42 protein-coding genes and 1 pseudogene (1 of these 43 cut by a window edge) are annotated in these 54,363 nt (G+C 37.2%); 21 read left to right on the plus strand and 22 right to left on the minus strand.

Going from position 1 to position 54,363, the window contains the following annotated elements:
- The 3 genes from IPH52_15175 to IPH52_15185 all read right to left on the minus strand — a co-directional run.
- A protein-coding gene (locus IPH52_15175; protein ID MBK7056355.1) for a restriction endonuclease crosses the window boundary here: on the minus strand, nt 1-626 show its 5' portion. The gene continues 289 nt to the left of window position 1, outside the view; the window shows 626 of its 915 coding nt (coding positions 1-626); it begins with the start codon at nt 624-626; its stop codon lies beyond the left edge, outside the window.
- Nucleotides 627-1,464: 838 nt separating this feature from the next.
- Complete coding sequence (locus IPH52_15180) at nt 1,465-2,211, minus strand: hypothetical protein (GenBank protein ID MBK7056356.1); 747 nt, start codon at nt 2,209-2,211, stop codon at nt 1,465-1,467.
- Nucleotides 2,212-2,220: 9 nt separating this feature from the next.
- Entirely contained in the window at nt 2,221-2,622 is a 402-nt protein-coding gene (locus tag IPH52_15185; GenBank protein ID MBK7056357.1) for a sporulation protein, read from the minus strand.
- A 180-nt stretch (nt 2,623-2,802) separates the two neighbouring features.
- Here IPH52_15185 and IPH52_15190 point away from each other — a divergent pair, with 180 nt between their 5' ends.
- The 6 genes from IPH52_15190 (at nt 2,803) to IPH52_15215 (ending at nt 9,156) form a co-directional block, all read left to right on the plus strand.
- Nucleotides 2,803-4,548, plus strand: coding sequence for an acyl-CoA dehydrogenase family protein (locus tag IPH52_15190; protein ID MBK7056358.1), 1,746 nt, complete (start codon nt 2,803-2,805; stop codon nt 4,546-4,548).
- Between the two features lie 356 nt (nt 4,549-4,904).
- Nucleotides 4,905-6,038: a general secretion pathway protein GspK gene (locus IPH52_15195; protein MBK7056359.1), complete on the plus strand. Its 1,134-nt coding sequence runs from the start codon at nt 4,905-4,907 to the stop codon at nt 6,036-6,038.
- 3 nt (nt 6,039-6,041) lie between these two features.
- Nucleotides 6,042-7,427, plus strand: a complete 1,386-nt coding sequence (pilM, locus tag IPH52_15200; GenBank protein ID MBK7056360.1) for a pilus assembly protein PilM — start codon at nt 6,042-6,044, stop codon at nt 7,425-7,427.
- Entirely contained in the window at nt 7,384-7,683 is a 300-nt protein-coding gene (locus tag IPH52_15205; GenBank protein ID MBK7056361.1) for a PilN domain-containing protein, read from the plus strand. Before pilM ends, IPH52_15205 begins: the two co-directional genes overlap by 44 nt.
- Nucleotides 7,673-8,188: a hypothetical protein gene (locus tag IPH52_15210; protein MBK7056362.1), complete on the plus strand. Its 516-nt coding sequence runs from the start codon at nt 7,673-7,675 to the stop codon at nt 8,186-8,188. The genes IPH52_15205 and IPH52_15210 overlap by 11 nt, the downstream gene beginning before the upstream one ends.
- Nucleotides 8,188-9,156 (plus strand): hypothetical protein, encoded by a 969-nt coding sequence (locus IPH52_15215; GenBank protein ID MBK7056363.1) that lies wholly within the window; start codon nt 8,188-8,190, stop codon nt 9,154-9,156. Before IPH52_15210 ends, IPH52_15215 begins: the two co-directional genes overlap by 1 nt.
- 234 nt (nt 9,157-9,390) lie before the next feature.
- On the opposite strand, the gene IPH52_15220 is transcribed toward IPH52_15215, so the two are convergent.
- From IPH52_15220 to IPH52_15265, 10 genes and pseudogenes are all read right to left on the minus strand, one after another.
- Nucleotides 9,391-9,912 (minus strand): type II secretion system protein GspG, encoded by a 522-nt coding sequence (locus tag IPH52_15220; protein ID MBK7056364.1) that lies wholly within the window; start codon nt 9,910-9,912, stop codon nt 9,391-9,393.
- Nucleotides 9,913-10,092: 180 nt separating this feature from the next.
- Nucleotides 10,093-10,584 carry a type II secretion system protein GspG gene (locus IPH52_15225; protein MBK7056365.1) on the minus strand — a complete coding sequence of 164 codons (492 nt, stop codon included), beginning with the start codon at nt 10,582-10,584 and terminating at the stop codon, nt 10,093-10,095.
- Between the two features lie 12 nt (nt 10,585-10,596).
- Nucleotides 10,597-11,823 (minus strand): type II secretion system F family protein, encoded by a 1,227-nt coding sequence (locus IPH52_15230; GenBank protein ID MBK7056366.1) that lies wholly within the window; start codon nt 11,821-11,823, stop codon nt 10,597-10,599.
- A gap of 12 nt (nt 11,824-11,835) precedes the next feature.
- Nucleotides 11,836-13,512, minus strand: a complete 1,677-nt coding sequence (gspE, locus tag IPH52_15235; protein MBK7056367.1) for a type II secretion system ATPase GspE — start codon at nt 13,510-13,512, stop codon at nt 11,836-11,838.
- A complete protein-coding gene (locus IPH52_15240) occupies nt 13,509-15,263 on the minus strand; it encodes a type II secretion system protein GspD (GenBank protein ID MBK7056368.1) in 1,755 nt (584 codons plus the stop codon). Before IPH52_15240 ends, gspE begins: the two co-directional genes overlap by 4 nt.
- A 24-nt stretch (nt 15,264-15,287) precedes the next feature.
- A complete protein-coding gene (locus tag IPH52_15245) occupies nt 15,288-16,214 on the minus strand; it encodes a general secretion pathway protein GspC (protein MBK7056369.1) in 927 nt (308 codons plus the stop codon).
- A 308-nt stretch (nt 16,215-16,522) separates the two neighbouring features.
- Nucleotides 16,523-17,371 (minus strand): general secretion pathway protein GspC, encoded by an 849-nt coding sequence (locus tag IPH52_15250; GenBank protein ID MBK7056370.1) that lies wholly within the window; start codon nt 17,369-17,371, stop codon nt 16,523-16,525.
- Between the two features lie 137 nt (nt 17,372-17,508).
- On the minus strand, nt 17,509-18,204 hold the full coding sequence (locus IPH52_15255) for a response regulator transcription factor (protein ID MBK7056371.1): 696 nt from the start codon (nt 18,202-18,204) through the stop codon (nt 17,509-17,511).
- Nucleotides 18,204-19,109: a hypothetical protein gene (locus tag IPH52_15260; protein MBK7056372.1), complete on the minus strand. Its 906-nt coding sequence runs from the start codon at nt 19,107-19,109 to the stop codon at nt 18,204-18,206. The genes IPH52_15255 and IPH52_15260 overlap by 1 nt, the downstream gene beginning before the upstream one ends.
- A 96-nt stretch (nt 19,110-19,205) precedes the next feature.
- A pseudogene (locus IPH52_15265) lies at nt 19,206-21,014 on the minus strand (histidine kinase).
- A 179-nt stretch (nt 21,015-21,193) separates the two neighbouring features.
- Between IPH52_15265 and IPH52_15270 the strand changes: the two are divergent.
- Entirely contained in the window at nt 21,194-21,772 is a 579-nt protein-coding gene (locus IPH52_15270) for a hypothetical protein (GenBank protein ID MBK7056373.1), read from the plus strand.
- 63 nt (nt 21,773-21,835) lie between these two features.
- Here IPH52_15270 and IPH52_15275 read toward each other — a convergent pair whose 3' ends face one another.
- The 3 genes from IPH52_15275 to IPH52_15285 form a co-directional block, all read right to left on the minus strand.
- A complete protein-coding gene (locus IPH52_15275) occupies nt 21,836-22,459 on the minus strand; it encodes a hypothetical protein (GenBank protein ID MBK7056374.1) in 624 nt (207 codons plus the stop codon).
- Complete coding sequence (locus tag IPH52_15280) at nt 22,449-23,171, minus strand: hypothetical protein (protein ID MBK7056375.1); 723 nt, start codon at nt 23,169-23,171, stop codon at nt 22,449-22,451. Before IPH52_15280 ends, IPH52_15275 begins: the two co-directional genes overlap by 11 nt.
- A gap of 332 nt (nt 23,172-23,503) precedes the next feature.
- The gene (locus tag IPH52_15285) at nt 23,504-24,214 is read right to left on the minus strand and encodes a hypothetical protein (protein MBK7056376.1); all 711 of its coding nucleotides are present in this window, start codon (nt 24,212-24,214) and stop codon (nt 23,504-23,506) included.
- 348 nt (nt 24,215-24,562) lie between these two features.
- On the opposite strand from IPH52_15285, the gene IPH52_15290 reads away from it, so the two are divergent.
- Complete coding sequence (locus IPH52_15290; GenBank protein MBK7056377.1) at nt 24,563-26,593, plus strand: sensor histidine kinase; 2,031 nt, start codon at nt 24,563-24,565, stop codon at nt 26,591-26,593.
- A 197-nt stretch (nt 26,594-26,790) separates the two neighbouring features.
- Here IPH52_15290 and IPH52_15295 read toward each other — a convergent pair whose 3' ends face one another.
- Both IPH52_15295 and IPH52_15300 read right to left on the minus strand, forming a co-directional pair.
- Complete coding sequence (locus IPH52_15295) at nt 26,791-27,636, minus strand: ankyrin repeat domain-containing protein (protein ID MBK7056378.1); 846 nt, start codon at nt 27,634-27,636, stop codon at nt 26,791-26,793.
- Nucleotides 27,633-28,385, minus strand: coding sequence for an ankyrin repeat domain-containing protein (locus IPH52_15300; protein MBK7056379.1), 753 nt, complete (start codon nt 28,383-28,385; stop codon nt 27,633-27,635). The genes IPH52_15295 and IPH52_15300 overlap by 4 nt, the downstream gene beginning before the upstream one ends.
- Nucleotides 28,386-28,544: 159 nt before the next feature.
- Here IPH52_15300 and IPH52_15305 point away from each other — a divergent pair, with 159 nt between their 5' ends.
- The 5 genes from IPH52_15305 (at nt 28,545) to IPH52_15325 (ending at nt 37,071) form a co-directional block, all read left to right on the plus strand.
- On the plus strand, nt 28,545-30,149 hold the full coding sequence (locus IPH52_15305) for an insulinase family protein (GenBank protein MBK7056380.1): 1,605 nt from the start codon (nt 28,545-28,547) through the stop codon (nt 30,147-30,149).
- Nucleotides 30,146-31,609: an insulinase family protein gene (locus IPH52_15310; GenBank protein MBK7056381.1), complete on the plus strand. Its 1,464-nt coding sequence runs from the start codon at nt 30,146-30,148 to the stop codon at nt 31,607-31,609. The genes IPH52_15305 and IPH52_15310 overlap by 4 nt, the downstream gene beginning before the upstream one ends.
- A 5-nt stretch (nt 31,610-31,614) precedes the next feature.
- Complete coding sequence (locus tag IPH52_15315) at nt 31,615-32,442, plus strand: MBL fold metallo-hydrolase (GenBank protein MBK7056382.1); 828 nt, start codon at nt 31,615-31,617, stop codon at nt 32,440-32,442.
- Nucleotides 32,439-33,083 carry a class I SAM-dependent methyltransferase gene (locus IPH52_15320; GenBank protein ID MBK7056383.1) on the plus strand — a complete coding sequence of 215 codons (645 nt, stop codon included), beginning with the start codon at nt 32,439-32,441 and terminating at the stop codon, nt 33,081-33,083. The genes IPH52_15315 and IPH52_15320 overlap by 4 nt, the downstream gene beginning before the upstream one ends.
- A gap of 172 nt (nt 33,084-33,255) precedes the next feature.
- Entirely contained in the window at nt 33,256-37,071 is a 3,816-nt protein-coding gene (locus IPH52_15325) for a carboxypeptidase regulatory-like domain-containing protein (GenBank protein MBK7056384.1), read from the plus strand.
- Between the two features lie 611 nt (nt 37,072-37,682).
- Here the strand turns inward: IPH52_15325 and IPH52_15330 are convergent.
- Nucleotides 37,683-38,231, minus strand: a complete 549-nt coding sequence (locus IPH52_15330; GenBank protein MBK7056385.1) for a Uma2 family endonuclease — start codon at nt 38,229-38,231, stop codon at nt 37,683-37,685.
- Nucleotides 38,232-38,429: 198 nt separating this feature from the next.
- Between IPH52_15330 and IPH52_15335 the strand changes: the two genes are divergently transcribed.
- The gene (locus tag IPH52_15335) at nt 38,430-40,439 is read left to right on the plus strand and encodes a HAMP domain-containing protein (protein ID MBK7056386.1); all 2,010 of its coding nucleotides are present in this window, start codon (nt 38,430-38,432) and stop codon (nt 40,437-40,439) included.
- 7 nt (nt 40,440-40,446) lie between these two features.
- Here the strand turns inward: IPH52_15335 and IPH52_15340 are convergent, their stop codons facing one another.
- Nucleotides 40,447-42,753, minus strand: coding sequence for a right-handed parallel beta-helix repeat-containing protein (locus IPH52_15340; GenBank protein ID MBK7056387.1), 2,307 nt, complete (start codon nt 42,751-42,753; stop codon nt 40,447-40,449).
- A 344-nt stretch (nt 42,754-43,097) separates the two neighbouring features.
- Here IPH52_15340 and IPH52_15345 point away from each other — a divergent pair, with 344 nt between their 5' ends.
- Nucleotides 43,098-43,556: an ankyrin repeat domain-containing protein gene (locus IPH52_15345; GenBank protein MBK7056388.1), complete on the plus strand. Its 459-nt coding sequence runs from the start codon at nt 43,098-43,100 to the stop codon at nt 43,554-43,556.
- A 294-nt stretch (nt 43,557-43,850) separates the two neighbouring features.
- A complete protein-coding gene (locus IPH52_15350; protein ID MBK7056389.1) occupies nt 43,851-45,065 on the plus strand; it encodes a pyridoxal phosphate-dependent aminotransferase in 1,215 nt (404 codons plus the stop codon).
- Between the two features lie 88 nt (nt 45,066-45,153).
- Here the strand turns inward: IPH52_15350 and IPH52_15355 are convergent, their stop codons facing one another.
- Both IPH52_15355 and IPH52_15360 read right to left on the minus strand, forming a co-directional pair.
- Nucleotides 45,154-46,548, minus strand: a complete 1,395-nt coding sequence (locus tag IPH52_15355) for a hypothetical protein (protein MBK7056390.1) — start codon at nt 46,546-46,548, stop codon at nt 45,154-45,156.
- A 112-nt stretch (nt 46,549-46,660) separates the two neighbouring features.
- Nucleotides 46,661-47,395 carry a hypothetical protein gene (locus IPH52_15360; GenBank protein MBK7056391.1) on the minus strand — a complete coding sequence of 245 codons (735 nt, stop codon included), beginning with the start codon at nt 47,393-47,395 and terminating at the stop codon, nt 46,661-46,663.
- Nucleotides 47,396-47,519: 124 nt separating this feature from the next.
- Here IPH52_15360 and aroE point away from each other — a divergent pair, with 124 nt between their 5' ends.
- The 5 genes from aroE to IPH52_15385 all read left to right on the plus strand — a co-directional run.
- Nucleotides 47,520-48,392 (plus strand): shikimate dehydrogenase, encoded by an 873-nt coding sequence (gene aroE / locus IPH52_15365; protein ID MBK7056392.1) that lies wholly within the window; start codon nt 47,520-47,522, stop codon nt 48,390-48,392.
- 253 nt (nt 48,393-48,645) lie between these two features.
- On the plus strand, nt 48,646-50,451 hold the full coding sequence (gene aspS, locus IPH52_15370) for an aspartate--tRNA ligase (protein ID MBK7056393.1): 1,806 nt from the start codon (nt 48,646-48,648) through the stop codon (nt 50,449-50,451).
- Complete coding sequence (locus IPH52_15375) at nt 50,451-51,413, plus strand: PhoH family protein (protein ID MBK7056394.1); 963 nt, start codon at nt 50,451-50,453, stop codon at nt 51,411-51,413. The genes aspS and IPH52_15375 overlap by 1 nt, the downstream gene beginning before the upstream one ends.
- 32 nt (nt 51,414-51,445) lie before the next feature.
- The gene (locus tag IPH52_15380) at nt 51,446-53,848 is read left to right on the plus strand and encodes an HDIG domain-containing protein (GenBank protein MBK7056395.1); all 2,403 of its coding nucleotides are present in this window, start codon (nt 51,446-51,448) and stop codon (nt 53,846-53,848) included.
- 53 nt (nt 53,849-53,901) lie between these two features.
- The coding region (locus tag IPH52_15385) for a hemolysin III family protein (protein MBK7056396.1) at nt 53,902-54,363 on the plus strand (462 nt) is incomplete at its 3' end.

A 54,363-nucleotide genomic window follows, 5' to 3' on the forward strand; every position in this document is an offset into this window, starting at 1 on the left:
AATCCTAACCGATCTTCTCTAATAATTCCGTCAATTCCCTCATCATTAGATTTAGAAGTTATTTCTCCGCTCGAAATATCGTTACCACCGTATCCCATTTTTAACAGAAGATCGACTACAAGTTCTTCAAAAAAATAGGGAGATAAATTATTAATTTGCTCAAGCAAAGAGTTAGACAGTTCTGTATTAATTTGATTTATTCCAGATTCAATTAGTTCATCAGGTGTCTTTTCTGAAGGTTCTTCATTTGCAACGACTAAATTATTTTCTTCATCTGGTTGATTTTGTGGATTCCTATTTAAATTGAATTTCGGAAATGTTTTTAGCAATGCTATATTTATTTCTTCTGGTGGGTTGGCTAACACACTTATACCTAGTTCAGTTATTTTATATTTTCCTCTCTCAACATTCTTTATTAAATCTGCCATTTTTAAATAAACTACAGCCCATGCGATTCTGTTATATAATAGTAACTGTTTGCCACTAGGTGTTTTGATTTTTTGCTCTTCTTCTGTTACATTAAATTTCCCAACAATATATTGCCTGAAATCAATTGAGTTCTTAATCTGATCATCAGCAAGAGATTTTAGTACGGGTAACATAATTTTTTGAAAATCTGGAATCATAATTCCTCCTAAAGCTTTATTCGCACGTTTTCGCCGAACTTCTACTTGTCCTAATTGCACTTATTAAGTCAAGAGTAAAAGAATGCGAATACTGAAATAGCATGATAGGTAATGGTATAAAAGTTAAGATATGCATATCAGAAGAAAGCTTCGGTTCTGTTTCTACAATTCAAATTACTCAATCAAACATTAAAACCCTATCAAATTAAAGCTACTTCCCACCCGGTTACACTTGATTTTGCGCAAGGGCTACATACGAAAGAGTATTTACCAATCAATCACCTAAACCCAATCTAGCTCTATACTAAAAGCCACATAGAAGCCAAATAAGGGCAATTTGATGGCTTTTACGTCCCTTCTATGTGGCTCTTAGGTAAAAACTCTCCCAGACACTTTCCTTCTTCGTGTCCATCCGTTGTAATCTTAGAAAGTTATATAAATCCCAGTCTCAAGCATCCTTTTACTTTCCTTCGTATCTAGGATACTATTAAGGATAATATCAACAATACTATCAAAGATACTAAAAAAGCGATTTTGAGTATTTTTGATAGTCTCTGAGACTATTGCTCATATTATACTTCATGCATCGGCAACTAAAAGAAAGTTTATACACAAGATAGATTGGGTTTCGATAATTGTCATCCTAAGCGGAAGTATGGTGAATTGCTTTTTTGTTTCTTTGCCAAATAGATTTCTCACGCTCGACTTTACTGAATGCAAAAAGGATTAACCACGAAGGGCGCGAAGAGCACGAAGGAAAGATAAACCATAAGTAACCGCCAAACCCAAAACATCGGTGTTCATCGGTGGTAATCTTTAAAAATTCTTCCTAACCCACTTAGTATCCCTTCACGGTAATACCAATCTGTTTTGCGTTTTCAATTGTTGCGGGACTGAGATCATAGATTTCTACTTTTTCGCAATAATGCCAATACCACATATCTCTTCTTAATTTAGAAATGAGGTCGCCATTGTAAAATACGACTCCTTCTGCAAAGGGAACTTCTACGTTAGTTGCCATATCAGAGATTGGAATTTTATGAAAGCGGCAATAGAATAAACTCTTTAGAAAAAGTCTAAACCATTCGCTAAACTCCCAGTAGCCTTTGGGGTGCTTCTCGAAAGATTTATAACGCAAGGACTCTTTTGCTTTTGAAAATGGATACCAGAGATGTTGTGGTAGCTTATACGGATTAGCCTGTAACTTAGGACCTAAGACTTCTCCGTATTGAATGCCGTCTAATTTTACATAGTCCTTTCCTATCGCATTGAAAACACTTTCAATGTAGTAAGTATTTCCTTTCATGATTTGCAAAGGATCAATCACATTCATTCTATTTTGTAATTCGAGTAAGCGACCTGCTTCTGTTCTAATTGCTAAATTAGAGCCGTCTACTTTTTCTACTGCAAATGTATTCGGATCGTTTAATACCCATTCGAATCCTGGATTTATTTCCGGCTCTACCAAATACAAAGCGGGCTCTCTCATTTTAAGAGACGACCCGTATTTTTTGAAGTCGCTCGGATTTACTTTATAAATCTTACGCACAAACGGACATTCAACTTTCGGAAAATCACTTAACATTGTTTGCCTTCAGACTATTTTAATTTCGCAAACGCCAAATACGTCTTGTCCGTTGATGTCTAATTGGACTTGCACATAATGCTTGATTGCCGCTGAGCTGATTAGGTTGTCTTTAGGAATCACGAGTTGAAACGGAAGAGAGATTACTTCTTTTGGCTCTAGGATATAATCGTTAAAGGTAATCTTTCCTACTTTCTCAGTGGACTCTTTTGTAGTTTGTTTTTCTTTGATATCTTCTACCATGAGCATCAACAAAATGACTGAGTCAATGGTTACTGGGTATTCGCCTCCCGTAAACGTAGCAACCCCTTTTACACTTTCTTGAACCGTTGCCTGCTCTTTTAGAAGTTTTACTTCTACTTTAGGAGAGCCTTTTCCCACCATGCCTTTTAATGAATCTAATATTCCCATTTGTATTCCTCTTTTTACTAGCTTACTCTTCTTTTCTCTAATTCCAAAGTCAATCTTTTTTCCAAATAGCGAATATCATCGGAAACAAAGAGTCAGCAAAGCATAATATGATTGACTGCTTTATCTTTGTTTTCCAAACTATCTACATATCTATAGAAATTTCAAACAAAGAGGAATATTATGATTAGTGGAAATTATTTTACAAACAACCCGGACTTGCAACTTCAATTTGAATCAATCATCGATTGGGAAGAAATTGTAACTGCCTATGAAGACGGATTCACAGATGCTGAAGAATACAAAAAAACTGGAAACGACAAACTCTCATTAGCCCCTGCTTCTTTACAAGAAGCAATCGACTACTACAAAGCAACTCTCGATTCAGTAGGAGAGATAATTGGAAATGAATTAGCCCCTAGAGCTGCTGAGATAGATAAGATTGGTTTAAAATACGATAACGGCAAAGTAACATTTCCCGCTCCGATGCAAGAAGCGATGAAAGCTGTTAGAGAAGCAGGATTACTTCCCTACGCGATTGGAAGAAAATACGGTGGGCTCGGAATGCCAGCTACTGCACAGGCTCTCGCAATGGAAATGGTATCTCGTGGAGATGGAGCATTCGGGATTGCGGCTGGTTGTTTTAATCTTGCAGAAACCATTGAAAAATATGGCTCAAAAGAACAAATAGACAAATACGTTCCAATGATGGCAGAAGGAACGTTATGCGGCGCAATGGCATTAACCGAGCCTGATTACGGTTCAGATTTACCAAACCTACAAACCAAGGCAGTCAAAGATGCAAATGGACAATGGCGAATAACCGGAACTAAACGTTTTATCACTCATGCCTGTGGCTTTGCGGACATACCTTCTGTTATCCTCACACTCGCAAGAACCGGTAGTCCTACAGGAGGAGCGCGCGGACTTTCCTTTTTTATCGTAAAAACCCAGGATGTATTCATCGCCTCTATCGAAAAGAAAATGGGACTTCATTCTTCTCCTACTTGTGAAGTGGTATATGACAATTCACCTGCGGAACTCATTGGTGTAGAAGGCTATGGACTTGTAAGATATTCTATGGGTATGATGAACACTGCTAGACTTTCGATTGCCGCGCAGGCTACAGGCATTGCCTCTGCTGCTTATTTTGAAGCGAAGAAATACGCCTCTGAAAGAAAACAATTTGGCAAGTTCATCCAAGATATTCCGGGTGTAAAAAAGATGCTCACTCATATGGATAGAGAAATTGCGGCTATGCGTAGTATACTTCTTGAAGCTTCCCGCTCTGTTGACTTATACCTCTGGAGAGAAGAGCATTTAAAACATAGAGCCGTAGACGAAAAAGAAATTAAAAAAGACGAGCAAATCAAATTCTGGGAAAAACTAGCCAATCTATTTACTCCCCTCTCCAAGTATTATATTTCCGAAATGGCTAACCGTATTGCGGATAACGCTCTTCAAATTCACGGCGGCTCCGGATACACAGAAGATTATGTGGTTTCTAAGATTTACCGCGATGCTAGAATCACAAACATCTACGAAGGAACAACTCAACTCCAAATCGTAGCTTGTATTGGTGGTGTTGTATCGGGCATGTCCCCTACTGGATTTCTACGGGCTTACTTAGACAAAGAAACTTCTAAGTTTGCGGCTACAGATCGTTTGCTTCGAGTCAGAAAGCTATTTGAATCAGTTGCCACTGCTTTCTCTGAAATCAAAGACAGTGCGACTAGAGACTCTCTTGCCTTTGAAGTTGTAGAATCTACAGCAAGATGCATCAATGGAATTTTACTAGAAAGATCAGCCTCTAGACTAAAAGACACACAAAAGACCGACAGACTCGCGTTAGCCGCTGAATACCATATAGACAGCCTAGCCATCCTCGAATCCAACCTAATAAAATTACAGGAAAGAGGAAAGGCATAAACCAACAGTAGAGACGCACGGCCGTGCGTCTCTAGATTTTAGCGTTATTGTCAATATTTAGTATCCACAACTCACCAGAAGATTGAAAAATTTAAACGCAATCAAAATTCTTGGATTCTCACAGAATCCGAAACCGGGAAACCATTTACAATTGAATCCATCGAATGCACACTCCATCTAGAAGACGTATACGCAAAAGTAGAATGGAACGAAATTAAGAAACTCTAACTCTATTCCATTAAATAATCTTACCTAGCTATTTCGAATTGAATTAATTGTGGCAGTTAGGGATAATGAACTAAATTATGAAACTCCCACGCGCTCATGGCTTTTTTTCTAATAAACGAAGAGGTGGTATGATCCTCTTTCTAGTAGCTGCTATTGGTGGCTCTTCTTTTGTTATTGCCAACCAATACGCTGGAGATCGAATGATTGACTTTAAAATTGCAAAGGCAAACGCCGATGGCTTTAAAGCATTCCTTCTGGCAAGAGCAGGACTACAAGGCGGACTCGGAGCCTTAAAGAAAGTTCCCGAAGAAGTTCTCTATCAGTCAGGAATCGCATTTAACCCTCCTCCCATCCCTATGGCAGGCGGGACTATCTATTATCGCATTTCTGCCGAAGACGGAAAGTTTAACATCAACGATTTGATTAAAGCCTACGACAATCTACCTAACTTAAAAGTCCAGGAGATGATTACAAAGCTCTTTGAACAATTAGCAATTCCTAGAGAAAAAATTTTCCCGATTATAGATTGGATTGATGAAAACTCAGAAGAAATGGGTGGAGGGGCAGAAGTCTATTATTATACCAATCTAAAGCCTCCTAGAAAAATTAAAAATGCCCCCATGTATTCGCTTTCTGAATTGACAGCCCTAAAAGGCTGGGATAGAAAGTTAGTTTACGAATCACTCAAAAATCCAGACAAAGAAAAAAACGTTTCGAAAGATTTCTTGTCAGAAGAAGAAAAATTACTTGTTACAGATGCCGATTATGTATTATCCAATAACATTACAGCTTATTTACCATTTAAGGATACCGGGGATGATAGAATTAACATCAATGCCGCTCCTTATCATGTGCTCATGTCTATTTCTGAATTTATGACTAGACAGGCTGTTATGAGAATTTTGAAATATAAATTAGAAAAAGGCGGATATATAAAAGAAATAAATGATCTAAAAAACTTTGCAGAATTTCAAATAAAAACTACAAGCATGGGCGGCACACAAAATAGTCAGACTGGAAACACAGGAGCGGCTAATAATAATCAGCCACCGCCCCCTACTAATGCAGGACAGAATGCACAAGCACTTACTCTATTCGATGAAATAGCCGGTCAGGGAACTGCTGTTTCGACAGGAAGAGTAAAAACCAAGGGCGAGATTTACAAAGTCGTTGGTGTGGGGACTGTAGGAAATGCGACACGCAGAGTTAGTTGTATATTTGATTTAACAAACGATCAGATTTTATTTTATTCCGAAGATTAAAGAATGTATTATACTCAATACCTAGCAATTGATTATGGAACGACACATATCAAGGGAATCCTGTTTCGTCAGGTTCTCGGAAGTGTTACTATTTTACGACATGAGTCCTTGCAAATTGTATCTCTCCCTGAAAAGCAAACCGACGAATACGAATACAATATAGTTCGTTTCATTCAGAGCTTTTTTCCAGAAGAATCAAACTTCCTAATCAATATCGCAATGGATAATCTATTCATTCGTGATTTAATTGTTCCGTTAAATTCCGAGAAAGCAATTAAAGAAATCCTTCCCTTCGAAGTAGAAAACGTTGTCCCCTTTCCAATTGAAACAATGGTAGTCCAAGGTTGTATCTGGTGGATTGGAAAAGAAGTCTCGAATGTAGTGGCATTTAGTGTTCACCATGATGAAGTAGAAAAAACATTTAAGCCTTTCATGAAAAATGATATTCAGTTGAATTGTATTTCGACTGACGCATATTCTCTTAGCTCTGCAATCCGTTATCACCAGACAAGATCGATTACCGAAAAAGTAGTCGGTCAATTAGATATAGGCGGCAAGCTTTGTATCTTTAATGTAAACAGTGGAGGACTACTCAGTCACTCTCGTTTTTTTAGTGGTGGTGGTTATCTAATCACAGAAAAAATTGCTCAACTTCTAAAAGTAGATTTCAACAAAGCCGAAGAGATCAAATTAGCGTTTAATTTTTCTTTCGAAATAGTAGAAGAAGAATTTAAACTTGAGTTCCTAAGACAAAATCATCTAACACCTGAACAATATGACGGGATAATTCAGATTATCCAGGATTCCTTTGATCAAATTGCGGGTGAGATTATTAAAAGTATATACGCATTAACTCCGATTAACCGTCCTTCCATTATCTATCTTTCAGGAGGAGGATCTTCTTTTAAGGATGCTACTAAATACTTATCCTCTCGAATTGGAACTACTGTTACCGGATATACTTTCTTAGAATTGGAAGATCCCTCTTTTACAACAGCATTGGGAACAGGATACCATAACCGTTTAAAGAAATCAGAGAAGGTTGATTTTTTAACTCCTGAATTTTCCAAGTTGATGAAAAATACAATTCGTCTAGATGCATTTAAACCACATCTTATCATCGCTGGAATTTCACTTTTTATTTTACTTACTGTATTTTTTGTGCAAATGTTTGTGGATACTCGTAAGTTAAACGCATACGAAGAAGAGCTTCGTGAAAAATACAAACAGGGCTTTGGTGTAGAAGCTCCTGAAGACGAAGATGTAATGTCACTCGCTCAAAGCAAAGTAAAAGACGAAAACAAAAAATCAGAAATCGTAAGACTATTCTTAAACAAAGGAAAATATTCTAGAATTACTTCTAGACTTAAACCAGAATTTTCCGGCTAAAGATTTTGATTTTATTTTAGATCAATTTACTCTAGACGGAAACATTGTCTCTATCTATGGAAGAGTCAATGAATTCCAGGACATTGGAGCTGTTCAATCCTCCCTCGAAAAATCACAAAAGTTTAAGAATATAAAAATAGTGAATAAAAACTTAATCAGTGGTGTTACCAAATTTAAGGTTCGATTTAAAATAGAACTAGAAATTCAAACAAGCCCTGAAAAAAATACTCGCAAAGAAGAAGACAATGCTGAATAAACTAGACGACCGCGAAAAGCTATTTGTAATTGGGGGAGTAATCATTTTTATCCTTGTGATTTTTGGATTGTTTATTTCTAAAATCATGGAAAGAAGAACAACACTCACAGAAAGTCTATCAGAGGCAAGAGGCAATTTTGCGCGATTAGACAAAACAATACAGGATTATAACTACTACAGATCATTAAAGTCAGGAGACGAAATCGATCTCACAAGTATCTATGCAAAGCTAGATCAAATTTTAATTCGCTATGGATTAAAAGATCGAGTGCTTACTCAAAAAGATACTTCTACTCCAATCAAGAAAGAATATATCAAAATTACAATCGACATAAGCCTACGCTCCGTTAAACTCGCTGATGTTTTTAAAATGATTTACGATATTGAAGTGATGAAACAAATCAATAGCAAAGTTGATTATATGAATTTTATTAAACCTCTTCCGGGCAAAGAAGAGTATGATGTGAACATTCGATTTTCCTCGTTTACTAAGGTGAAGAAATAATGGCTGAAGAATTAGAAGAAAAAGTAATAGAATCCGAAGAAGAAGTAGAGGATGTTATTGAAGACGACCTCGGCTTCGATGAAGAAGATGGCGCCTCCGGTGAGCTAAGCTGGAAACAGAAGCTAATACTCATTAACTGCGGTGTAGTTGCATTTCTATTTTCTATACTTTTACTTTTCCCTTACGAAGAGCTTGCTAGAACTTTTATTTCTAAGTATGCATTAGAAAATAACTTTGTATTAGAGTTTAGAAAACTGAATTTGCCTTTCTTCTCAACTAAGAGCATAGATCATTTGATTTACCAAAACAAAGACAATATGGAAATTCGGGCTGAGTCTATTGATATAGATACAAGCATTTTAGATCTAATGAAGCGAAACTTCAAAGGAAATATAAAAGTCACCTCGCTCAATTTAGAGCTAACAGAATACGCAATCAAAGCAGGAACTGTCAATATCGAAGATTCAAGCCTAATTGGTTTTGATAGAGACCTGGCGAATATAAACGGAACTATCAACTTACAAATCTTCGATGGAAAAATTCTTCGTTCTCCTGTAATTCCTATGCTTGATACATTACAGGGAGTCACGATTAAAAGTATTTTACTGAGTTTAAAAAAGACTTTAAACAGCAATCGTCTTACAATTGAGAAAGGAGTATTTACTCTTTCTATTGCAAAGATTACTATTAGCGGTTATATTGAATTAGCCTCTGTGATGAAGAATTCTAAGTTAGATATTAAGCTATGTCCCAAGCTCACAGAAAAATACAGCGCAGAAAGAGAAGACATTGCCTCAAGTCTCCAACTACTAATGAAAGACATGCCCGACGGTTGCATTCCTATTCACGGAACCATTGGCGATCCAAAGATGAATCTACCGGGTGTTCAACCACAACCTTCTCCTAATCCGGGAGTCTTATCGCCTGTTCCTGCACCAGTTCCACCTGCACCGGTGACAAATCCTTGATTGATAACTATTAGCCTTTAGAAAAAGAAGATTAGAATTATTGATTTATAGAAAGTTTCGAGTTAATTGCAGAATGAATCTATTTGCAGCAGAAGTCAAACTAATTGCAGCATGGGCTGAACAGACACCCATGCCGGAATTGGTATATCGCCCCGTTGGGGCTATAGAGCTATAGCCCCAACGGGGCGCGATATCTGCCTGCATAGTCTGCAAGGACTATGCAGTGTATTTCGATTAATTTCCTTTTTGGAATTCCTTTGGATATTCATCTTCTTTCATGATATTAAAGTCTGCGTTCTTGCCTTCGCCGCCTTCTTTTTTATCTTTGCCGAGAGTGATTATCGCATAATCACCATTAGCCAAAATCGTTAGGACATAAGGAGTGTGCCAGGGATCAAGCACAGCACTTTTTTTATTTAGAATTGGTTTGTAGTTTTTAGGAATAGGAGGAAGAGTCGGCATCTCAACAAGTGCCATTATGCCCTGCTCTTCTGATGGAAGATTACCATAACGATCAGCATATTGCTCCAATGCAATTTGAAGTTCTTGGGAGTCTTTTTTGAGTTTTAAACCAGGACCTTCACTTCCTTTAGTGCAAGTCGGCGGCACAAAAAAAATAACCAATCCAACCAGTAATATAAATGCAACTAATAATAAATAGCCCACAATAAACAAAGCTCGCCATACTATATACCAAAGAAGTTGGAGTTTTTTAAAGAAAGTATACTGGATTTGTGGATTATCTTTGTTATCCATTGATTCTGAAAAAGATTTTTTACTTTTTTAATCTTTCCTCATTTCTTTGCAGCATGGGCTGAACAGACACCCATGCCGGAATTGATATTGCGCCCCGTTGGGGCTAAAAAGCAATAGCCCCAACGGGGCGTAATACCTTCTCAATAGTCTGCAAGGACTATGCAGTGTATTTAGAAAAATCTATTTCCCGCCTTTTTGGAATTCCTTTGGATATTCATCTTCTTTCATGATATTAAAGTCAGCGTTCTTGCCTTCGCCGCCTTCTTTTTTATCTTTGCCTAGCGTATAAATGCCGTAATCCCCACCGTTATCCACTTTGAGTTGGTAAGGTGTTTGCCAAGGATCAAGAACAGCACTTTTTTTGTTTAAGATTGGTTTGTAGTTTTCAGGAACATCACCGCTAGTTGGTTTTTCAACAAGAGCCATTACACCTTGCTCTTCGCTAGGCATTTTTCCATAACGATCTGCGTATTGCTCAAGAGCAATTTGTAATTCTTGTGAATCTTTCTTGAGTTTTAAAGCAGCAGTATCATCTTTCATTTTTCCAGGATCAATACTAAAAGCAACGAGTGCTATGATTGCACCTAGAATTAATACCACAACTGAAAGCTCAACGAGTGTCATCCCGCGTTTTAGTTTTTTGTTTAGTTTTGAAAATCGATTTAGTTTCATACTATCCTCTCTTTATAAATTTTGAATTTCTTGTGTTAGTTTATACATTGGTGTCATAATCGCCGCCATGATTGTGAATATTAGAGCACCCATTACAATAATCATAATAGGCTCCAAGCTTTGTGTCATCGACTTAATGGCATTATCCACCTCTTTGTCGAAAATATCAGATAACTTATCCATCATCTTAGGAACTGTATCCGATGCTTCTCCGGCAGAAATCATCCCGAGCACCATAGGAGTTAAAATTACAGAGCCCTGTAAGGAATCAGAAAGCTTTCCACCTTCCTTAATTTTATCAATAGCCGTTTGAATTTCAACCTGAAATATATAATTGCCTACAATTTTTGCAACAATAGAAAGAGATACAATCAAAGGAACCCGATTGATTAGAAGCACGGAAAGATTACGAGCGAATGTGCTGATTAATACTTTTTTGGTGAGTGTCCCAAAGACTGGAACTTTTAAAAAAAATCTATCCCACTTCTTTTTTCCTTCTTCGGATGTTTTAAATCTGTTAAATGCATAATAGGCACCAAACACACTTCCAATCATCAACCACCAAAAATTTATAATCGCACTCGATATACCGATGACGATGCGGGTAATAAGTGGTAACTCCGCTTCAAACTGAGAAAACAATTCTTGAATTTGAGGAATCACAACAACTAATAAAAACACAGCGACAAATAAGGAAACCATTCCCATAATCAAGGGGTAAATCATCGCTACCTGCACCCGCGATTTAAGATCGTTAGCCGCTTCTTCTAAGTCAGCCAAACGAATCAGAGTATTCTCATATTCACCCGTTTTTTCTCCAACCGAAATGAGAGAAGAATACTGATCGGGAAATACATCGGGATAACGAGCCATAGCCTGCGAGAGAGATTGACCTTCTGTGATACCCGCCCGAATGTCCATGATGACTTTTTTGAAATTTCTATTTTCTATTTGCTCGCTGATATTATTGAGTGATCTATCAAGCGGAATTCCTGCACCTAGAAGTGTTCCTAATTGACGAACAAATAATCCTACTTCTTTTCTGGGAATTCGATATAAGAATTTTGCGAGGAAAGGAAAAAGCTCTCGCTCCTTTTTTTCGGCGTCTTCTTTGATAACACGCACATAAAGACCTTTCGCCTTCAGCTTATTACGCGCACCCTGAAGGTTATTTGCCTCGATAATATCTTTTACTTCTTTTCCTGTTTTGTTAAATGCAACGTAAGTAAAAAGAGCCATAGACTGCTACTCCTAACATACTCTTAGAATTTCATCTAGAGTAGTAAAACCTTCAATTACTTTTTGTATTCCATAATCGCGAAGTGGAATCATTCCCGTCTCTAGCGCAATATCATTAATAGCCGTAGCATCCCCACCTTTTAAAATCACAGCCTTGATATCATTGTTCATAACCATCAATTCATAAATACCCATACGACCTTTATAACCTGTTCCCATGCAAGCAGGACAGCCTTCTCCCCGTTTCAACTGCCCACCGATAAGTCGAGAGCGAGGCACTCCAACGGAATCAAGCTCTTTATCAGATGGAGTATAGGGTTTCACACAGGACTTGCAGTTAACACGCACTAGCCGCTGAGCCACGAAACCGAGCACGGTAGATGTAATCAAATAAGATTCAATTCCCATATCAGAAAGTCTAGTTACAGCACTAGCCGCATCGTTTGTATGAAGAGTTGAAAACACTAAGTGTCCTGTAAGAGAAGCTTGTATCGCAATACGAGCAGTCTCCTCATCACGCACCTCTCCCACCATCACAACGTCCGGATCCTGACGGAGTATGGCTCTTAGCCCCGTAGCAAATGTAAGTCCAATCTTTTCTTGCATTTGCATTTGCGAAATCCCATCGAACTGATACTCGACAGGGTCTTCGCAGGTAATGATATTTCGCTCAGGAGTATTCAATTCAGAAAGAGAAGAATAAAGCGTAGTCGATTTTCCAGAACCAGTAGGTCCTGTAACAAGAATAATTCCATGCGGATGATAGATTAGCTTTTTATATTTTTCTAAAAGCTCACCGGAAAATCCCATCGTATTAATCGAATACTTCTGGTCTGTTTTATTTAAAAGTCGCATAACAACTCTTTCCCCGTATTGACAGGGAATTGTGGATACACGAATATCAATGTCTTTACCTGTGAGCTTCAGCTTAATGCGACCATCTTGCGGAAGACGATTCTCTGCGATGTTTAAGTTAGACATGATCTTGATACGAGAAATAATCCCAGCCTGATAAGACTTAGGCGGAGACAATACTTTGTGTAAAATACCATCCACACGATAACGAACTGTTACAGTTTTTTCGTAAGATTCAATGTGAATATCAGACGCTCTTTCTGTCACTGCTTGCGACAAAATAACGTTAACCATCTTGATGATAGGAGCTTCGTTTGTTAAATCAAGTGCATCAGAATCAAGATCGCTAAATTCACTGAGCTCTCCATCAACCATTTCCTCCATCATATCTTTCGCATCGGAGGCAGTCTTATCAAAATGAGCGTGGATAATACGAAGTATCTCTGGCTCAGGGGCTAATACAAATTTAACACTATGACCTTTGAGAAAGAATTTAATTTCATCCATTGGATGAAGATCAGAAGGATTACAGACTGCGATAGTTACAGTTTTATTTTCGTAGTGAAAAGGAACAATTTTACTTTTTTGAATTAGCTTATACGGAATAGTATGATATATTTCTTCGTAGCCGGAGAATTCAATTTTCTCAATGAAATCAATATTATGAAGCTCAGCAAGCGCGCGCATAATATCGACTTCCCCCGCAAATCCTTTTTTCTGAATGATCTGTCCGAGCGGAAGCTGATTTTTTTGCTGAGTCTTTAAGGATTCATTTAACTCTTTTTCAGTAATGCTTCCATTGTTAAGTAAGATTTCACCAAGGCTTTTTCTCATCGCAGTTTCTTTTCTCTTTCCTCTTCGTTCTTCTCTTGTTCCATACGCTTCTCAATCGTCATACGATCTGCTTTCGCTCTATTGTCTAAAATATGAGGAGTTAAAAAAACCATCAAGTTTGTTCTATTGATTTTAGAAGTTACACGTCTAAAAAAGTTTCCTAGAATTGGAATATCACCTAAAACTGGAATCTTAGTTAAACGTTTTTGCTTGTCATTCGAAATCAAACCTCCGATCACGATGGTCTGCGTATTATCCACAGTAATCGTAGTCTTAATATCTCGCTTATTAAAAATCGGGTTTCCCCCTTGCTCGGGAAGACCGGCAATATTTTTTACTTCTTGGTAAAGTTCGAGAGTAATCTTATCATTCTTATTAATATGAGGGGTAAACTTTAATTTAATCCCTGTAGGACGATACTCGAAGTTATCAACGGTTACTGCTTGTGAGCCGCCGCCCCCTGCATTTCTACTTTGTGTTCTTACAGGAACGTCTTGTCCTACGTTGATTTCTGCTTCCTGGTTATCGACGGTAAGAATTTGCGGAGCGGATAACACGTTGAAATTTTCATTGGTTGCATTTGCATTTAAGATACCAATGATCTGTGGGCTACCCGGTTTTAAAAATCCAAGAGAGAAACCAGTCAGTGTATTTGCATTCGGATTTAGTTTTCCATCTTTACTTAGAATACCACTCTGTGCGCCTAACCCTGAGTTAAACTGTCCAAATGCAGTTTGTCTAAATCTCCAATCGATACCGAAGTCATTTAGATCATTAGACGTTAGTTCCACAATAAGGACTTCGAGTAAAATTTGTTTTCTTGGTAAGTCTAGAATTTTTACAATGCGTTGAATCTCATTCCATTCTTCTTTTGTGGCAGTGACAATCACTGAGTTAGAATCTTTATGAGCTACCGCTTTTATTTTTTCACCCTTTGTAGTAGTAGCAGGCTTCGTGGGATCTACTACTTTCATTTCCACAACTGGATTGTCTAGTTTCGTAAGGACAGCGGCTAACTTTTCTGCTTCGTTGTATTCGAGCGTATAAATATGAATATCCCCTGCCGATGCAATTGCACCGGGACCATCATTTCTTTGATCTAGTCTTTCAATCAACTTTAGAAGTTTACTAATGTCACTAGATGAACCGGATAACACAAGAGTATTCGTTAAACGATAGACGATAATGTCTGTATCGGGAGAAGTTACTCTTTTTAGAAGTGGTTCGAGTTCTCCTGCATTTGCCTGATATATGGGAACGACTTGCGTGATGATTTTATTTGATTTAAGTTCCTCTTCACTAATAGGCTCACGACCAATTCGGACAATTCCTGATTTTGCAAGCGCGTCTTTGGTTCTAACTACTTTGATAATATCATTTTCTTCTACAAGTCCAAAGCCTTGCGACTCCAAAACAGATTTCATAAAAGAATAAGCATCTTTTACATTCACTTTCTTTTGGGAGATAATCGTAATTTTGCGACCTTTCACAGAATCATCTACAAGAATATTTTTCTTAACAATAGCGCTCATTCCTTTTAAGAAGTCTTTTAACTCTGCATTTCGCCAATCAGCGGTAAACATGACGTTGCCGTCTTTCTCTTTGCTGAGTCTGCCTGCACTGTCGTTGTGCTTTTTATCTTCGTCACTTTCTTTTGCAGGGTCAGGCGTAGGAGTTGGTGCAGCTTGTGAAAATAGCTGAGAGTGTATTAATAGAAACAGGGATAGGAATAGGGTTATTTTTTTTGTCATCTAGCTAAACTTAATTTTATTTTTTTAATTTCTAATAAGGAATTCATAGGTGATAATCTTTTCTTTTCGCTCTAAGTCAACAGTAACTTTTGGAGAGTTCTTAATAGCAGCCCAAATTTCTAACATTTTCTCAGTGTCATTTAAAGGCATTCCGTTGACTCTCTTTACAATGTCGCCACTGCGCGCTCCCAGTTGATAAAAAATATGACTCGTAGCAACCTGGTAAACCTTGTAACCATCAATCTTTCCATTGACTAAATTTGGACCGAACCTCGCATCCTTATATAAGTCGGCAGGATTCTTCATATATTTTTCAAAATCTGTGCGAGAAATCGGTAACATCTTTTTTTCTGCGGAAACTAAATCCTTCTCGGCGATTGCTCCGCTTGAATTCGCTTTCATCATTTCGTCGTAAACCGCTTTCGCTTCTTTAATCGACTGACCAATTTCTACTTTTAGATTGAGTCCATTCTTAGCAATCACAGCATAATGGTCCGCGATTGACTTAAGCTTATAGCCGACGATTTTTTCACCTAGTTTAAATTCATCGGCTTCTTCTTTGTCTTTTTCTTTAAAAGTAGCCCTAGCAAAAGAAGGATGTCCGCTGAGGGCACCAGTTAAAATAGTTTCATCCCCACCGGGAACTTCTTCTGAAAGAACAGGAGCGGCTCCTGCAGCAGCATTTGGATCAGTAGGAAGATCGACTACCTTTCTGCCCCGAATCAAATTTCCCTCTACCATATCTTCGTAGATATTAACTGCTTTAGGAATTTCTGACTGTGTTTGCATACCAACAGACCTTGTCATTTGAACAGTCATTTTCTGAGCAGGGTTTAAAAATGCGACTAGAACAGATCGAATCAAATAAGCAACTGAAAAAGCGCAAAACAGAACTACAGGAATTAAAATGTAAAAACTGTTTTTTTGAAGCCGCATGAGAATGGAATTCATAACGATAAAGTAAAACCAATTCGCAAACTGTCATCTACTTTTTAATAAAAGAGTGAACAAAACTGAAACCTCGAATAAAAGAGAAGATTTGCCATGCTTCGACAAAACTCAGCACAGGCGCCGGCACGGAGACACGGAGGGTTTTAGGGTTAAGATATTTCATTTTAATATCGCGTGAGTTTGATATAATAAATATTTATTCCTGTCACCCCTATTATGTTGCGACCCTATGAAGCAACATTGAGTTTCGTTTTCTGTGCGGGTCTTAAGAAGTAGAGATTCCCGACAAAAAATTTCGGGAATGACATTCAATTTCGAACTAGAAACGTATAAGTATGAATGTCACCTTTTCTGTCGAGGTCGACTTGGATTTTTTGTGCTACTTTGATTGCACTCCATATCTCTAGCATCTTTTCTGTCTCGCCGAGAGGCATTCCGTTGACTCGTTTGATAATGTCACCACTTCGAGCACCGAGTTGGTAAAATATATGCTCCGCAGTCACTTGATAAATTTTCATCCCATCAATCTTTCCGTTATTAATATTGGGACCAAACCTAGCTTTATAAATGATCTCTGGATTTTTTAGCATTCTATCCACATCAGTTCTCGAAAGAGTTGTGGGCTTATGCGAAATAGCCGTTCTCTCGTTAGAAAATTCGTTAGGGATTGAATCATCTTGAGGAAGTCTCTTCTTCATCGCATCCTCTATCGTTTCTCCAATTTCTACGGTAAAAGAAGAATTAGCCGCACCGAGAGTAATAGAATGCCAGTCAATACGTAAAATCTTCCAGTCTCCCAATTTCTGCCCTACTCTATATTCTTCTGCTTCTTCTTTGTCTTTGGCTTTGATAACAGCACGGGCAAATGATTGATTGCCGCTCACAGTTCCTGCAACTAACATAGATGCAATTTCAGGACTTGTATCCATTGCTTTTTTCGGAGGCGTATTCAAGATAACTTCTTTAGCGTTAGAGCCACGAATCAGGTTTCCTTCTACCAAAGAATCTATTTGGTCAAGAGCAACCTGAGTCACGGAGTCTTTTCTACCATCAGTAGAATTCGTATCTAAAGGCATATTCCCATTACCCGCTTTAAGCAATGACGAACCAGTAGAACTTGCCTCTGTAAAAAAAACAACTAATGTAGTGCGAACCATAAAGGCAAATGTAAATGAGAAAAATAAAACAATTAAAACTAAAATGGAAAACCGATTTTTTTGCAGGGTGTCGTAGAATAGAGTTCATAGGTATTAGACTAGAACTTATTCTTAGAATGTCAGCCATTTTTTTATTTTCACCCCATTCTCTTTTTTAATTCAGAATAAACCTTTCGAGAAACAGGAAGGGCATTGCCGTTTTTTAATTCTAAAGTATACTTACCGCCTCCGTTTGATTTTAGAAACTTTGCTTCGCGCAAATTTACCAAGTAGGATTTGTGAATTCTAAAAAAATGAGAGGGTAGTATTTTAGATAGAGAATCTAACGTTTTACGATGAGTATCCGTTGCTAGATTTTTTCGATGTATTATCGTATTATTATCCTGACCTTGAATGTAAGATATATCTTTTAAAGATATAATTTCAGTTTTATCTTCTTTTCTTACACTGAGAAACTTTGTATAACGGGAGTTAGCCGCTGCATTCTTCCATTTTTGCAATGCTTTTTCGAGGCGTTCTTTCTTTATCGGTTTAGGAACAAAATCTAAAACACCAAACTCAAATGCCTGTAATGCTTTTTCTGTCATGCCGGAAACTATAATTGTATGAAAGGACTGCGAAATAATATTTCGAAGTAAGTCAAATCCTTCTCTTCCATCTAAATTTAGATCTAGAAAAACAAGATCAACCGAGTGCTCTTCTAAAAAGCACTCAGATCCAATTAGACTACTCTCTAATTTTAAAGAGGTAATTTCTTTTCCATAAATTTCTCGGAGTAATTTCTCTAAGCCTCTTGCGGCTACCGTCTCATCCTCAACAATTAAGATTCTCATTATTCTTCTAACCTGGATTGTATGTTGGAGAAATTTAGAAAAAATCCAATCATTGCTTGATACGAATTCAAAGATCTAGTTGAAAACTGATCCGCTTTGAGATACTCACTGTAATACGCCACTTCTGTTTTAAGTCCTGTGTATCTTCCAAAGTAAATGTTAAGTCCACCGGCTAATCCGAGTATACCCCCAATTCCATTGTTCACTTGATTTGTATATGCATACCTATCTGGATAAACACCCGAATGCGCTTCTCCGGTAAATCCAACTACACCCCCACGAAAGGCAACATAGGGATCAAAGAAGGTTTTAGGTAAAGGATGAAAAGTTGCAAGAAAGGTCATAGAGTTTCCTTTGTAAATAGTTCTCTTTCTAGGCGCCAAGTCAACATATTCTTTGTAATACGAAGCCGGTCTGGGAATTACATCTTGCCTAACTGCTTCAAGCGAATTTTGCATAATGGTAAATCCGAGTCCAATTTTATCTTTCCATCCATATTCAAAATCAAACTGTCTTGCAATTCCGGGATTGTAACTTGGTTGAAAATAGAAACCCCGATAACCTGGATCTATATCCTGATTGACTTGACCGCTGATAATTTTATTTTGAATCGTTTGATCATATACTTTCTCGTGCGAAATATAACTTCCGCTCGGAGCGAGTGTTGTTCCACCCATGAAGCTAACAAGAAATGCCCCCTCATAAAAACCGGGTGGATTTTTTAGCTTAGAATAATACTTTTGAATTAACTTCTGCTCTTCTTCTTTTCTTTTTAAATCCGCTGTATCTTTTTCGGAAATAGTTTCCTTTTTTTCTGTCGGCGTATTCTTTGCAGTTTTTGCCTGCGCTAAAACTTGATTAGCCGTAATAGTTATAATAAATAGAATGAATAATCTTACTTTCATTTTGATTCCTCACTTGAATGAATCAAAGTATAGTGAAAGTAAGATTAGATTACAAATCTAATGGGGTAAGATGCAATTACCCAGTGGTGAAATGCATTAAGATAGGATTGTAATACAATTTTCCCAACCACCTTTTACCGGTTTAGAGTAAAATTCCCATTTGCCGGGAAATGCTTCTTCTAGTCTTGACCGAATGTATTTAATTCCAGTGCCGGATGTTTCTTTAGAGGACTCAAAAGGCAATCCATCATTAAACAGAATAAACCTTGTCTTCTTTCCATCCTGTTTTTTAGTAAGAACGAATTCTCCAGACTTCCTTCCTGGATAACCGTGAGTAACCCCGTTTTCGACAAGTGTATGCAATGCAACGGGAGGAATTAATTCCTTACCTACAATTCCTTCTGTTCGAAGAGAAAACTTAACATCTTTTCTAAGACTCATAATTTCTAAATATCGTTTACAAATCTGAATCTCCTCTGAGATAGAAATTGTTTTTTTATTGGAAAGCTTTAAAATATATTGAAGCTCATCGGAAAGTGCAGATAGAAGTTTCTTCGCGTTAGCCGGATCTTCATCGAGCCAAATAATGGTAGCATTAATCGAATTCTAAAGAAAATGCGGGTGAATGCTATTTTTTAGAAGCTCTACTTCCATTCTAGCAGAAACTAGTTTTGCATCTTGTGATTCCTGTCTGTAATGAGTAGCTCTTTGTTCTGCCTTTGTTTTTTCGCGGTTAATCAGTGTAATCTTATAGGCAAGTCCAAGAGACAATAGACACATTTCTACAGCAGAGCCAACTTGCAATCCATACTCTGTAAAAATATTCGTAGGAAAAATCCCAAGTCCTTTCATGGCATAAATTCCAACTCCAAATAAAAGCGAAACCCAGGCGATAATAAAATACCTTGCCGGCTTATAGCCCTTATCCCAACAAACAATTCCTACTACAAAAATAGAAACTGCAAATACAATCACAAGACTTGCCAGTAGATAGATATTCACAAAATAGGAAAACAGAAAAGAGGATAACATAAGTAGTCCCATACAGCCCATCAATACTTTTTGTATTTTATCTAGAAAGGGAACATTCTTTTTAGAATTCAAAAAACTTCTAGTAAACTGAATCCCCGAAAGAAGAGCAAACCCACCTAGAAACGGCAAACTAATATTAGCCCAATAGGGAGAATTAGGCCAGAGGTATTGAAATGCTAATCCATTTAAAATAGACTGACAAGCACCGTAGTTGATTACATACACTAGATAATACAAATATCCAATGTCTCGAAGCATAAAAAGCAAAATCAAATTGTAAATAACAAGAACCAGTAAAATTCCATAGTAAACACCAAAGGCAAACTCTTCTCTTTCTCTATGTTGGAGAAATTTTTTCGGGGAATAAACCGTTAGCGGAAATTGAAGTGTGCCTTCACTTTGTATTTTAATATAGTATTGGTATTTTTTATTTTTTTCAAGAGACAAAGGAAAAACAAAACTTCGATCGTTAAATCGTCTATCCCCAAAAGGATAACTATCTCCTGTCTTTATAATCTTCCATTTGCCTGTAACCGCATCTCTCTCATAGAACTCAATTTTATCAAGAAGTGGATACGAAAGATATAGATTCCAATCTTTCTTAGAAGTTTGATTTTCCAAAGTAAAGCGTAACCAGAAAATATCGCGGGTAAATCCAAAGTTGGGGATCGCTTGCTTGCTTTCTTGGAAACGATTAGACGATTTTATATCCTCAAAACTTTTTGAAATTGTATCTCTGTCTATTTCTAACGCAAGTCCTAGTTGATATTCTTCCGTCTTATCATCTAACACAGTAATTGTTCTAGGATTTATTTTCACAGCAAAGAGAGGAAAGCAAAGAATTAAGAGAATGAATAAGAAAAATTTTTTCATGCCTATTTGATTTGTCGGAAAATTTTACGCAAACGTATAAGCAAAGTTTATCACATATACCATATGCTAGTATTTGTGTATCGGAAGTAAAGCCTTTGATTAATCTGCCTATTTTCCATCCTTAAAATTTAGCTTGTCTTAATAGGAATTTGCATTAAAACAAGTCTTAGAGTAAGGTCATGAAAAAAACATTCGAATACGATACCTACCTTTACGTAGACGTGGATACATCTAAAAAAATGTTGAATTGGTATTGCTACAGACGTGGCGATGAATGGGGATACAATCAAAAGCTAAGTGAGTTCATTGCTTCGGGTCCGTTTGTAAGTCGAAATGAAATATCGAGAGATTTACTAAAAGAAATCATTGCATTTCTAAAATTAAATCCAAAAGAATTAAAATGGGTTGATTTTGAAAAAACAATTACTCTCTCTGTCAATGGGAAAACAATTAATCTCTATGATGACCCTCATTTAAAATCTCACGCAGAAGGTTCTATCTATGATATTGTGCAAGAGGTTGGACTTGGAAAAGAAAAATACTTTGAAACCTACAAGCTAAAGGAAGGAATTCTTGCGAAGGACTTTATTTACGACAAATTGGTATTTGCCCATGATAAAGAGATATCTTTTTATAAATCCGAAAAAATTAAATTTGGGACGCTTTCTACGCCTGCTAAAATTGCAAATCATAAATTCGAAAAAGGAAGTTTCATCTGGTTTAAAGAGAATGGTGACATTGATTTTTCTCGAGAATAATTTTTTATTAACTCAACTGAACTCAATCATTTCTTTTGTGAAGAAATGATAATGTATGCTGAGTTAATAAGAGACTTTAAATCCGTAGCTTATAAAATTAGAACCGCAAGCAGGATCGGGAGGACAATAAAAACCAAAGATGCCTGACCTATGGTGGATACGCATGAATATCCGCGGATTGCTCGGATCATTCCAAATTCTATAATCTAATTCTACCATTAAATAATTTAAGATATTTCGTGATTCTATTCCCTGTCGCTCTAACAAACCATTTTTCAAATTAAAGCCTTTCTTTTGATTTTCTAATATTGGGTTTTGGGATGTAATCGATAGACCTTCCCCAAATGCAAAGCTCATTGGTAAACCAAATAAATTGGAAATACGCGCAATCATCAGACCATCTGCCTCCCAGTGATTCATGATTCCAAAATGCTTGCCGACTAACGCTTCGGATTCGAAATCTAAAAATCGAATCTTATATCCAAGAGGATAATTGATTCCAATCACTCCAATAGTAGAATCTTTATAATCTGTCTTTTGACGCAATAGAATCGGAAGTAAATCAGTAGAAGTATATTTGCCTCCATAGACAAGTAAATTGATTTTCTTTTTATCTCGCTTTGTCTCTGCGAAAGTGGGAATGGTTAAGATGATAAGAATCAATATACATAGCTTTTTAATTTTCATTTTGAATCTCCTCGAAGATTGCCGCTACAATTTCTTTTTCCACTTTTAAGAAACTGTCTTTTAAATGAGCTTCATACTCTTCACAATAGTCCTCTCTTGTTGCTTCAAGGATTTTTCTTAAATCAGAAACCGGCTTCTTTAAACAATAATTCTTAAGATGTATTGGATTTCGATAGGTATTTAAAAGCGTTCCAAAATTCGTTGCCGCAAACCCAGCGTAAAATGGCAATATACCCCATCTTTCAATTCTACTGAAAGAATCAATTTCCTTTGTGGTTAATATCTCTTTGTCGCTACTCGAAGTTTGTATTCTAAATCGAAACTCCGCTGAATTAGAAAGGAACACTCCAAGAGTTAGAGTTACTAGCGATTTACCTGCATTCACGAAATAATCAGAAGAATTATTCGAAATCTCTACATCTACTTGTATTGTTTTTTGATTCGTAATAAGCTCAGCATTAAAATCTGTCTTGTTTGCACAATTTCCGATTTGATGCTTTGCAATCGAATCACAAAGTATTTCTCTGAGAATTCGATCTTCTGAGAGTATTTTAATCATTTGCTTTTGATTTCTTAAAACAGGGAAATCTTTAGACTGCGACAACTTGCCATTATCCTGTTCTCTTGCCGATCCATTGTAAGCACAAAAGGAAAATGCTAAAATAAAAAAGACCAATCTTATAGGTTTACTATTATTCCATATTTGATTCACAGCTATTTCTCCTAATTAAAGATATTAGGATGATCTGTGTCAGAAATCAAATTTTATGGGGTGAAGTGCTAAGAATCCGTGGTCAAATGCAGTTCTATAATCAATGTCAGATGCTCCAGAAGAGAAATTACATAACCGCCAACTAACTCGAATCTAGAAGCCACATAGAAGCCGAATTCGGCTTCTATGTGGCTCTTATGTGGCTTCTACGTCCGTTCTACATTGCTTTTAATTTGGAGTTCATCCTAGACTACTGTTCATCCATTTTCACTTTAAGCTTTTAATTTGCGAGATAGAATTATCGAGAAGTTGGGTATTGGTTGCAAGAAAGGTTAAGCTTGATTTGAACGCAATTGTAATTTTCGCATATAAGAATAAGTAAAGGTTGAAATTGAGATAAATACTAAAACGAAAATTCCAATCAGGGTAAAATGCCATTTTATTTCAGTGCGCTTCTTTAGATTAGCAAGCCAGGCTTCCTTTGTATCTTTGTAAATTAAAACTTCATTTTTTATCTGGCTAGAATCAAAGTCTTTTTTTATAAGTAAAGAAACCACGTCTCCTTCTTGTAAGGTGAGTTCATAATGACTGTCTCTTTCTATGGAAACTGGGGAAATATTTTCGAAGTAGTCATGTTTTAAAAATTCTATTTGAGTATAGATTTTATAAAAATCGTTTCTACTTGTTCTGATTTCAAACGGTAATCTATCATTAGCCTCATCTACTATCCTCGTCGATGTTTGCGATTTACCTTTTGAGTCGGTGGTTGTGTATTTTTCTACTTTGTAATACCAATAAACTAAGCATGGTATTTGTTTGAATGGGGACACTATCTTTTTTTCATTGAGTGGGACAATTGTCCCTTCGATTAATTCATGAGTGGTTGAATTATTTTCTATTGTATCATATAGCAATGCATTCTTTTTTCTGACAATCTCTACTTGATAGACTATTGCAAGAATAGATGAACCGACTAGTATAGAAATGATGAATACTATTCCAAACGGCTTAGTAAAGACAGGTTTAAAAATATTTTCATCCATTGATATAACATTGGCGGAATAACGAATTTAGACAAGTAAAATGTTAGCCCGTTTAGTTCATAACCCCCTTTTTATGAAAGAAACTCAGTCCGAGACCATTTACAACTTCTCTGTTAGGGATTTGTTGCTTAACCCAATTTACAGATTATTATGGAAACGATCGCTATGAAAATAATATAATCCGTAATTGTCTTTTTCCTCGTTCAATTTGTGAAACTGGCATCATATTAAAATGGTCGCAAATCTATATTTGTAGGCTCATTCAGGATAATTTTTATTTTGAACCTAGAGGACATTAAAAATTTCTTTTCCTTGCAAATTTTACTTTCAAATTAAGATAAGTATATAGTGAAAGCTTTACTTTTAATTCTCACTCTTTTCATTTCTGCTCTCACGGCTGAGGAAAAAATCATTATAAATCCACAAGAATCCTACAAATCGGGATTTGGGAGACAGGTTTATTTCTATATTGATAAAGAACATTCTCTAAAAATAGAAGATATCTTAAAGAAAGAGTATCAAGACAAATTTGTATTATCCGAAAATGAAAATCCTCAATTTGGATATACTTCAGATACAATCTGGTTAAGACTAAATCTTATCGATACAAATCCATCAAAAAGGGATTGGTTGTTAGAAATAGGCTACTCCGGTTTAGATTTAATTGAATTTTACAGTTATTCAGATAATTCTTGGAAAAAGAGAGTTTATGGAGACTTATTACCATTTACCTCTAGAGATTTTGATTACAGAAATTACCTGATAAGATTAGATCTTTCCTCCGAAGTTTCTCATACCTATTATTTTAGAGTAAAAACAAATACCTCTTTTGTTTTTCCTTTATATCTTTATGAGGCTAAAACTATTTTAGAGAATAAATTCATGGTGGAAGGATTGTTTTTCTTTTTCTATGGTGTATTGATTGTCATGATCTTTTACAATGGATTTATTTTTATAACGTTTCGAAGTCTCAGTTACTTTTATTATTCTTTAAGCACATTCTTTTTATTATTATTTTATTTAGTTCATTTGGGACATGGATTTCAATATTTTTGGGGGAATAGTGTTCTAGTCCAAAACTATATGGCACCAATAAGTATTGCGATTTCCTGGATATTTGTTATGGAGTTTACATTTCACTTTTTGACCCTGAGTAAAATTTTTAAGCGGCTATACAAAAGTATCCGCATATTACAAGTATTACATTTACTCCTGCTTCCACTGTTATTTTATTCATTACTCCTCGTTAATATAATACTAACTTTATTTGGACTTGTAAATGTATTTTTGATTTTAATTGCAGCATTTATAAGTTTAAAAAGTGGAAATAAATCAGCGCGATTTTTCTTAATTGGCTGGAGCATTCTTATCATTGGCTTTCTCTTATTAACATTTAAATCTTTAGGAATACTTCCGACTAATGCTCTCACATCAAACGCAATGCAATTCGGTTCCATGTTTGAATTGATTTTTTTATCCCTTGCACTTGCAGAAAAATATAGATTTATTCAAGAAGAGAATATTCAGATACAAAGTGAATTACTTAAAAATCAAATTTTATATTCAAAGACTCTGGCAGATAAGATAAATGAACGAACGAATGAACTGAATGTATCTCTCGATTCCGTTCGAAAAACAAATTCCCAATTAAACGAGTATGCAGAAAAATTAAGAATTCTAAATGCAACGAAAGATAAATTCTTGAGTATTATAGCGCATGATTTACGAAACCCATTTATTGGAATTATGGGACTTCTAGATTCTCTTTTGATAGAAGCACAAAAGATTGGAAGTAATTCAACTGAAAAAAATGTAGCACGATTACAAATGGCAATAAATTCTTCGAAAGCAGCTTATAATCTTTTAGAAAATCTATTGCAATGGGCAAAATCACAAAAAGGAGAAATTAATTTTAATCCCCGGAATATATCTTTCCGCAAATTGCTTGATAATACCATATCTCTTCTAAAAGCAAACGCATTAAAGAAAAATATTAATCTAGAAGAAAAACTAATAGAAGATGAAATTATTTTCGCGGATGAACTGTTAATAGACACAGTATTGCGAAATCTAATATCCAATGCAATTAAGTTCACCTTTCCTAACGGAACAATTACTATTTATACTTCCAAATCAGATGAATTTTTATTTATCACAATTAAAGATACTGGACTCGGAATTCAAGAGGATAATATCGATAAACTTTTCAAAATAGAATCTAAATTTACAAGACTGGGAACAGAGAATGAAACAGGAACCGGTCTTGGACTTATATTATGTAAAGAATTTATAGAATTGCACGGAGGAAGCATCACAGTTGAAAGTGAGCTTGAGAAAGGTAGTAAATTTACTATTACATTGCCTTTAGAAAAAAAATGAGTAGTCCTCTTTGGAATAATAAGATGTATAAGGTTACTTTTTTTAATTGATTGCAGGAAAATTTTACTCCTTTTAGTTCAAAACACTTTTTTATGAGTAGGGAAAGGAACAATCCGATTTTGCCTTAAGCTTTTAATTTGTCGGATGGAACTATCGAGAAGTTGAATACAAATTCCGAGAAAGACAATGAGAGCCTTTCACTTATCACTTAATCTTCTTAAATAATCAGCAATTTCAGCTTGACCAAATCTTTCCGACCAAGTGATTGCAGTAAAATGATCATTATCCTCAATGTCCACATCTGCATCAAAATCGAGCAAAACAGAAAGTGCTTGTTTGTGACCTCGACGTGCAGCAAACATCAGTGCAGTTTTTCCTGATTTATCACGAGTATCAACATTGGCACCCGCTTTTAGAAGTAAGCTTAAAATCTCTCTATTCCCACTTCTCGCCGCGTGCATAAGAGCCGTTTGCCCTACTCCATCTATTGCATTCGCATTTGGTTTAAAGAAAAATACATACTTTACACGTTGTAAATCGCCCAGAGAAGAGGCTAATAGCAATTCATCGTCAGCCGCCTTTCCGAGAAAGTATGGTTCTTCTTTGGCTCCCGCTCGTTTTAATGCGTTACCGAGTTCCATATGTCCATTGAGAATAGCCAATAAAAAAGGACTTTTTCCTTCTTTTGTTTTTATATTCAAATTGGCACAGGCTTGAATTAAGATTTCTACAATTTCATAATGCCTTCCTACTCCAAGAGAGGATGCCTTTGCAATAGCAGTATAACCGGCATTATCCTGTGCATTGCTATTTGCTCCATTTTCTAGAAGCAAAGTTACAATTTCAGGAGACCCATACCAAGCTGCAATGATTAATGCTGTCTCACCATCCGCATTCTTAAATTCTAATTCTGCCCTTTGTTCAATAGAACGTTTTACAAGTGCAATATTGCCCTCAGAAGCTCCTTGCAGCAAATCCTCATTTACCCCTGCATATAAAAAAGAAATCGCCCCAATTAATACATATAATAAAAAAACTTTCATCCTTTTGCTCCTGCTTTTTGTAATTCACTCACTATGTCTGCATAACCATTTTCTTCTGCGTGGAGAATCGGTGTAAGCCCGTATATAGAAACATTGCTTACGTTTGCGCCCAATTCAATCAGAACTCTGACAGAATTAAGCTTTCCCGAAGAAGCGGCGAGGCTAAGCGCTGTATCCCCGTTTTGATTTTTTGCATTTACATCAGCTTTGTATTTAATCAACAATTTGATTGCTTCCACTCGATCTTCCTGTGCTGCTGCCATTAAGGCGGTCGTAGCGTCAATGAAAGGAATTCTGATTTCGTTTGGATTCATTTTTGCATCTAAAAGAAGGCGCACTATTTCGGTATTCCCCTTCGAAGCTGCTTTCATTAAGCAAGAATCCCCTTTTTTATCTTTTATGTTTGGATTTGCACCCGCTTCTAAAAGCAATCGAACGATTTCTGTATGACCATTTGCAGATGCCCGATAAATCGCAGTATCACCTAAATTTGTTCTTAGATTTAACTTTGCCTTTTTGGAAATCAGGTATTGAACTATTGCAATTTTACCCGTGCTTGATGCTGCAATCAATGCTGTCCAGTTTCTCTCCTCACGGGAATTTACTAAATCGCCATTCTTTTGGTTAATCGCTTCCATTTCTGAAAGACTTCCATCGGCAGCAGCTTCGACGTATCGTTCCCCGACTGAACTACATTGAATTAAGAGAACTAATAGTAGCAGTATAAGTATATTTTTAATAGATTTCATTTTATTTTCCGAGCGATTCCAATATTTTCCATTGGCACTATTCTTTAAATCATTTATCTACCTCCACTGTGGTTTTGCCAAAATAGATTGAATTGAAACTTAGAAATATTTCTATTGTAAAACATATCTCTAATTCGGTAGATTTCTTTTTGACGACCGATGCTTACAATTTCAGGAGGAACATTGAAATTCAAACGAGTATTATTTATTTCCCTTATTCTGCTTATTACACAAGTAAATGCAGAAACCATTTTCGAAGACGTTGCGACAAGGCTAAAAAAATCCATTAAAAAAGTGCAATTCGACAATGGACTTAAACTCATCATGATGCAAAATACAACCTCACCCACCCTTGCGCTGTATGCAAAGTTCAAAGTAGGCTCGGTTGATGAAACAAAAGAAATTGCAGGAACCGCTCACTTACTCGAGCATATGCTTTTTAAAGGCACTGAAAATGTAGGAACGACCAACTTCACAGAAGAAAAAAAATTCCATATTCTTCTAAAAGCCACTGGAAGTGAACTCGATAAATTAAGACTCGAAAAAAGAAACTTAGAAGATAGCTCTAAGTCAGCCCCACCCGAATTATTGGAGCGCATTACTAGACTAGAACGAAGACTCAAAGACGTAGAAGCAATCCAAAAAAAATACATCGTCAAAGCAGAAGATACTTATATTTACGAACAACATGGTCAAGTTGGGTTTAATGCCTATACTTCGCACGATGTTACAAATTACCAGATACGGCTCCCGGCGAATAGACTCGAAATTTGGGCAAAGATGGAATCCGATCGTTTAAAGAATCCAATCCTACGAGAATACTACACCGAGCGAGACGTAATCATGGAAGAAAGAAGGATGCGTGTAGAAAATCGTGGCGCAGGAATTCTAAGAGAAAAATACTTAGCACTTGCTTTCGGTGAGCACGCCTATGGACAGCCAGTCATTGGCTATGAATCAAATATCCCTTTCTTAGATATTTATGAAACAGAAAATTTTTTCAAGAAGCATTATACACCGGATAATATGGTGATTGCGATAGTCGGTGATTTGGATTTTGATAAAACAGAAAGCATGATCCGAAAGTATTTTTCTGATTTAAAACCCTCTGTAGAAAAAAAATTAGGCACTCGAGTCAAAGAAAAATACAACACAGGTGAAAAGCGAATTAGCTTTCAGTATCCTGGAGGCTCCATTTATATCATGGGTTGGCATAAGCCCGCTTATCCACACCCTGACAGTAGCATCATTGATGTTATTGATTCTATCCTAACACAGGGAACAAGTAGCAGACTTTATAAACGACTCATTTTAAAAGAGAGATTAGTTTCTAGTGTAGAAGCCTGGGGCTCTGATCCAGGGGAACGTTACGCAAATCTATTGAGCATCTACTCACAATTAAACTCTGACACAGATCCAGCGAAAGTGGAAGCAATCATCTGGGAAGAAATTGAAAAGCTAAAGACAGAGAACGTTTCCACAGAAGAATTGCAAAGAATTAAAAACAAAATGACCGCTGACTTCTTACGAGAAATTGATAACAATGGAACTCTTGCGGATAATCTAAGTTACTACGAATTACTCACAGGCAACTGGGAAGACTTATTCTTAAGCTACGATAGATTAAATGGAGTTACAGAAGACGATATCAAGCGAGTGACCGCAAAGTATTTCGTAAAAGAAAATCTAACGATTGGTCATCTAGATGCCAGAGCAAGTAAAAAGCCAGCAGCACAACCTCAAAACGCGAAGGAAGCAAAATGAAATTAATTAGAAATCAGAAAAATAAATTTACTAGAAATTACTTCTCCTTTTCAATCATCCTATTAGCAATCGGCTTTTCTCTATTAGCCGCACCTGGTGATTTTGTAAAGGATGTAAAGATTGAAGAATTAGAATTTAAAATTCCAGAAGTAGTAAAGACAAGCTTAACTCCCAATCTAAAATACTATTCAATTTACTCGGATAAATTTCCAATTACTTATCTAGAATTTTCTATGTATGCAGGCGAAGCGGATACTGCCAACAAGGGAGTCGAAATTCCACAACTCCTCGGAGAAGTTCTAAAATTCGGTGGATCAAAAAACTTTCCCGACGAAGCCTTCAATACCAAGCTTGAATCATTAGGTGCAAGCTTTTCGGTAACGAGTGATTACGATAAATTATCCATTAACCTCTCTTATTTATCACGCGATGAAGACACCGTATTAGGTTTAATTTCCGATCTACTACAAAGCCCGAATTACAGCGAAATCGCACTTTCAAACGGCAAGAAAAAAATGATCGAAATGATCCAGAGACGAAATGAGCGCACAGAAACAATTGGCTTTCGAAAAGCAAAAGAACTTTTCTACAGAGGACTTCTCGCAGGAAAAGTAACACAAGTAGCCTCTATCGAAAAAATAAAAATGGAAGACCTAAAAGAATTTTGGGAAGCAGCAAAACTTAAAAAGAAAAGAATTTCGGTAACAGGACTCTTCCAAGATAAAAAAATTCGAGATACATTTTTAAAGCTATATCCAGCAGATAATACTGACAAGCCGCAATCTAGCCAGAGAGAACTCGTAACTGAGACTTCTCTTTCTAAGTCGCTAGACGAATATAAATTTAAGAATTTGCTTATCACAAAAGATATCAATCAGTCAATGGTGTTAATGATTGGAGCACTGCCCAAACACAATGATTCCGATTTTTATGCAATGCAAATTCTAGATTATATCATTGGCGGTGGCGGGTTTAATAGCTATATGATGCAACAAATTCGTGTAGACAAAGGACTCGCCTACTCTTCTACTAGCTACCCTGTATTCAAAAAAGAGCATGGTATTCTTTACGCCTACACTCTGACTAAAAATCAATCCTTACTGCAAGTTCATGATTTGATGAAAGAAATTTTATCCGAAAAAACATTTTCGAAAATTACGCAAAAAGAAATTGATGATGCAAAAAAATCCATCAACAATCAATTTGTTTTTTTATTCTTAAACAACAATCGTATTCTAGAAAATCAAGTTCGATTCGATGAAGATGATATGCCAGAGAATTATTTAAAAAACTATCGAGACAATATGAACAAAGTAACTCTCGAAGACATAAGAAGAGTCGGAAAAAAACATTTTGTATTCGACAAATTAAAAACCATCATAGTATCAAGCCCCGATGCTATCAAGAGCTTTCCAAGTGAAAGCAGTAAAACAATCCAGCCAGAAGATAAGATAGAGTAACCCCATTGAATTTAAAATTTTCTCATGCCAATCTTGACTTTGAAGGAATATCCGAGGGCGGTATTCGAACGAGCGTATGTATTCCGCGATACAGTCTCCTTTTTGATATTGGAGCGATACCACATGAGAAAATTCATATGGAAAATATCTTAGTCACCCACGGACATTTAGACCATGCAGCGGGTATTCCCTATTACATCTCACAGCGTTCTCTCCAAAAACTAAAGTCACCGAACATCTATGTAAACGAAGAAATGTATGAAAATACCAAAAAGATCATTGAGCTTTATTCTGAAATCGAAGGCTTTGCGTATAACTACAATTTAGTTTCGACGGCGACTAACAAAGAGTATGTCCTAAACTCGAATACTTTTTTCAAAGCGTTTAAAACAACACATCGAATTCCTTCGCAAGGTTATACGATATTTGAAAGAGTAAAAAAAATTCTTCCTGAATTCGCAGATTTAAACGGACAAGAACTTGTAAAACTAAAAGCAAAGGGAGAAATTCTTACAGAAGATAAGGAGACTCCTTTAATCAGTTTCTCCGGTGACACACAGATAGAATATATACTCGATCACAAAGAAGTGCGCGAATCCAAAATTCTTTTTCTAGAATGCACCTATGTAGATGCAGACAGAAATGTCGAGCGAGCGAGAGCCTGGGGACATACACATCTAGATGAGATCATTGCCCATGCGAAAGAATTTAAAAACGAGAGAATCGTATTGATTCATTTCTCAAAGCGTTATAAGCATAGTCATATTCGCGATATTGTTAAGAGGAAAACGCCTGATATTCTAAAGGGTCGCATTCACTGTTTTTTACCATGAAAAAATTCGAAAGCATTTACAAGGAAGGGCTAGAAGCTTATATCAACGATAATTTAATCCTACGCCCGTTTCCAATTTTTAGAGAAATGGAAGCTTTTGCTTTAGAAAATAAAATTCCTATCCTTTCTCCGGCAGCCGGCTCTATCCTACAATTGCTTTTCAGCCTCCATAAACCTATGCGAGTTTTAGAGCTAGGCACCGGTCTTGGCTACTCGACTGCGTGGATGCTTAGCTCAAATATTTCTGTAGAGATCGTTTCCTTGGACAGAAATGCCAAAGAGTTAAAGAGTGCCAAGTTCTTTTTAAACCAAATTAAGAAGGAAAACCAATCTGTAAAATTGATACAAACACACTGCATCGAGTTCTTAAAAAAATCTGATTTAACAGAATACGATATGTTTTTCATTGACTGTGACAAGATTTGCTATCCAGAAATTTTAGAGATTTTACTTGAAAAATGCAAAGCACAGGCTTGGCTGCTTTTTGACAACGTCCTCTGGCATGGAAGACTAGAAAAGGAAATTTACTCAAAGCCATCTGACCGTGCCATTCAGGATTTTTGGGATCTTATTAAAAATAAAAATCTAATATATACTTTGTTTGCGGCAGCGGACGGACTATTACTTATCGAGCAACCCTAGTTTTTTCTATCTATTACTTTTTTTTTCAAAATCTAGCAAAAAATTGAAAATCTATTGACATAGTTTTTTACTTATACTATAATTGGAATCCTAGAGGATTTATGAATGAGTATCAATAAAGCCACTAGACAAGCAAAAATTTTGAATGAAAAAAAATTAGGAGAAAAATAAAATGAAAAACGTAAATGTTATTTCAAACAAAGTAAGCTTAAGTAAAATCTTTTTCTATTTGCTACTTGCACTATCTTTAGCGTTCAGTGCCAATTGCGGAAAAAAGAAAAAGAAAGCAATGTTTTGGATGGCAGCCTTAACTGGCGGTGGCTCAACAACTTCATCCACAGGAACCCCTCAACAAGCAGACTCAAATGGAGTGCCTCTTCCTTCGAGTAATAATTCACCAGCTACTGCAACTACTTCCACTTCTGAAACTAATAGCACAGGAACAACTGCTTCTGTCCAAGAGGTTGCAAACCATGGGCAAGCAACCATTTCTGGAACTTTGAATGCTACAGACTGTAAAAATGCAAGCAATGTAACGATTCCATGTTCTAGTGACGCTGGATTAGACCTTACACAAGTTACAATTCAATTGATCGACAGTCAAGGAAATGTAATTGGAACAACCAAACCAAATGCTGACGGAACCTATAGCTTTAATATCGCCGACTTGACAAACGGAGATTATCGAGTATTGATCAATTCTGGCAATGGATTAAACTACGCCTACCAAGACTTGAACTTTACATTTAATCCAGTCAATGCAAATGCAAACAATATCACTGGTGTTGATTTATCTTCCACTCGACTCTATCTTACTTCCGGTCCAGCAACTATCACAGGAACAGCTACAACTCCTGGCTTCAAAGACCAAAGCGGCTCAGTTATCGTCGCAGCAGGTCCGATGCCAGTTGGAACGACTGTGCAGCTAAAAGATGCAAATGGAAATGTGATTGCGACAACGACCACAAATGCAAGCGGAGTTTATACATTTAACCAAGCAAATCTTCCAAATGGGAATTATAGCATTACTGTTCTAGGCTCAGGACAATCGAGTGGTGGTCAGCCATTTACTGATACAAGTTCTGCTGTGCCGATTCAATTTAGCTTTGCTGGTAACAATCCGGCCACTCCAACTTTAGTTACAATTCCTGGATTAAGTTCCGCATGGAATCCTGCTAGCTCTGCTGTTGCAAATATCACTAACTGGGGCATAGCAAATGTTGCGATTAGTGGCTCTGATTTATCTGGTTTCACAGTAAATTTAAAAGATGCAAATGGAAACATTGTAGGAACTACAACTACGGATGCTGCCGGTAAGTATTCTTTCAGCCAAACTCTATCCTCTGGTGTCTACTCTGTGGAAATTTCCAAAGCAGGATTCTTAACATCCTCAACCTCCTTTTCTTTCACTGCCAATCCAACTGGAAGTGCAACATCCGTTGCTCAATCAGGTGGTTTCAATAAAGTTGTTCCAAGACCTTCGAATGTAACAGGACAAGTTACCGCATCTGGAGTATCTAGAATTGAAGGAGCATCTATCAATTTCCGTCCAGATGGAACACAGCCGCCTTCCAACCTTCTTTATCTTGCGACTGGTTCTGACGACCGTCTTAGAAACTTAACATCCCTTTGGATGAGAGAGGCTTGTATTGCAATCGCGGCAAATGCTTGTTACAATGCTTGTGCTGCCGGTGGCTTTCAGCCAGCTTGCGTAGCAACGAATCAAGGTGCTGGTCCTTGGACTTACACTACTTACGCAAATAAAGTGTATGAGGTAAGTGGCAATAATGTAATGTTTACTGCTGTAGCGGGTAAATGGAGTTACTTCATTTCTGCTCCGGGATACATTGACTCTGCTGTAAATGTAATTACACTCAATGGTCAAGATGTAAATGCAGCGCCTGTTGTTCTAACACCCTCTACACATAGAGCCCAAATCGCTGGTCAAACTGTAGTTGCAGACACTTTGGTGAGTGGCACTCGAAATTCTTATGGTGCTGCACTTCCTGGGTACACACAACAATCCGGTGTTCCTGGATTATTTGCGATTATGTTAGGAAACTCTGACAGTTCAGGTAATTCTATTGCTCATATCACCACTACTTCAGCATCGGGAGCCTATGCTTTTGATGGAAATTCGAAAGTAGTAAGCCTTCCCTCTTCTTCTACCTTGTGTAATATACCTTCTCTTGTAGGAGCGGTAGTAGCTGGTCAAACTTCCCTTTCTGGTCAAGCTTGTAATGATGCAGCAGATAGCTTGCGAGTTGCTTATGCAATTAGTCAATATGCAACTGCTTCCGCTCTCAGTGCAGCCCCATCGACGATAGTATCAAACTCTGTTTTAGCAACAACGCCAGTATGCTTCGGTTCTAATTGTCCGGGCGGCTACCAATTCAGAGGCGGTTCTTACAACGTCATTATTACTGACCCTTTGAAGCATATGGTTCCGACTTCGACAGGAGCTTTAGTAAATGCTGGAACAGTGGCTTTAAACGGTCTCTTAACAGTTAATAGCACCGTAGCACATTTACCACGTCGTCAAATCACTGGAACTATCACAGACGCAATTTCAACCGGTGCATTGAGCGGAGCTACTATAGAACTTGGTCGTGACACTGATTCTGACCCAAATACAATTACATGGGGTCCTGTAAGAAGAGATCCTGATACAATTTCTGGTTCTAGATTGGGAGCGACTGATATACAAGTTCCTTCCGTTTCTACAAACGCAAGTGGTCAATATACAATCGACAACGTGGATCCGGGAACTTATGTTATCAGAGTTACTAGACCTGGTTATGTAACGGAGTTAATTTCAGTTACAGTTCCAAGCACTGGTTCTCCCACTGTGGCAAATGTTCAGATCGTAGTAGACGGACCTAAAGGAAATCTTTCTGGTCGTATAGTGATCGCAGGTGGAGCAGCATTCACTGGCACATATACTCTAGAAATTGTTAATCCAACTGCTGGCACAAGGCCTACTAGTGGAGTTGCTCCAGCTAGTTTAAGCTCTGGAACTTCTGCTTTTACAAATGTTCCGAACTACTCGGTATTCTCGATTAATCCTGGTCAATGGAAAGTTAAGTTTGCTTCTGCTGGATATGTTCCTGTAGAAGGAATTGTAACGATTCAACCAAGTGCAACTACCAACTTTGACATTGTAACTATGATTCCTGGCTCGCAAGCTCCAGCTTCGATTTCGGGAAGATTGCTCAATGCTCTTAACAACCAAGCTATTGCAACTGGCTTAACAGTTCGTATTCGTCCTGGAATCGGTGTTACCAGTGGACCTTACGCATTGGATTCTAGTAATGCAACCATTGGAGCAGTTACATCGGCGGCAGATGGAAGTTATGTAATACCAAACGTCCCTGCTGGTAATTACACGATTGAGATTTCTGGAAATGGTTTCGTAACAACCTACGAGACTGTGATTTCTGCTGGTGCAAATTCTGCCAATCAGAACATCTTAGTTTCACCTAGCTTACAAGCAGATGAAGTAAGAATTGTTCTTTCTTGGAATGCTACACCGCGTGACGTTGACTCGCACTTAGAATATGGTGACGGATCTACAACGCGTAAGAACCAAGTTGTTTGGAATGATAAATGTAGAAACCCTGGGGTATCAAATGCAGTGACCAAGTCTCCAGCACAGTGTGGCTCAGAAGACTTAACACTTGACATTGACGTTGTGAACGGATATGGACCTGAAACAGTTTCGATGAAAGGAACCGTTTGGACTTCTCCTGCTGTTACTCGACTTGGATACAGTCTCTATAACTGGTCCAATGAAGCAGCCCTTTCCACTTCCGGCTCAACTGTAAAAGTTTACAAATCCACTGGTCTTGTTAGAACCTACAACTCTGGTCCTGGGCAAGCTGGTAGATGGTGGCAGATTTTCTGCTTCGATAAAGCAACCAAAAACATTACTGACGTAGGTCAGGCAGGATGTAGTGCAAGCAGCTTCTTCAATGCAGCACAAAATTAATCTCTAAACAAGATTTAAAACTAGAAACCCCTGAAGTCATTCAGGGGTTTTTTTATTTCTACTCTAAACAAGCCAGTCACCTTTCCTGTCACCCCCGAAATTTTTTATCGGGGGTCCCTACTTGTTGAGATTCCCGATAAAAGATTTCGGGAATGACAATCTGTTCGTCATTTTAAAAAATGTAAGGCTTTGTCTTGGCAATCTGACTATAGTCAAAAACATTTTTTGAGCGTTTAAGAATCCAGCGGTAAACAGTCAAAATCTTTTCTGAGCGTTTAAAAATCCAGCCGTAAACGCTCAAAATCTTTTGGTAAACTTTAACGCTGCGTTTTTAAACTTAGACGAGAGCGTCGGTAAACACTGACAAAGGTTTTCAAACAGAGAAGAAACATTTGTTAAATAGAACAGGACGGGAGTTTGTAAAAGCAAAGTTTCTAACAACAAAAAAATGGATCCACTTGCCCTAAAGAAAAAGTGAAAAGGTTTGTAAGGCTTTGTTTATGAATGATCCTTTGAACACTTCGTGCTTCCTATATTGTCAAGTTTACGTTTAGAAACTATAAGTTTAGAAGAACAAGCTTTTGCCAGTTTTGAAATGCTTGAATCAGTTGTTATATTTCTTTTAAAGAAACGATTTTTTCGAATGCGGGAATTTCTTCTTGGAAGGTATATATCTTTTTATCTAGATAATTTCCATTTTGGGGACTAGTGAATACTTCTACTTTTTTATTGTCTACATCTACAATCCAATACTCTTCCACATTTCCCTTGGCGTAGGCATTTGCTTTTTCTCTGTCATAATTCAAAGAAGAAATGGAGATTTCAATAATGAGTCTTGCTGTTTCTGGCAGCGTATTTTTATAATCCAAAAAACTGCCATAGATAACAGAAATATCTGGCTCTAATTCTGAGCCCCCTAGACGGACACTGTCTTCTTCCTGAATGAAAAAACCCGATGGTAGGATTCCTCTCAGCGAGTGAACTAAATAATGTTTGAAAAAAATATGTGCACTACTCTTTGTGATTTTCTCTACTATTACTCCTTCAAACAATTCTGTTTTTTCATATTGCGTTGGATTCTGTCTGCATAACAACTCATAATCCTTTACAGAAATCTTTGTAAGCTTTACTTCCGGAAAATCTAAAATCGTGCTTTGCATAAACAAAAGAATGAAACCATTTTTAGGATTGTCAAGTAGGAATTAAGATTATAGGCAACGAACGCACTCCCGACTCTCTCAAAATTTAAAAGCTAGGTAAAAAAAGTGCTTTTTCAATTCTTGCCTTAGTATAACTTGCTCGCATGATTCGATTTTGGGGCTTTTTTTCTCGAAATACCTTAGTTCCGATGGAGCGAAATGAATTTAAAAAATAAGTTTATCGCTTCCTTTCTATTTTTAGGAATAATGAGTATAACCTCGATTGCAGTTGGGGTTTACTTTTTAAGTGTTCGTGTGTTCTACGAAAACTTTCTGGAGCATCACCTAAATATTGCGAAGCATGTCGCCGCCTCCATTGAAGGCGAAAGGCATCAGGAATTCAACAAAACCTATTCCGTAAATGATCCTTCCTTTCAGCATTATTATAAATATCTACAGAAAATAATTGAAAACGAAAAACATATTACCTTTCTTTATACCTTAAACCACAGCAAAGAAAACGGAGATTTTTCTTACGCCATTGATCCCTATGATATTCGATATGATACGATTTGGATTGAAAGTCCCTATATTGGATTAGAAGTAAACTCGGATGATCGCGGTAGATTGACAGTGCGTTATGATAATTTCTTTTATACAGAAGGATTTGAAACAGACTACGGAGATAAAAAATTTATCATTCAAATTTTGCAACAACAGGATTCATCAGAAATAAAAATAAACGGAAATAAAGTTGTGTCTTACAACAAGAAAAAAAACGAATGGGCAACTCCGGATAATATCCTTTTGCCGGAAAGCGAAGCAGAATTGACAATCAAAATGTTCGGAGAAGAAATCAAATACACCTATTATTACAGCTTAAAAAATTCCATGTCCTCACCTCCAGGCGGAGTCTACCAGGAAAAAAATAATTCAATCGCACTCATTAAAGAAGCAGTTCGATCAGGAAAAAGTTTCATCATGCAAGAGGCAGCGCATATTGCCTATGGAAATTTGCTACTTGCCATTAGCCCCATTCGAAACAAGAAAGGCGAAAACATAGGAGCAGTCTTACTCGAAATCAGTGATAGAAAAGTTAGAGAATACAAAAACTCATTGTATTTCTTGTTTATATCGATTGGAATACTCTTTGCGGTCTTTTCCATTTTCGTTTCCTACGCACTCGCCCGCTATTTGACCAAGCCAATTACTGCTCTATCCATTGCGGTAGGCGAAATAGCTGATGGAAAAATGGAGACAAGGGTAAGTGTAAATCGCAAAGATGAATTAGGTCAATTAAGTAAAAGCTTTAACAGTATGGCAAAGAGCATTGAGTCAGCCCATTCTGATTTAACAAATACAAACGAGGCTTACAGTAGATTTGTCCCAATGGAATTCTTAAGCCTTCTTGGCAAAAAGAGTATTCTAGATGTTCAACTTGCAGACCAAATCCAAAAAGAAATGTCTATTCTATTCTCCGACATACGCTCGTTTACCTCACTCTCCGAGCAGATGACACCGGAGGAAAATTTTAATTTTCTAAATGCATACCTGAGGCGGGTAGGTCCTATTATCCGCCACAACAATGGCTTCATAGACAAATACATAGGTGATGCAATCATGGCACTTTTTCCAGTATCACCGGAAGACTCTGTTCGTTCCGCGATTGAAATCCAAAACGAAATTCGCGTTTATAATGCTCGCCGTAAAAAGAAAGGCTATGCTGCAATCACTATCGGAATTGGAATTCATACAGGAACTCTAATGCTGGGAACTATCGGAGAGCATGAAAGAATGGAAGGAACTGTAATTTCCGATGCAGTCAACTTAGCTTCCCGCATCGAAGGTCTAACCAAAACTTACGGCTCAGGAATCTTAATCAGTGACAGAACGCTTTCCAGATTAAGTGATCCAACTATTTACAATTATAGAATGATCGATAGTGTAGTCGTCAAAGGAAAACAAGAACCTGTTACTGTTTTTGAAATCTATGATGGATACGAGGAAAGTATCTTCGAACGAATCCAAAAAACAAAATACGATTTCGAACTTGGAATTCTTTCTTACTCAAATAAAGAATTTTCCGTCGCTCTTGGACTCTTTCAAAATGTTCTGAGAATTAATCCAACAGACATCTCCGCAAAACTCTATATCAAGCGTTGTGAAGATGCAATCCGCCTGGGCATCAGCGACGACTGGACAAGTATAGAGATTTTGACGCATAAGTAGTTTGCGACTAATACCCATTAGTCTCATACTGATACAACTTAATACCCTGCGTTGTCACATCGGCACAACCACCACTGAGTGTGCTAGAAGAAACTAAATTCCCATGCCCCTGATAAGAACCAATATTAGGAGTCAGGAGACAATCTTCATTAGCCTCACATAGTCCGTTGTCGTTTCCGACACCGTCGTTTAGTAATTCAATTGAGTTACGTAAAAAAGTTACATTGCTTCCTGTGTATGTGTGCGTAATCATATTCGATGCAGAAGGACAAGCAGCACCTACGCTCGATAGATTCGCATTGCGCAAAACTGTATCAGTGCTCTTTAAAGAAAGATCCCATATTGTGCAATTTCCTGAGTTGCAAACACCTAAATGCAAGGTGCTTGGAAAACTAGCTGAATTATATTTTCCTATACCCTTATAGAGATGGTCAAATCTCACCCAGTCAGTCATTGAACCGAGAGCAACTCCATTTGCATTTCCACTTAAGCTAGGTGTTGAATTTTTTAAATCTGTTGCAGAATATCCCACGAAAGTATTCGATATGCTAGCAATATTTAAGGGAGCAGTAAAATCTGATGGTGAAACAGGAACACAGCTCGCATTCATTCCTCCACTACTTGCCGTATAAATGCAAGTTGCTGTCGATGTTTTAACAATTCCCGTGAAATAGGAATCAGATAAATTTAAATTTACGTGCCCTGTTGGGTTATTACTTGCAGCAATGTTATGAACTGTAATTGAACTTCCTGAAATCAAATCAATTCCGTGATTTTGATGGTTAAATACAACCACATTCGCAAATAACCCATTATTGCTAGTTGTGTAACGAATTCCGTAATTATTTGTATTCGCCGTGCTAATGTTTAAAATAGAATTATTATGAGAATTAGTTTGCATCAGAACGCATTCAGCGGCGGAGCTAATAACCGTTGCATTCATAATTGTATTACTCTTAGAACTAGTTATCTGAATACCGTCAGTCGCCATATTAGAAATACTAATACCATTTACTAAATTATCATCACTCGTAGAAAGGAATAGCCCGTTGCCATTAGCCGGAGAAGTGCCGAGCGTTTGTGAAAGAACGACATCTTCTAAATAATTGTTTGATGCTGTATTCAAATTGATCGCATTATTAATATTACTCGTCGCAGCACAATTCATTCCTACATTTTGAATCTTTACATTCTTCAATACACTAAACTTAGTCGCAGATAAAAGCACACCGTAAGCATTTTGTGTGCTATTTCCAAAATCAAAACTTCCTTCTAGCCATGTGAATGTTCTATTTGAAATGTCAATGCCTGCAATTGCATTGCAACTCCCAGTAGTTCGAATAGACTTAATTCCATTTGGATTAATAACTACTGATACTTTGTTAGCAGAAATTGTAATTGAATTTGCTAGAATAGAAACATCATATAAGTAAATATTCCCACTTGCATTTGGAGTAATTGTTCCACTTGTATCAAATCCGTTTGTCCATAATTTTAAAGGGTTACTAACAGCTAACGTCGTCGTTCCTTCTTTTACAATGATTGTAAGACTTTGCCATACGTTATTCGTCCAATCAATTAGATCAGAAAGATACTTTCCTTTTTTGAGACCTGTTGAGTAAAAGGACACTCCTCCAGTAGTAGAATTAGTTTTACAAATCCAGTTGAGAGCAGAAAGATTATCAGTAGCTGTTAGCCCCGTGCAAGTAGACCTAGACGGTATATCGAATTTGCGAATCTCTCCTGCATGAACGCAAGTTCTGTATCCACCTGTGTTTGCCGTATTACAAGCAGTATCCGCTTGAGAGAAAATATCTTTCGTGAAATCACGGTTGATATAGTCATTCCATTTGAGTCCATTTGTCGTATAAGCAGGATTAACCGTCATGACTGCACAAGTAATATTCGCATTTGTAACGTTAGCCGTAATAGTTCCTGATGCATTGGCAATAGAGCAGACAAAACCAGTCGGATTTGTTTTGATTGTAATTGCATAAGTAGAGCCAGAAGCCAAGCCAGTAAACGAATAGGTGTTTGTTGCCGTAAAAGTTAAATCGTTTGCTACATTGTTTTGTAAGATGAGAGTTCCAGCGGTAAATCCTGAGATGCTTCCACTCACTGAAAAACTTGTCGATCCTGTCCCTGTCCCGGTTCCTGTTCCTGTTGCAGTGCCAGTTCCTTGCAGCGACCGGTTCTGAGAGGAAATAAGGAAACTTCCAAACAAAGCAGAAGGTGAGCTAATATCAAAGGGAGATTTCTTTGCCTTTAGACAACCAAATAAACTGAAACAAATAATGATTGCGAGCGTTTTCATAATATATTTAACAAGTTATGGAAAGGAAATTACCAATAATCCATTTTTTTAGTAAAATAAACCACTACCATATTGATTTCAAGCGAAGGTCCCAATTCAATAATACTTCTAGCGGCGGATCGATGTTAGTGGACAAATGTCATTACATTAAGAAAGAAGAATCAACCGCGAAGGGCACGAAGAATGCGAGGAAAAGATAGGATTTCATGGTAAACCCCTTCGTGAACTTCGTGCTCTTCGTGGTGAAAAATCTTTATCTTAATGACTGTCGATCTTGCGATTTATAAAGAAGCCTAGTTTATCTTTTCTTAAATTATCCGATAAAAAGAGCTAGGAGATTCAACTTGCAAAAAACATCTTTTTTAAATACTAAAGTAATTCTTTCCATATTCCTATTCCTGATTTCCATATCCATACATGCAACAACGGATGAAGTTTTATTGTATGCAGCGGAAAAGGGAGATTTGTCACAAGTAAAAACTGCTCTCAACTGGGATGGGGATGTAAATGCTTCCGATAAAAATGGGGCAACCGTTTTAATCAAAGCCTGTGAAAATGGACATAAAGTAATCGTAGATTTATTGCTTCGCAAAGGCGCCGAAGTAAACGCCAGAGATAAGACCGGCGCTACTGCTTTAATCTATGCAAGCATTGTAGGTGACAAGAAAATTGTAGAGCTTTTAATTAAATACGGAGCAGATGTAAATATAAAAGACTCCGGCGGAAAATCACCATTATCCGAAGCCACTCAATTTCAAAATAAAGAAGTAATCGAACTCCTAAAAGCCGCAGGCGCAAAGTAATAAATTTGCCACAGAGGCGCAGATTCGATAGGCTCACTGCAAGCGCCGACAAGACGAGATTTAAAGAGAGTCATCAAAGGCTATTGTTTGCTGCGTAACGTAGCCTTTAGTTATTATGCTATTACAGCATGATAATTCAATCCAAACATTTCATTGGCTCTCTTTAGCATGACGCATTTGAATTAAATAAACACAATCCCAAAACCCTCTGTGTCTCCGTGCCTCTGTGGCAAAAAACAGTTGAACTAATCCCATAAACCAAAAATCTGACTTTAAGGATTTAAGGAGCCTAATATGTTACTAGTTGCAAAAAGATTAGATGTTGTAGAGCCTTCCCCTACTCTTGCTATTACTGCACGGGCAAATGCTCTCAAAGCAGAAGGGAAAGACGTTGTTGGATTTGGTGCAGGTGAGCCTGATTTTGATACCCCCGAACACATTAAGAACGCGGCAAAGCTCGCGATGGACAAGGGGCAAACAAAGTATACCCCCGTTTCAGGAACCGTTAGCCTAAAAGACGCTATCATAGCCAAATTCAAACGAGACAACAACCTCACCTACGAAAGAAAAAACATCATTGTAGGAGTTGGCGGCAAACAGGTATTATACAACTTCTTCATGGCAACTATCAATCCCGGCGATGAAGTGATTATCCCTGCTCCCTATTGGGTCAGCTATGCGGATATCGTCCGTTTGGCAGAAGGAACTCCAATCATTGTTCAAACGACTCCTGAAAATAATTTTCAAATCACACCTGCACAGTTAGAAAAAGCAATCACACCTAAGACAAAAGTATTCATTTTTAACTCACCTTCCAATCCTACAGGTGCTGCCTATTCCAAGAAAGATGTGGAAGCGTTATGCGAAGTTCTCTTAAAGCACCAAATCATGATTATCTCCGATGATATTTATGAAAAAGTCATTTACGATGGGCTAGAGTTTGTGAACCCTGCAATGCTTTCTCCTGAATTAAAAGAGCGCACTTTCGTAGTCAATGGAGTTTCTAAAGCTTATTCCATGACTGGTTGGAGAATTGGTTATGGTGCGGGTAATGCTGAAATCATAAAAAACATGGACACCATGCAAGGTCAATCTACATCGAATGCAACTTCTATCGCGCAAGCCGCTGCCGAAGAAGCATTAAAAGCTGACCAGTCTTGCATTACTGAAATGGTAAAAGCATTTGATGACAGAAGAAAAAAAATTGTCAAAGCACTCAATGAAATTCCAGGAGTTAATTGCCGTACACCGCAAGGAGCCTTCTATGTATTTCCTTATATCACAAGTGTTTACGAAATGCCAGGGTTTCAAGCTTTACTAAAATCAAACCCAAATGCTTCTAAGAGCAAACTATTCTGTGATGTTCTCTTAGAAAAATACGAAGTAGCCGCTGTTCCCGGGGTCGCATTCGGTGACGACAACGCTATTCGTCTTTCCTACGCCCTCGGTCAAGCAAACATCGACAAAGGTGTAGCGCGTATCGCTAAGATGATTGGGGATTTGAAGTAGAAACGTCGTTCCCAAAATTTCGCCCAAAGTATAAATGTTCCACAGTCACCTCGAACTTGCATCATCGTGAGAGGTGACTGTATAATCCTTAATCGCTTTTATCGATGATCTCGGTGTTAATCTTTTTTAGATTCTTAGTTCTAATTTCAAATATTTTGATAATTCCACTGATGATAGAATCTAAAACAAATTTATCACATTGCTCTAAAAATTCCTCTGCATCAATTTTACTCTCGTAGAAACCTAACGATATTTGAAATAACCTTTCTATTTCAGGAAATCCAATCGCATTTACTAAAAAAGAGGCTATTGGAGAATTTTTTAAGTCATAGGCAGTATCTTTATTTCTACCCTTTGTAAGGATAAAGAGCGCCTCTTCTTCGATTGGATTCTGTGGTATATAAGGATTTTCCACTGGTGGTAAAAAATAGTCAAGTGTAGGGATAACAATTCCATTCACTGGAATTTCTCCGATTAAAGTGGAAAGAGGAATATTTCTTCCTATTCTAAAAGACAAGGCTTCTAAAATTCCGACAGTTATAATTTTACTTTCTAAATACATTCTTGATAATTCTAAATTTTTGCGGGTATCCCTGAATAACCTCTCTAATCTTTCATCGCTTGGTTCCTCCATATATTGATGAAATATAAATTCAGGTTTCAAAGATTTTAAAAAGTTTAACATTTTAAGCATGGAAGTCCTATAACCGACGATTGTATAAGAAGTAGATGTTCTTAGATCATGATTGGTTTCTGGCATAAGATTCCAAGTATTGTCTAAAAATTTGACAGAGTTCGGATTTCCAAAATTTTCTACGTCTCTATTTGCCATTCGTAAAGATTTTTTCAAGATTTCATTTATATCATTCTCTGACCAATGGAGAGAATAAGATTGTTTTACCACTTCTAATCTATCTTTTAAAATATGATATGGTGATTTCCCGTCGATTGATTTTCGAAATGGAATTGTTGCTTCTATGCAAGTGGCAATTTGAGCTAATTTTTCAATTGTTAAATAGGAAGCAAGACATTGAACTGCAATAAGGGCACTTAAAAATTCATTCTGCCCGTTGTAGGGAGATAGTGTTTCGCCTAACCTAAATCCAAAAATCAAAAGTAAAATCTGGAAATACCCTATCTTAGTCGATTCAGGGTTATTGATTATATATAATTTGTTATTATCCTCTCGGATAAACGGATAGATGTAGCCGCTTAAATTTATATGAATCCCATAATCGACTTGGATATAAATCATATCATGAAACAGTGCCGCAATAATTTCTACAGAATCGTCTTCTCCACCGACTTCAAAAATATGTTCTGGAGTATGAAAGTATCTCCAAGTTCCAGTCATACTTTCTATGATTAATTTGGCAATGTTATCTATATCATCTTGATTCGCAGTAACAAGATTTCCGCCTAATTCTTCTATCGAATCCACTAACCTTTTTTTACACCGACTTAAATCATTTTCGTTTTCCATTTGTTTTCTATTTGTTTTCCATTGATTTTTTTTTCAACATAAATTACATGTCTTTGCTAGGTGCAATCATATAAATGAAGTTTGTATCTAGCAAAGACAGTGCAGGTGACTTTTAATTCACAGTAGCCGTTACTCCGCCTGCTGGTTCTTTGTAGTTGATTTCGAATAAATCATAATCTGACTTTCTAAATCCTTTTGCGTAAGCCACAGAAATTCCCATATTATATTTGGAAGAAGCTTTCATAGCGGTTAATGCGTATTTAGCCATTTGCTCACTAGTGACAGAGAATGGATGAACTTTTCCGCGGCTCTCATCTAGATATAAACCTTCATAGGTTCCGATGAAGGTTCCCTGATAATCTAGCTGCAATACTTTTCCTGATACAGAAAAATTTCTTTTGCCGCCTGATTTTGCTACTGCTAATTTATCGCCTTGCTCTGCAGGAGCGGCTGATTCTTGTTTTGCGGCAGTTATGACTTCCATATCAGAGGAGAGGGAAATCGCTTTTATGCGGTGAACATTGTATCCGAGTAATAATTCTTGATTAATGCTTTTCATTAATAGATTGATTAGTTCAGGTTTGTCAGTGCGAACACTGAAATCTATTTTTGTTTTTTTGGGAGCAAAGCATTCATCCTTTGTAGCATCGCATTTTTCTTCATTCTCAAATTTAGTAACTTCCATAACACCTTCGTAGGATTCGAAAATGATTCCTCTGCTTTCAAATTGAATTATTTTTCCGACTAGAGAGCCTTCTGCATACGTTCCGAGCGCAAATACAGAAGAAGGGAAAAAAGATACAAGAGCTAAGAGTATAGCTAGTTTAAATTGATTTTTTTGATTCATAATTAATCTCCAATTAGATTGTGAAATTTAATGGAAACAAAAATCTACTTAGCTTGCAAGAATTATTTAAACTCAAAAATCATCTCTTGCTTTTATTTTGTCCAAGATTTATACGGTATTCATTATGCTAATCAATCGTGATACTCAGTTTTTTGGAATTTTAGGCTTCCCTCTTTCGCACACACTCTCTCCTGTGATTCACAATGGACTCTTCGGCGAATACGGAGTAAACGCTCTCTACATCGTCTTAGAAAAAGAAAAGCCAACGCGCAATTTAATTTTAGGAAAAGAATCCATTTCTCTTTCAGGACTTTCTGTTACAATTCCACACAAAGAGTGGGCTTTTAAAATAGCGGATTACAAAGACGAAGCCTCTACGAATATGAAAGCTTCTAATACACTAGTTCGATTTGATTCTAAAATAAATGCTTACAACACGGACGGTTATGGGGCTGTTCGTTCGATTGAAGAATACAAAAGAGATTTCTTCGAATCCAAATCTGCCGGTGATATTTTAATTCTAGGAAGCGGAGGAAGTGCAAAAGGGATTTCCTATTCTTTGGTCAAACGCGGATTATCCTCTTCTAAGATTGTAATTGCTGCTAGAAATAAAAAAACAGGCAAGGCTCTGGTTAAAACTCTTAACTCAATCGAGAATGGAATTTCCGAATACTTGCCATTAGACTCACTAGAAGCAAATAAAAGGCGCTTCTCTCTTATCATCAATACCACGCCCGTCGGCATGAAAGGCAAAACAGATTCTCAAATCGTATCCGATACTTTCTTTTCTAAATCCCAAACGCTTTTTGACATTGTCTATAATCCACTCGAAACTCCACTCGTTAAAATGGCAAAGAAGAACAGCGCACGCATCATCCCCGGCTACGAAATGCTACTCTACCAGGCAATGGAGCAATTTCGTCTTTTTACAACCATTCAAGTGGATAACAAACGTATATCCCTTGTCAGGAAGTGGTTACTGAAGAGTTTGCAGTAAACCTTCTCACTAGCGATAGTGATAGAGCCGTTGTCAATTTTTTGCGTGGTCTAGGTTGCTTACCATAACAAAAAGCTCGCAAAAAATTGACAGTAGGCGAAAGCACGGTCGGTGGTATACTACGTAGAGACGCACGGCCGTGCGTCTCTACACGGTTTAATCCACCGAATCGCCCGTATTTTTATCTTGCCTTCTAGCTACTTGAAAACAAGATAGAAAAGAAATATAAATAATTTAGGACAAAGAATCAATTTTGAAAGACTGGGTTAAAGAAAGCTATAGCAATCGTAAATGGGCTGGGGAATTAGGAAAAGTAAACGCGGGCGAATCTGTATTTGTGTGCGGATGGGCGTTTCGATTTAGAGATCAAGGCGGCGTTATTTTTATTGATCTAAGAGATAGAACAGGAATCATTCAAGTCGTCGCAAGAAAAGAAAATATCCCGGAAGACTTTAAACTCGCCGAACATGTGCGAAGTGAATTCGTTCTAGCGGTTACAGGCAAATTGAATCATCGTGACGCGGAATCTATCAATCCCAAAATTCCAAATGGGAAAATTGAAATCATCATTGAAAAATTAGAAATTTTAAATACTTCCAAGACTCCTCCTTTCGGTTTAGACGAGTTTGACGAGTCAGGCGAAGACATTCGTTTGAAATATCGTTACCTCGAATTCAGACGGGATGATTTAAAAAACAAAATGATCCTCCGTCACAAATTTATTTTTGCGATTCGAAATTATTTAAACTCCCGCGACTTTCTCGAAATCGAAACTCCGATTTTAAATAAGTCAACTCCCGAAGGGGCACGCGACTTTTTAGTTCCATCGCGGTTACACCAGGGTAGCTTCTACGCTCTTCCACAATCTCCCCAAATCTTCAAACAGATTTTGATGGTCGGTGGAATGGAGCGTTACTTCCAAGTGGTAAAATGCTTTCGCGATGAAGACTTACGTGCCGATAGACAACCTGAATTTACTCAGCTTGATATGGAGTTCTCTTATATCGATCAGGCAAATATTATTTCTGAAATGGAAGCGTTAGTTACTACAGTCTTTAAGGAATCGTTTAATGTTGATTTGCCTGCTAAGTTTCCACAGATGACTTATGCAGAGGCGATGGACTCTTACGGTAGCGACAAACCAGACTTACGCTTTGGAATGAAATTATTCAATGTATCGGATATCGTTAAAAATTGCGACTTTCAGGTATTTAAAGGTGCTGTTGACTCCGGTGGAATTGTAAAAGCTATTTGTGTTCCAGGCGGTTCTGTGATTTCTCGCAAAGAAATTGAAGACTTGACTCATTGGCTTTCCAAAGACTTCCGAGCGAAAGGTCTTGCTTATATGAAGCACGGAAAAGACGGACTCGAATCAGCGATTACGAAACGTTTTACTCCCCTAGAGCTAACAGCAATTGCTCAGACGGTAGGCTCTAAAGAAGGCGATATGGTTTTCTTTGGCGCAGATAAAATTTCAATCGTCAATGCAAGTCTCGGCGCACTTCGTTTAAAGATGGCGGAGAAATACGAAACACCCGATCCAAACTCCTATCATATTTCCTGGGTTGTTGACTTTCCTATGTTTGATGTGGACGATACCACGAAGGAGCTAAGTGCTATTCACCACCCGTTCACCGCACCGTTTGATGAAGACTTCAACATGAATGACTCCATCGAAACTCTAAAAGCAAATGCCGGAAAGATGAAATCAAAAGCTTACGATTTAGTTTTAAACGGAAACGAAATCGGGGGCGGAAGCATTCGTATTCACAAAGAAGAAATGCAAGAAAAAGTGTTTGCACTTCTTGGAATTTCAAAAGAAGACGCAGAGAAAAAATTTGGATTCCTGCTAGAAGCACTACGCTTTGGCGCTCCACCACACGGGGGAATTGCGCTTGGAATTGACCGGATAATGATGCTTATGTCCAAGAGCAAATCTATTCGCGATGTAATAGCATTTCCTAAAACACAAAAAGGAACTTGTATGATGAGTGACTGCCCTACTCCAGTTGACACAAAACAACTCGAAGAACTCAAAATAAGAGTGGTGACTGTTTAATGCCAAAAGAAAAGACAAGTCCTCCTGTTCAGGAAAAATTTGAGTTTAACAACGAAGCACTTTATCAAAAGGTTTGTGGTATCAACGATTCTAGATTAAAAGATCTAGAATCGTATTTGGGGATAACGATCATTCCCCGCGGATACTCCCTGATTGTAAATGGTCAAAAAGACAAAGTAGACATTGCAATGGAGTTCTTTAAAAACCTAGTGGACAATTACAAAAAACGCCCCGATAAAGAAGACTTTGATAGCTTTGATTTGAATTATTTAATCAAGCAAGAAAACACACAGGACGGATGGACTCCAAGTGAAAAAATCCTGAGCACATTTAAAGGCAAACAGATATTTCCCCGCACTAAGAATCAGGAAAAATTTGTTCATAGCCTAATGAAAAACTTAATCACATTTGGTGTTGGTCCTGCTGGAACGGGAAAGACTTTTTTGTCTATCGCGGTCGCCTGTCGCATGTTGCAATCGGGTGAAATTGATAGACTTGTTTTGACCCGTCCTGCTGTGGAAGCGGGAGAGTCCCTTGGTTTTCTTCCCGGAGACTTAACTCAAAAAGTAGACCCGTATCTTCGTCCTATCTACGATGCGCTTCATGAATGCATTGGATTTGAGAGAGTGCAGGTTTTGATTTCTCTAAACAAGATCGAAATTGCGCCTATCGCTTTTATGCGGGGGCGAACACTCAATAACTCCTTTATTATTTTAGATGAAGCACAAAACTGTACTGTGTCTCAGTTGAAAATGTTTTTAACACGTATTGGTAAAAATTCCCGCATGAGTCTATCGGGTGACGTCACACAGATTGACTTAGAGAGAGGCCGTTCCGGACTCGAAAAGGTTCTGTCTATTATGAAAGATACTCCGCAAATTGGAATCATGTTTTTAGAAAAAGAGGATATTACGCGTCATCCGCTCGTTTCCGTGATTGTGGATAAGTTCGAAGGGATATAGTCTTGACCTTCTTAGAGCATTTAGAATCTTTCATGGCAAATACAACGGATGCGCTAACGAAAGTTCGCCCTATTCATTTTGTTCGCCAACTCCAACTTTATCTCGTTTTAGTTACATTAACTATGGTAACATATTTTCTTGCCTCTCCCTATCTCGGTCAGGAGAAAACAGATATGGGAGATGAAAGTTCCTTAGCTGTCGGAAATGTTTCTCCGGAGACAATCATTTCGAACAAAGAAATTATCTATGATGATTTGGATAAAACAAAACTAAAACGTGCAGAAGCCTATAAGTCCGCATCGCTCGTATTTGAGAGAGACTACTCTGTGTTAATCAGTCAAATTCAAAATTACATTGATGAAGACTTTGAAAATCTAAAAGTCATTGCATCCGATGGAACGAACAATAAGAATTTTGGTTTTTTAGTTTACAAAAATATTCGGTGGAAGTTTAGATCACGCGAAGATCTAGATTTTTTCTTGCAGTATCCAAGAAAAGACAAACTAAGAGAACTCGTTCAAAAAGGGACGAATTTGATTTTCTCTTCTTATTGTATTATGAAGGATGTGTCGCCTGACGTCATGAATTCTCTTGGCACAGGAGTGCATGTAATTAACAAAGGTGCAAAAGAAAATACTTCCGCCCTTGATTCGTCTCATGTTTTCCCAAGAACTGCTATTTACCAAAATAAAAAAGTGCAGGAGCAATTATCTAAACTTCTAGATGAGAAACTAACTGGAATTGACGCCAACACTCTCACGATTACGAAGCGAATGATTCTTTCTACTTACATCTACTCATTTCCTGCCTGCACTTATAAACCAGAAGAAACCGAACAAGAAAAGCAAAAAGAAGTAAGTAAAGTTAGCATTGTAAAAAGCAAAATCGCAAAAAGCGAAGTCATTGTAAAAAAAGGAGAGCTTGTCACTCCTGAGATTAGATCAAAGCTAGAACTTTTAAATGAGCATAATTCCCGTGCCAATATAAATTCTATTTTGTCTATTTTAATCGTTCAAATTATTTTAGTGAGTATAATCATTGTTTTCCTCATCAAGTATGATCCAAAAAGACTAAACGATGTTTCGAGTAATGTAATTTTATTTTCTACTATTTGGATATTGACTCTTTATACTTTCGTAGTCTCTAAGTTTTTTTATCATCCCGACAACAACTTTGAATCCATTTATTACTTTGGGATTTTTATTCCCATCGGAATGATTTGCATGCTGATTGCATTTATCTTTGATGAGCAACTTTCTATCGCTCTTGGTTTTTATCTTTCCTTCTTTGTATTTTTATCTTCTCAAAACAATGCGACTTCTTTTATCATAGCCTTTTCGACTACAGTCGTTGCATCGATGTATGGAAGTAGAATTCGTAAACGGATTGATTTTATAAAATCTGGAATTTATATAGCCGGTGTTCAAATCCTAGTAGCTACTAGCGGTTATCTAATAGATTCACGTCAATACTGGGTTACTACATCAAGTGGTTCTTTCTTTTCGGATATTGCTCGTTCCAATATTTTCAAAATCTACATTTCTTGTATTGTGAATGGATTTGCCTGTGCTCTAATGACGCAATTTTTACTTCCAGTGTATGAATATATTTTTAACATTCCAACAAGGTTTAAATTGCAAGAATTAGCGGATACTGGTCATCCTCTGCTACAAGCACTCTTGACAAAAGCGCCTTCTACCTATACACATACTTTTATGGTGGCTGCGTTATCCGAAAGAGCAGCGCAAAACTTGGGACTTGACTGGCTTCTTGTGAGAGTAGGAGTTTACTTTCATGATATAGGTAAAATTCCAAATGCAGGATTTTTTGTGGAGAATCAGCATTTAATTCCAAAAAAAGAAAACATTGATAAGAACAACCCAGGTCTTGCCGCAAAAATTGTAATCGATCATGTAATAGATGGAATTGAAATGGCAAAGAAAGCAAGACTCCCGCGGGAGATAATAAGCTTTATCCCCGAACACCATGGAACAAGCACGATGGCATTTTTTTATCACAAAGCTCTTGCAGATCTTTCTCCTAATCAAAGAAAACGAATTCACAAAAAAGATTTCATGTATCCGGGACCAAAGCCTCAGCGTAAAGAAACTGCAATCGTAATGATCGCCGACTCAGTCGAAGCCGCTAGCCGCTCGCTAGATGAAATTACCCCTCAGGCGTTGGATGATTTAATTCAGAAGATAATCAATATTAAACTCGCAGAAAATCAACTCGATGAATGCGGTCTTACACTTGGTGATTTGAGTATTGTAAAATCTTCTTTCAAAGAAATTTTACTTTCGAGTCTTCATCAGCGTCCAAAGTATCCAAGCTCGGAAGATACTAAAAAGTTAGAAAACAAAGAAGATATTAGAAAGCCAGTCGATAAAAAAGTATTGGCTAAGAAAATGAGAATTTCTAAAGATAGGAAATAATCTTAGGCTAATAACTATTATTCAGTAAAGAATAAAATAAAAAAGAGGTTAAAATGTATAAAGGAGAAAAGATAAATTCCATCTCCCATTTAGTCGGGGCTTCCCTTAGCTTAATCGCTTGGGGAGTTCTCATTGGATTTTCGAGCTACACAAGAGACCCATGGAAAATCGCTTCGGCGACAGTATATGGATTCTCGCTATTCTTTTTATATCTGAATTCCACACTCTACCATAGTTTCAAAAAAGAAACGACAGCAAAAAAAGTTTTCCAAAGATTCGATCATATTTCCATTTACTATTTAATTGCAGGGACTTACACGCCTTATACGCTAGTAGTCCTGCGAGAAGAAGGATTGGGTTGGTTGATTTTTTCTATCGTTTGGACAATTGCAATTGTCGGAACTGTATTTAAAAGCATCTGGGGCGGAGACAAATTCAATTCTATCTCTACTCTTTTTTATGTTCTTGCAGGTTGGGCTATCCTAATCGACATAAAGACGGTTTACATCAAGTTG

This window comes from Leptospiraceae bacterium (assembly GCA_016708435.1).
In the GTDB taxonomy this organism is placed as follows: domain Bacteria; phylum Spirochaetota; class Leptospiria; order Leptospirales; family Leptospiraceae; genus UBA2033.

What these genes read in the sequence shown, in the direction of transcription:
- IPH52_15210 (MBK7056362.1), top strand. Translation starts at nt 7,673, where the DNA reads ATGCTGAATAAACTAGACGACCGCGAAAAGCTATTTGTAATTGGGGGA.
- IPH52_15360 (MBK7056391.1), bottom strand. Translation starts at nt 47,395, where the DNA reads ATGAATCAAAAAAATCAATTTAAACTAGCTATACTCTTAGCTCTTGTA.
- IPH52_15380 (MBK7056395.1), top strand. Translation starts at nt 51,446, where the DNA reads ATGGCAAATACAACGGATGCGCTAACGAAAGTTCGCCCTATTCATTTT.
- IPH52_15225 (MBK7056365.1), bottom strand. Translation starts at nt 10,584, where the DNA reads ATGAAACTAAATCGATTTTCAAAACTAAACAAAAAACTAAAACGCGGG.
- IPH52_15190 (MBK7056358.1), top strand. Translation starts at nt 2,803, where the DNA reads ATGATTAGTGGAAATTATTTTACAAACAACCCGGACTTGCAACTTCAA.
- IPH52_15255 (MBK7056371.1), bottom strand. Translation starts at nt 18,204, where the DNA reads ATGAGAATCTTAATTGTTGAGGATGAGACGGTAGCCGCAAGAGGCTTA.
- IPH52_15180 (MBK7056356.1), bottom strand. Translation starts at nt 2,211, where the DNA reads ATGTTAAGTGATTTTCCGAAAGTTGAATGTCCGTTTGTGCGTAAGATT.
- IPH52_15335 (MBK7056386.1), top strand. Translation starts at nt 38,430, where the DNA reads ATGAATTTAAAAAATAAGTTTATCGCTTCCTTTCTATTTTTAGGAATA.
- IPH52_15300 (MBK7056379.1), bottom strand. Translation starts at nt 28,385, where the DNA reads ATGAAATCTATTAAAAATATACTTATACTGCTACTATTAGTTCTCTTA.
- pilM (MBK7056360.1), top strand. Translation starts at nt 6,042, where the DNA reads ATGTATTATACTCAATACCTAGCAATTGATTATGGAACGACACATATC.
- IPH52_15245 (MBK7056369.1), bottom strand. Translation starts at nt 16,214, where the DNA reads ATGAATTCCATTCTCATGCGGCTTCAAAAAAACAGTTTTTACATTTTA.
- IPH52_15195 (MBK7056359.1), top strand. Translation starts at nt 4,905, where the DNA reads ATGATCCTCTTTCTAGTAGCTGCTATTGGTGGCTCTTCTTTTGTTATT.
- IPH52_15185 (MBK7056357.1), bottom strand. Translation starts at nt 2,622, where the DNA reads ATGGGAATATTAGATTCATTAAAAGGCATGGTGGGAAAAGGCTCTCCT.
- IPH52_15270 (MBK7056373.1), top strand. Translation starts at nt 21,194, where the DNA reads ATGAAAAAAACATTCGAATACGATACCTACCTTTACGTAGACGTGGAT.
- IPH52_15230 (MBK7056366.1), bottom strand. Translation starts at nt 11,823, where the DNA reads ATGGCTCTTTTTACTTACGTTGCATTTAACAAAACAGGAAAAGAAGTA.
- IPH52_15260 (MBK7056372.1), bottom strand. Translation starts at nt 19,109, where the DNA reads ATGAAAGTAAGATTATTCATTCTATTTATTATAACTATTACGGCTAAT.
- IPH52_15320 (MBK7056383.1), top strand. Translation starts at nt 32,439, where the DNA reads ATGAAAAAATTCGAAAGCATTTACAAGGAAGGGCTAGAAGCTTATATC.
- IPH52_15310 (MBK7056381.1), top strand. Translation starts at nt 30,146, where the DNA reads ATGAAATTAATTAGAAATCAGAAAAATAAATTTACTAGAAATTACTTC.
- aroE (MBK7056392.1), top strand. Translation starts at nt 47,520, where the DNA reads ATGCTAATCAATCGTGATACTCAGTTTTTTGGAATTTTAGGCTTCCCT.
- gspE (MBK7056367.1), bottom strand. Translation starts at nt 13,512, where the DNA reads ATGAGAAAAAGCCTTGGTGAAATCTTACTTAACAATGGAAGCATTACT.
- IPH52_15220 (MBK7056364.1), bottom strand. Translation starts at nt 9,912, where the DNA reads ATGGATAACAAAGATAATCCACAAATCCAGTATACTTTCTTTAAAAAA.
- IPH52_15250 (MBK7056370.1), bottom strand. Translation starts at nt 17,371, where the DNA reads ATGGTTCGCACTACATTAGTTGTTTTTTTTACAGAGGCAAGTTCTACT.
- IPH52_15285 (MBK7056376.1), bottom strand. Translation starts at nt 24,214, where the DNA reads ATGGATGAAAATATTTTTAAACCTGTCTTTACTAAGCCGTTTGGAATA.
- IPH52_15330 (MBK7056385.1), bottom strand. Translation starts at nt 38,231, where the DNA reads ATGCAAAGCACGATTTTAGATTTTCCGGAAGTAAAGCTTACAAAGATT.
- IPH52_15240 (MBK7056368.1), bottom strand. Translation starts at nt 15,263, where the DNA reads ATGACAAAAAAAATAACCCTATTCCTATCCCTGTTTCTATTAATACAC.
- IPH52_15375 (MBK7056394.1), top strand. Translation starts at nt 50,451, where the DNA reads ATGCCAAAAGAAAAGACAAGTCCTCCTGTTCAGGAAAAATTTGAGTTT.
- IPH52_15340 (MBK7056387.1), bottom strand. Translation starts at nt 42,753, where the DNA reads ATGAAAACGCTCGCAATCATTATTTGTTTCAGTTTATTTGGTTGTCTA.
- IPH52_15215 (MBK7056363.1), top strand. Translation starts at nt 8,188, where the DNA reads ATGGCTGAAGAATTAGAAGAAAAAGTAATAGAATCCGAAGAAGAAGTA.
- IPH52_15350 (MBK7056389.1), top strand. Translation starts at nt 43,851, where the DNA reads ATGTTACTAGTTGCAAAAAGATTAGATGTTGTAGAGCCTTCCCCTACT.
- IPH52_15305 (MBK7056380.1), top strand. Translation starts at nt 28,545, where the DNA reads ATGCTTACAATTTCAGGAGGAACATTGAAATTCAAACGAGTATTATTT.
- IPH52_15325 (MBK7056384.1), top strand. Translation starts at nt 33,256, where the DNA reads ATGAAAAACGTAAATGTTATTTCAAACAAAGTAAGCTTAAGTAAAATC.
- IPH52_15275 (MBK7056374.1), bottom strand. Translation starts at nt 22,459, where the DNA reads ATGAAAATTAAAAAGCTATGTATATTGATTCTTATCATCTTAACCATT.
- IPH52_15295 (MBK7056378.1), bottom strand. Translation starts at nt 27,636, where the DNA reads ATGAAAGTTTTTTTATTATATGTATTAATTGGGGCGATTTCTTTTTTA.
- IPH52_15355 (MBK7056390.1), bottom strand. Translation starts at nt 46,548, where the DNA reads ATGGAAAACGAAAATGATTTAAGTCGGTGTAAAAAAAGGTTAGTGGAT.